We start from the raw sequence: 57,671 nt of genomic DNA on the forward strand, positions 1-57,671 counted from the left end.
ACGATGGTCACGCTGGTGTCCGGGCGTTTACCGCCCTTGGCCAGCGCCGCATCACCCCCAAAGGCCAGGCTGGCGAGACGGCCTTGGCCGGCTTCGATCAATTGGCCGTAGACGTCCAACTGGTCAGCGCCGTAAGCCTTGCGACCAAACAGGCTGGAGTAGGGATCCGGGGTCGGGTATTCAGTGATGTTGAGGATGCCAACGTCCACCGCGGCCAGCAGCACGTGGACCTGTTTCGGCACACTACCGTCGGCATTCCTGGCTTGGATCTTCACGCTCAGCGGTTGCTTGGGACGCATTTTTTCCGGCGCGCTCAGGCTCAGGCCGAGCTTGCGCTGGGTCCGGTCCAGCGGCAAGTGCAGCACGCCGACCGCACGTTTGGGGGTGACATTGGCCTTGCGCTCGCCGGGACGAATCACCAGCGCGCTGACATACAGATCGTGCCGCGACCATTTCGGATCAAGCTTCACGGCAAAGCTCTTGCCCTCGGCCGGCACCTCGATTGCCTGCCACCACAACGGGCCGTCGGCCGACTCCACCAGCAGGTAGCCTTTGCCGGCCGCCGGCGGCGTGACCATGACCGTGGCCGTGTCGCCATCGGCATAGGCCGGTTTATCCAGCGCCAGCTTCACCTGGTCCGGACGCACGGCCCCGCCTTCGGCGTTGTCCTGGGCACGGTAGCCGGCCCAGAAGCGCAGGCTGCTGGTCACTCCGGTCTGCGGGTCTTCGACTTCCACCCGATAAGGGCCCCACTCCACCGGGAAGCTGACCTTGGCCGTGTCACCGGCCTTGATGCTCAGGGTCTCTTCGGCAAGGTTGAGGAACTTCTCGTTGAAGTGATAGCTCCAGCCATCGTTGTCCGAGTAGTTCCAGTAGTAATCACGGCGCTCGCGAATCAAGCGCACCTTGAGGTTGTCGGCGGCCAGTTTCTGGCCCTGGTGGTTGGCCACCAACAGTTCGAACTCGACCGGACCATCGCCGTCGGTTTCCTCGCCATCGAACAAGGCTCGCAGCCCCGGCATGCGCTCGGCCGGCCATACCGATTGCACCACGCGCCGGGTAATCGGCCGGCCGCCGGACTCCTGCAGGCTGGCCTGGACAATCAATTGCAGCGGCGACTTGGCCTCGGCCCACTTGCTGTCGAGGGCAATCAGCACTTCGCCGTCTTCGTCCAGCGCGGTTTCCTCCAGCTCCAGGTCCTGGCTCAGCTCCTCTTCGGTGACCGAGCCAAACTGATAACCCGGCAGGCTCTTGACCGCCTCACGCAGGGGGCGCACGTAAACCTGGCCACTCAAGCGATTGCCGGCGGCCGGCGCGCCGTAGAGATAACGACCATTGACGCTGATGTGCGCGGTGTCGCCCGGTTTGATCGGTTGATCGCTGCCCTTGAGCTCCAGGGCCAGGCGTTCGGGCAGGAAGTCTTCGACGAGAAACTCGTAGAGCTGTGGCTTGCCGTCACCCAGGTCGAACACCAACTGCCAGCGGCCGGTCGGCGCTTCGCCGGCCAGTTGCAACGAGTACTGATACAGACCGGAGGCATCGGCGTCCCAGACAAACTTGCGACTGACCTGCTCGTCCGGGCGCCGCACTTCGACACTCACCGGCTGCGGCTTGACCGCGTTGCCGTCGGCGTCGCGCAGCAGGGCGTTGAGCAGCACGGTCTCGCCGGGGCGGTAGAGGTCACGGGGGCCGAATACAAAGAACTGCAACGGATGGGACTGGGGCCCGCCGATATTGAACTCGGCCAGGTCCAGCGCCGCACTGTTGAGCCGCAGCAGGCTGGTTTGCTGGCCCTGATGAGCCAGCAGCACTTCGGCCTTTTTCGGCAGCGGCAACTGAGCATGGCCGCCCTGCCCGGTCTTGCCCTGGCCGACCACGCGACCGTCGCTGTCCAGCAGTTCCAGGCTGACATCGTCCAGTGCCTTGCCGCCTTCCAGGGCTTGGGTGAACACGTCCAGGCGGTTCTGGTAGCGGTGCACCGAAAGGCCGATGTCACTGAGGGTGAACAGGGTCGCCGGTTGCGAATAGTTGTAGGTGCCCGAGGCGCGCATCACCGCCAGGTAGACCCCGGGCTGCTGCAGGGGCTTGAGACCGGCGATCGGCAACAGCAGGGTTTCGCGGGTGTTGCGCGCCGGGTTCAGGTCAAAACGGCCGCCATACACCAGCTCGGCCATGGGCAGCAATTCACGGGACTCGTAGCTTTGCAGGCTGTTGTTGCGCCCCCATTGGGCGAGGAATGCCGGCAGCGATTCGGATTTGATCCGAAAGAATTCGACGTCGACCTTGTCGACATTCAGGGCAATCACCGGCAGGCCTTCGGCCAGGCGCGTGGGCAGCAGACTGCCACGGCTGGCAAACCCTACGGTCGGTTGCAGGTCACGGGTTTCCAGGCGACTGACGTAGTCGCCGGCCAGCTTGGCGTCGTTGACCGCCAGCAGGCCGGCATCCACCGTCAGCACCAGTTTGCGCTGCGGCTCCAGGTGACGCAGGCGCAGCTCCATGAGGTTGTCGGAGAGCTCCCAGGCACCATCGACCTTGCCGCTTTTGCTGTCCACCAGGTGCAGCTTGTCGGCGAATTTCTGCTGAGGGTCCAGCGGCACCGAGAAGCTCACCGACAGGGTGCTGGCACCGTCAAGCTGGATTTCCGAGACATCCACCACGCTCAGCTCACGGCCGGTGTAGCGTTGCTTGAGCGCTGCGAGGTCCTGCCCGGTGTGCGCCTTGGTGGTGCTGACCGTGGCCGCCGGTGCGGAACTGGCCGGGGGTTGGCCAGGGGTCGATGAATCGCAGGCGCTGAGCAGGGTCAGCGCAGCGGCCAGAAACAATCCTTTGTTAAGCATGGGGCACTCGTGGGCAGGAGTATCGAAGGGTTGAACTATAGCCCAAGCGCTTGCCGGGCTGGAGTGATTGACCAACGGTTGGGGGTTTGGTTCGCTGGCCGGGAGCCGACCGCAACGGATCCCGAAGCACCGCCCCCGCCGATCTGCCGCTACAATGCCGCTCTCCCAAGGAGCCTGCATGTCCACCCTGATCACCGACTGGCGCGACCGCCCCACCCACCGCCGTGTCTGGGCGCTCGCCGCGCCGATGATTCTCTCCAACCTTTCGGTGCCGCTGGTGGCGCTGGTCGACAGTACCGTGATCGGCCACCTGCCCCACGCCCACCAACTGGGCGCCGTGGCCGTCGGTGCCAGCCTGTACACCTTCCTGGCCTGGGCCATGGGTTTCCTGCGCATGGGTTCCACCGGGTTCGCCGCCCAGGCCGCCGGACGCGGGGACGGCGCGGCCTTGCGCCAGATCCTGCTGCAGGGCCTGTTGTTGGCGCTGGGGCTGGCCGTGCTGCTGGGCAGCCTGGGCGTGCCACTCAGTGGCGTGGCGCTGCGCTTCATGCAGCCGTCGGCGGAGCTCGAACACCTGACCCGGGAGTTTTTCCACACCCGGCTGTTTGGCTTGCCCGCGGCCCTGGCCAGCTATGCGCTGGTCGGCTGGTTCCTCGGCACCCAGAACGCCCGTGCGCCGCTGGCGATTCTGCTGACCACCAACCTGGTGAACATCGCCCTCAACCTGTGGTTCGTCATCGGCCTGGAGTGGGGGGTGGTCGGCTCGGCCCGGGCATCGGTGATCGCCGAATGGACCGGCGCCCTGCTCGGCCTGGCCATGACCCGCAGCGCCCTGCGCGCTTATCCCGGGCATATGGCCTGGGCGGCCCTGGCGATCTGGCAGAGCTGGCGGCCTTTACTGGCGGTCAATCGGGACATTTTCATCCGCAGCCTGGCGCTGCAGTCGGTGTTTTTCATGATCACGGTGCAAGGCGCCCGGCTCGGCGATGCGACGGTGGCGGCCAATGCCCTGCTGCTCAACGGCCTGCTGTTGACGGCCCACGCCCTCGATGGTCTGGCGCATGCCGTGGAGGCGCTGTGCGGCCACGCCATCGGCGCCCGCGATCGCCAGGCCCTGCGCCGCTCGCTGGTAGTGGCCTGCGGCTGGTCGCTGATCGCCAGCAGCGGCTTCGCCCTGCTGTTTCTGTGCGCCGGGCACCTGTTCATTGAAATGCAGACTGACATCCAGAGCGTGCGCGACACCGCTTTCAGCTACTTGCCCTACCTGGCAGCCCTGCCCCTGATTGCCGTCTGGAGTTACCTGCTCGACGGCCTGTTCATCGGCGCCACCCGGGCGCGGGAAATGCGCAACGGCATGCTGTTGACCGTGGTCATCGTCTTGCCGTTTGCCTGGGCCCTGCAAGGCCTGGGCAACCATGGCCTGTGGCTGACCTTCCTGCTGTTCATGTTGCTGCGCAGCCTGACCCTGGGCGTATTCGCCTGGCACCTGCGCAAGCACGATGGGTGGTTTAGCGGCCACGCGCACTGAACCACCGCCCTGGCGCAGACACCGCTTTCACGTCGGACCGTTGCGCCAGAGCTGACGCAGGCTGTCCAGGCGCTCCTGCTGGGTGCCCCCCGGCAGAGCGACCCGCAGCGAGGCCAGTGGGTATTGCAGGCGCAAGCGCAGCCAGCCGTCCAGCACCGCGTGTTCGGTAAAGCCCTGCTCCAACCCTTCTTCGAGGCAGCACCAGATCACCCCATAGTCATGCCCGGTGGCGCGGCACCACGACCAGGCATGGCGCTCCAACAAGCACGTCTGCAACTTGTATTGCTGGTGCTGGCTGAGGTTGTCTTCGATCGCCAGGTCACTCACCGCCAGTTGCGGATTGACCATTTGCTGCCACCCCAGGCTGCCCATGGCCCGATCAGCCCAGGTGCCGCCGTACCAGTACAGCCGGTCGATAGGTCCGAGCCAGCGACTTAACTCGCTGGCATCGCGGGCATCGAAGAAATAGCTGGCGGTCCAAGGGTTGTAGTAGCTCAACAGGCCCTTGTGATGCAGGCCGAAGGTGACCGTAAGCATGCGTCGCAAGTGCTCGAGCAAGGGCCCCACCGACACCGAGGTCTGCAGCAGTAGCCCAGGCCAGTCCTCCGGCTGGTCATGGACGCAGTCCGCCAGCCTCGCGTGGCTCGCCAGCTCGATCACCTGCGGCCCCTGCTCGCGCAACCCATGCAAGTCGGTGTTGGCGAACAAGGCATGCCGTACCGCGCCGGCAAAGCCGTGCTGCAGCCTGCTGCCGGCCTCCGGTGCGGCGGGTACGTCCAGCAAAAACCACTGCGCCGTGCGGGCCGGGGTCATGCCGCACCACTCAGGCCATCACCTGCCGCCGTGCGGCACACGCAGATGGGCTGGCGGCAGTGGCTGAAGCTGCCACCACCCGGCAGCAGGCACAGCAACACCAGGGGCTGACTGCTGCGCAGCAGGGCCAGCAAGTCCTGCGCCGCAGGTTCGGGCAATTCCTGCAGGGTTTCGCTCGACGCCTCAAGCGCCGGGGGCGCCATGGCCTTGAGGTGAATGCTCGGGCTGGACAGGCATAGGGTTTCACCGGCGATCTTCACTTCGCTGCGGCCGACCTTGAACTGTCGTTGAGCGCCGGGACCAACGTCCAGCGCCGGCCCGGCGGACACTTGCAGGTGTGGCTCGGGCCCCATGAATGCCGTCGCACTGAGCTGCAGGTGCAACTGCGGCAAATCGTCTTGCGCCACCGCTGGGCCGGCAGACGGCAGGCTGTCCACAGGCAACATCGGCCTGGCGAAAATCCCACAGATCAAGGGTTGGTCCGGATCACCCTCGGTAAAACCGACACCCACCTCGACACCCGCCCTGAGGCTGTCTATCGCCTGGGCCGACAAACGCGACGACACCGGTAGCCAGCAATGGCTGGGGCGACCGCCTTCGCCCTGGTACAGCCATTCCAGTTGCACCGCGACCCTGTGCCGCGAATCGCAGTGCTGGCCGTCCACGCTCCGCACCCAGCCGAGGTACAGGTTGCTCATGATCGGTCTTGCCGGTGATTCGGCCGGCACGTACGGCACGCCCCACGGAATAGCCCGCAGTCGGTTGTGATAGCGCGGCTCATCGTGCTGGCGGGCGTAGTGCTCGACTCGGCTGATCAGCCACTGGCCATCACCTTCGCTACACGGGTGTCCGGAGCAGGATAAATGCCGCCCCACGCGCGCAGTGGACCGTTCGGTTTCAGCCTCGGCATAGCGACCGCCTGCGTGCGCATGCACCGCAAACCGCCTGATGCCGACGGCACCCGCCGCCTCGAAACACAGCATGTCGGCCACGGGTTCGTGCTGGCCGGTATCGCTCAACACCAGGCAATGGCCGCGCCGGTGGTGCCGGAAGTGATAGTTGATCGCGTGCTGGGCACACAGGCGCTGGAAGAACGCCAAGTCGGATTCGTGGTATTGGGTGCAGAACTCCAGCGGCGGGTATTCACCCTGCAGTTCAAACAAACACGCCTGCTCGCCAATGCCGTGTTCGCTCAACACCTGCACGAGAATCTGCGGCACCGACAACTCGCTGAAAATGCGCTGAGTGAAGCGACGCGCCAGACAGGCCAGCCGTGGACCCAGGGTCACACGCCAGAGCCCCGGCGACGCCTCATCGTGAAGCGGCATCACGTCATGGACCTGCCCGTGAATGCCGCCGAGCGCCCCACCGAAACACAGATAGGCCGCGCGAAACATCAGGCTGGACAGGTCCTGTTGGCGTTCATCCAGGTGCAGGTCGAGTTGGAATACGAACGGCTGGCTGATGGCTTCGCTGCCGCTTAACGCGACCACGGCCAGGGGCTGGGGTTGACCCGCTATCTCCAGACGAAATGACGGCTCGTAAAGGGGATCGAACATCGGCTTTTCTCTACAGGAGGGGCGGCCGGGGATTCTCGCTGAGAGACATGGCCGAGTAGAGTGCCGAAATACAACTTGGGAAATGGACTACATGAAATGAGGAAGCACCATCGTTGATAGTGCTACACCATTGAAAATCTCCGCAAAAAACAGGAATAACCTTACCAGGCCATCCGAATTTTCCGCAAGATGCGGAACATTTTCAGACAGCCTGGTCTCGACGGTTCGTTACCTCAAGAAGACAGGTACGAAGAACGGGTCAGGCCCAGGCGCAGCGCGTCGAGGAACTGGGTACGCTCGGCCGCCGTGATCCGTGCGCTGGCGACTTTGTCACGGTAGTGGGTCATCAGCTCTTCCGGCGACAAGTGCACGTAGCGCAGCATGTCTTCGATGGTGTCGTGAGTCTCGATACCGGCGTGATAAACACTGCCATCGGCATTCTGGTAGATGTTCACCGAGTCGGTGTCACCAAACAGGTTGTGCATATCACCCAGGATTTCCTGGTAGGCACCCACCAGGAAGATCCCCAGCAGGTAGTCTTCACCGTCTTTGAGGGCATGCACCGGCAGGCTGGTCTCGATGCTCTGCTCGTCGACGTACTGCTTGATCTTGCCGTCGGAGTCGCAGGTCAGGTCTTGCAGCACGGCGCGGCGCAGCGGCTCTTCGTCCAGGCGGTGCAACGGCAGGATCGGCAGGACCTGGCCGATGGCCCAGGTGTCCGGCAGGCTCTGGAATACCGAGAAGTTGCAGATGTACTTGTCGGCCAGTTTGTCGTTGAGCTCGTCCAGCACCTGGCGGTGCGAGCGCTGACGGGCCTTCAGGGAGTTATGCAGGCGCCGGCAGACGGCGAAGTAGCATTGCTCGGCCAGGGCTTTCTCGGCCAGGGTCAGCTTGCCATCGGCGTACTGTGCCGCTACGTCGCTCATGTAGTGGGTGGCGCGCCAGTAGGTTTCGGTGACCATCTCGATGTCGGTCGGCCCCAACAGGTCCACCAGCCATTGCACGGTTTCCGGCAGCGCTTCCTTGTTCTCGATCTGCGGCACGTCGTCGTTGTGTTTCTCGACGTCGGTCACCTGCACCACCAGCATGGCGTGGTGGGCGGTCAGGGAACGGCCGCTTTCGGAGAAGATGTGCGGGTGTGGCAGGCTCTGCGCGTCGCAGAATTCCTTGAGCATCCCGACCACGACACCGGCGTAATCGTCCATGTCGTAGTTGATCGAACTGGCGTTACGCGAGTGCGTACCGTCGTAGTCCACGCCCAGGCCGCCGCCGACGTCGATGTGGTCGACCGGCAGGCCGAGGTTGCGCAATTCGCCGTAGTAGCGGATCGCTTCCTTGAAACCGTGCTGGTAGTCCGCCAGGTTGGCGATCTGCGAACCCATGTGGAAGTGCAGCAGGCGGATGCCCTGGTCCAGGCCAGCCGCGCGGAAGCGCTCGACCACCGACAGCAGTTGCGCCGCCGACAGGCCGAACTTGGATTTCTCACCACCGGTGTCCGCCCACTTGGACGAAGCCAGGGACGACAGGCGCACCCGCAGGCCGACCTGTGGCTTGACCTTGAGCGAGGCGGCTTCTTCGATCACCAGGCCGACTTCGGACTCTTTCTCGATCACGATGAACACGTTGTGGCCAAGTTTCTGGCCCATCAGCGCCAGACGGATGAACTCGCGGTCCTTGTAACCGTTGCAGACGATGGTGCCGCCCTTCGGCGCCAGGGCCAGCACGGCCAGCAGCTCAGGCTTGGAACCGGCTTCAAGGCCGATGGACACATCCTGGGTGGCGATGATGTTCTCGATCACCGCTTCTTGCTGGTTGACCTTGATCGGGTACAGGGCGGTGTATTTGCTCTGGTATTCCAGACGCTCGATGTTCGCATCGAAGGCGCCGGTGAGCTGACGCACGCGGTCTTGCAGGATGTCCGGAAAACGGACCAGCAACGGCAAGGACAGGCCGCTTTTGCGCAACTGGTCGACTTGCTCGAACAGGTCGATAGGCGAGCTGTTCGGACCGTTCGGACGAACTTCGACGCGACCGGCGTCATTGATCGCGAAATACCCGGCCCCCCAATGGCGAATCCCGTAAACACTGCGGCTGTCCGCAACTGTCCATTGGCTGCCATCGTCTTTGCGTGTGCGTCGTACGGACATCGAAGTCCCCTATAAATGAAGTCAAAGAGCGCCACCCGGGTTGAGGGCTGGCGCAGCTTAAAGAATGAAAATGACGATTAGCCTGCAACGAGGGGATAGACCTCGAATGCAGCCCTGAGTTTAGAAACCGGTCAGAACAGGCTCTGTGAAAACCATGGAGACGCCGCCGGCGCTGATCGGGATCAGGCCTGCGTCAAGTCGGAGTGGTCTTCACAGAGGCTGCTAGCCGCCGGATTTCTTTGCTTTAAAACCGTGTTTGATCAGCTCTGCCAAGAGTAGCTCGACATGATCGCCCTGGATTTCGATGACCCCGTCCTTCAACGCACCGCCGGTACCACAGCGTTTCTTCAACGTCGTGGCCAGGTCCTTGAGCGCGTCTTCGGCCAGCGGCACGCCGCTGATGGTGGTCACCGTCTTGCCGCCACGGCCCTTGCTTTCGCGGCGCACGCGCGCGATGCCATCTCCGGCCGGGATAACGGTTTGTTGGCAGATGCAGGCTGCCACGGGCTGGCTACAGTCCGGGCAATGTCGACCTGCGTCGGTGGAAAATACCAGGCCACCAAGGGCGGCGAAGGATGCGGCTTTTTTGGCCACCGGCAATCCTCTTGGGAGGACAAAGACTGGTCGCAGCCACGTTGGCACGGGCTATCGACCGCGAAGCCCCACTCAGGCAGGGGCAGCGCTACTGGAACGGTACGACATTCACGTCACTGTAGGAGCGAGCTTGCTCGCGATGGACGTCAACGATGACGCGGGACGTCAGACAGCCCGTGTCGTTCTTGCGTTTTTCGCGAGCAGGCTCGCTCCTACAGGAAGCAATACCGGCCCAGTTTTAAAAGGTCGCGCAGTGTAACGACAAAAAGCTCACTTGCTAAGAGCCAATCGGCGCCAATTTATGCATCTTTTGCGACGTCGGCACCGCGCGCCCGCAGATAGCGTTTCAAGGCCGCCAAAGAGTCCGGGCAGTAAGGCTTTTCGGTGATTTCCCGCATGACCTGGGCAATAGGGATAAAACGCGCTTGCAGGACTTCTTCCGGCTGCAGGACCAAGGGGCCGTCCCAGACCGCGGAAAACGCCGCACACCACAGGCGGCTGCCGGTGTCTTCGTAGAAAAAGTGGTCATGGGCGGTCAGTTCCACCCCGCTCACCCCCAGCTCTTCCGCCAGTTCCCGGGCCGCCGACTCGGCGTAGCTTTCGCCGGCGCCGACCATGCCCCCGGCCGCCACATCCCAGAACCCGGGATAGAGCGCCTTGCTGAAGGTGCGCTGATGCACGCACAACTCACCGCTGGAGTTGAACAGCAGGATGTAGGTGCCGCGGCCGATCAGCCCGCGTTCACGCAACGCTGAGCGCACCAGCGAGCCGAGCAGGTGGTCCTGCTCGTCGACCCAGGCGATCTGCTCGGCATCCGAGGCCGCACGGTGCGCGGCCTCCCGGGCTTGATCAACCATGGCTCAGCCCTGGTTGAGCAGTTGACGCAGGTCGATGACCGCTGCGTTGGCCCGCGAAATGTAGTTGGCCATGACCAGCGAGTGGTTGGCCAATGGACCAAAACCGCTGCCGTTGAGGATCATCGGGCTCCAGACTGGCTCCTGGGAGGCTTCCAGCTCACGAATGATCTGGCGCACGCTGACGGTGGCGTTCTTCTTGGCCAGTACATCGGCGAAGTCGACTTCGATCGCCCGCAACAGGTGGGAAAGCGCCCAGGCCTGGCCACGTGCCTCATAGAACACGTTGTCGATCTGCATCCACGGGGTTTCCACCACCTCCTCGTCGACCTGCGGCACCTGGCCCGGGACCACGACTTCGGTTTTCAGCGAGGTGTTGAGCTTGACCCGGCCGACACTGGCCGACAGCCGTTGCGACAGCGAACCCAGGCGGGTTCCGACATCGCCCAGCCAGTTGTTCAGGTTGTCGGCGCGGGCATAGAACAGCGCGTTCTTTTGCGACGGGTCCGACAGGCGCGCCTGGTAGCGGGTCAGGGAGTTGATGCCTTCCTGGTACTCCGACTCACTGGACGGCAGCACCCAGCTCTTGTTGTCGAAGTTGAAGCGCGGCTCGGCCTTGGCCAGGTCGGCGTCTTCAGCCGACTGCGACTGCGAGCGGGCAAAGTCTTTACGCAAGGCCCGGGTCAGGTCGCGGACCTGCACCAGCACCCCGTATTCCCAGCTCGGCATGTTGTCCATCCACAGGCCCGGCGGAAACCGGTCATTGGAAATGTAGCCCCCTGGCTTGTCCAGCAAGGTACCGGCCACCGTCTTCAGGGTTTCCACCGTGGTGTAGCCGACGACCATCTGCTTGCCGTCTTTCTCGGCGGCGATCTGGGCGTTCTGCTGGACCGGGAACAGCGCAGGCTCCTCGCTCCAGTACCAGCCAAGGCCGATGGTCACTAGCAGATACAGACCGATCAGCGTAGCCAGCGCACGGCTGAACAGCAGGCCACCCAGATAGCTGCGGGTGTCCGACTTGGGTTCGGCGGCACGTTCAGGCGCGCTGCCTGCACGATTCTTCCAGTCCAGCATGGCGATATCCTTTCAATCACTTGAGTTCATCGGTTCGACCACAACCCTACTCCATCGTGCCTCGCCTGCAGCGGATTAATCCTGCCCTGGCACGGCGCCGCATGTCTGGCGGTCGAGCGAGCACTATAGATGAAGCGGGGCCGCGAGCCTACGAGACCAGTCGGTCATAAACTGAATAGGGTCGCTTTGCACAATATTGACCGGGGACAGTCATGTAACCGGAAAGTGGTGCTAGCATAGAGCCACCAGTCGACCTCAGCATGCACCCTCACTAGTAGTCAGGATATGACCGAGCCAGAAGACCCCAGCCGTGAGCGCCTCAAGCAGCACTTTGCCCAGCGGGTAATTCATCAGGCACGTCAGATTCTTGAGATATGGCAGCGTCTGCATCGCAGCGAATGGTCGACCGCCGACCTGGCGGAGCTCAGCGAAGCCAACCTGCGCCTGCTGCGTTTCGCCGAGCGCTTCGAGCAGCCTGAGCATCGCCAACTGGCCCACGGCATCAGCCAGTCCCTGCAGGCGGTCGAAGCCAATCGTGGACGCTTGAGCAGCGACCTGATCAGCGACCTCAACCGATTGATGCAGCGTCTGTCGCGCACCGGCCTGCGCCAGGGCGACCAGCTCGAGCAAACCCTCCTGCCGCCCTTGCGCAAGCCGGTGTACGTGCTGCTGCAGGATCACGACCGTGCCGAACGCCTGGCCAAGCAGTTGGCGTTCTTCGGCCTGAGCGCCCAGTCCCTGGACAGCGTGGCGGCGTTTCGCGCGGCGATGATCGAGCGCCTGCCGAGCGCGATTGTCATGGACGTCGATTTCGAGGGGCCGGGCTTGGGCCTGCAACTGGCAGCCCAAGCGCAGGAAGGCCTGGAGCACAAGCTGCCGCTGCTGTTTTTCAGCCTGCTGGAAACCGACACGCCGACTCGCCTGGCCGCCGTCCGGGCCGGTGGCCAGGAGTTCCTCACCGGCACCCTCGAAGCCTCGAGCCTGCTGGAAAAGATCGAAGTGCTGACCTGCGTCGCTCAGTACGAACCCTATAAAGTGCTGATCATCGACGACTCCCGCGCCCAGGCCATGCACACCGAGCGCCTGCTCAACAGTGCCGGGATCATCACCCGCACCTTGATCGAGCCGATCCAGGCCATGGCCGAGCTGGCGGACTTCCAGCCCGACCTGATCATTCTCGACATGTACATGCCGGCCTGCACCGGCACCGAACTGGCCAAAGTGATCCGGCACAACGACCGTTATGTCAGCGTGCCGATCATCTACCTGTCGGCCGAAGACGACCAGGACAAGCAACTCGACGCCATGAGCGAAGGTGGCGATGACTTCCTGACCAAGCCGATCAAGCCGCGCCACCTGATCACCACCGTGCGCAATCGCGCGGCCCGGGCCCGCAACCTCAAGGCACGCATGGTCCGCGACAGCCTGACCGGCCTGTATAACCACACCCATATCCTGCAACTGCTCGAAGACTGCAGCTTCCGCGCCCGCCGCGAGAACAAGCCCTTGAGTTTTGCCATGCTCGACATCGACCACTTCAAGCGGGTCAACGACAGCCACGGCCACCCCATGGGCGACCGGGTGATCAAGAGCCTGGCGCTGTTTCTCAAGCAGCGCCTGCGCAAAACCGACTTCATTGGTCGTTATGGCGGCGAAGAGTTCGCCATCGTCATGCCCGACACCGATATCGAATCGGCCTACAAAGTACTCGATCAGATCCGTCGACGCTTTGCCGAGATTCACTACCCGGCCCAACCACAGGACCTGTCATGCACCTTCAGCGCCGGCGTCGTCGACCTGAGCGAGGACAGCGACAGCCTGATGATGGCCAGCCAAGCCGACGAAGCCCTGTATCGCGCCAAGGCAGCAGGTCGCAATCGGGTCCAGGCCGCGCGGCAATCAAGGCAAAGTGCCACTTTCTCCACAGAAGCCACTGATTTGGTCATAACGCTGTAATACAAACGCAATAACTTCAGGCGCTTACCCTTGTGTCGTCGGTAGAAACCTGATGCGCCTGAAGTGGCTGACCAATCTGAATACCCTGCTGTTAGTGGCGGTGTGCCTCGCACTCGGCGCCACTCTGTGGTGGTCGCAAAAAGCCCTGGAACGCCCCTATCTGTTGATGGAGCGTTACCTGGGACTCTCCCAGCAGTTCCAGAACCAGGTGGCACGCAAGATCGAAGACTACCTGCAAAGTGGCGACGCCTTGCGCCTGAGCAGCGCCACCCAGGCGATTGCCACGCTGCAACAAGGCCTGGATGAAATGCCGCCCGAGCTGGCGCAAAACCTGCGCCCAAGCCTGGCCAGCCTCGAGGCATTCAGCAACACCGAGCTGCTGGCGGCGGGCAAGCTGGCGGGCGATCCCCAGGCCCTGCTGCTGCAAGCGGAGCGCGAACTGGGGGCCAGTCTCGAGCAACTCGGCCAGTACGCCACTGCCAGCCCCGGCCCGCAATCTGCCGCATACTTGCCGGTGTTGCTGGGCGCGGCCCAACACCTGAGCAAGTTGTCCCTGGCCCGGGACAAACTGGTGAGCAGTGGCCGCAGTGAGCTGGCGGCCGATGTCGAGCGCGAAGTGAACAACATCCGCACCCAGGCCGAATTGATCGAGGCCTTGCCCTTACTCGGCGTGGCGAGCAGCCAGGCGTCGAACAGCGACGACTTCGCCTCGATGATGGGCCTGCAAGGCAGCGAGCAAACCGTCGCCGAAGATGCCGGCACCGGCTACAAGCGCGAGCTGGCCAGCCTGCTCGCCCGCTACCCGGCAGAACTGGCCCGGACTCGCGAACAAATCCGCCAACGCAGCGAGCTGAGCGCCGCCACCCACCTGAAAATCGACGCCGTGCAGCAGGCCATCGCTGGCCTGGAGCCCGTGGTCCGCGCCCAGCATGGACAGATCCAAGGCGAAGTCCGGTTGATCCAGGGCGCGATGATCGGCCTGATTCTGCTGATCGCCCTGCTGATCGACCCCCTGCAACGACGCCTGGCGCGGGTGCTGAGCAACCTGGCACCAGCCTTGTCGACCTGGGCCGAAGGGGATTTCAGCGCCGACATTCAATTGGGGGCGACCAACCGTGAACTGCACGACATTGAGGCATCGCTCAATCGCCTGCGCGCCTACCTGGTGGACCTGGTGGGGACCATCCGGCGCAACGCCGAGCAGGTGGCTGGCAGCAGCCGCGTGCTGGCCGAGTTGAGCAACGAACTGCACAGCGGTGCCGAGCATCAGGCCGGTGACACCGCACTAATCCGCGACTCCCTGGGCGAGCTGGAAGCCACCATCGTGCAAGTGGCCGGCGATGCCAGTCAGGCGGCTGACGCCAGTCGGCACGCGGGCCTGGCGGTGGCCCATGGGCAACAGGTGATCGGCATGAGCCTGACCGGACTGCACGCGCTGGTCGACGAAGTCCAGGGCAATGCCCAGATGATCGAGCACCTGGCCGAGGAGTCAGCGACCATCGGCGGGGTGCTGACGGTGATTCGCTCGATTGCCGACCAGACCAACCTGCTGGCCCTGAACGCCGCCATCGAAGCCGCGCGCGCAGGGGAAATGGGCCGGGGATTTGCAGTGGTGGCCGAGGAGGTTCGCTCCCTGGCCCAACGCACCGCCGGCGCCACGGCCGAAATCCAGACCTTGATCGCTGGCTTGCAACAGGCGGCCCGCTTGTCGGTAGACGGCATGCGCGCCCAGGTCGAGCACGCCGAGGCCACCGCCAGCCAGGCGCAGGCCGCTGACGGCGCGCTGGATAAAATCGTCGATGCGATCCAGACCATCGCCGACACCGCCGTGCGTATCGCCGATGTTACGGCCCAGCAAAGCGGCGCGGTCAGCGAAATCCGCGATCACAGCGAACGCATTCATCAACTGGGTGGGGACAATCTGCTGCGCATTGGTGAAGGGCGTAACCAGGGCGAAAACCTGCTGGTGCTGGGCGGACAACTGCATACGGCCGTGCAGGCCTTTCGTGTTTGAGCGGCCCCTTTGGCGAGCAGGCTCGCCTGCTGCCAGGACTTCGCCGAACGTGCTGCCAACTCGAATGACCAGATTCAATCAGTTGGTCATATACTTCGCGCAATCATCGGTAATCGTGCTGGCTATTGCAGAGAACTGGACAGTCACAATTGCTTTGCGGCATAGTCGCCGGGTTCTGATAACTGCGCATAGATAACAAGGAACAGCAGATGGCGACCCTACTGGTGCTGCACGGACCCAACCTGAACCTGCTCGGCACCCGCGAGCCGGGCGTCTACGGGGCTGTCACCCTGGCCCAGATCAATCAGGACCTGGAACAGCGGGCGCGTAACGCCGGCCACCATTTGCTCTACCTGCAAAGCAACGCCGAGTATGAATTGATCGACCGTATTCACGCCGCTCGTGTCGAGGGCGTGGACTTCATCCTGATCAATCCAGCAGCTTTTACGCATACAAGTGTCGCATTACGTGACGCGCTGCTGGCGGTGAGCATCCCATTCATCGAAGTGCATTTGTCTAACGTGCACAAACGCGAACCTTTCCGCCATCACTCTTACTTCTCCGACGTAGCGGTGGGAGTGATCTGCGGCCTTGGCGCCAGCGGTTATCGACTGGCCCTGGAGGCCGCCCTGGAACAGCTTGAAAGACCGGCAACGGCTTGAACAACAAGCGTTAAACGCCCCTGACCGACCCTTGGGAGTTGATGATTCATGGATATCCGTAAAGTTAAGAAACTGATCGAACTGCTGGAAGAGTCCGGCATCGACGAGCTCGAGATCAAGGAAGGCGAAGAGTCCGTACGTATCAGCCGCCACAGCAAGACTCCGGCCCAGCAGTACTACGCGCCGGCCCCCATGGCTGCACCGGCTGCCGCCCCAGTAGCTGCAGCGCCTGCCGCCGCCGCCGCTGCACCTGCCGCTCCGGCCGCACCCGTGCTCAACGGCACCGTGGCCCGCTCGCCAATGGTAGGCACCTTCTATCGCAAGTCTTCGCCGACTTCGCCGTCCTTCGTTGAAGTAGGCCAAAGCGTGAAGAAAGGCGACACCCTGTGCATCGTCGAAGCCATGAAGATGATGAACCACATCGAAGCTGAAACCAGCGGTGTGATCGAATCCATCCTCGTTGAAGACGGCCAGCCGGTTGAGTACGACCAACCGCTGTTCACCATCGTTTGAACCGCGGAGTGCCTTTGATGACTGCGAAGTTGGAAAAAGTCCTGATCGCCAACCGCGGTGAAATTGCCCTGCGGATCCTGCGCGCCTGCAAAGAGATGGGTATCAAGACCGTCGCCGTTTACTCCAAGGCCGACAAGGAGCTGATGCACCTGGGCCTGGCAGACGAATCCGTTTGCATCGGTCCGGCATCGGCCGCGCACTCTTACCTGCACATCCCGGCAATCATCGCCGCCGCCGAAGTGACCGGCGCTACCGCCATTCACCCAGGCTACGGGTTCCTCGCGGAAAACGCCGACTTCGCCGAACAGGTGGAGAACTCCGGCTTTGCCTTCATCGGCCCGAAAGCTGAAACCATCCGCCTGATGGGCGACAAGGTTTCGGCCAAGCACGCCATGATCGCTGCCGGCGTACCGACCGTTCCAGGCTCCGACGGCCCACTGCCCGAAGACGAAGAAACCGCTCTGCGCATCGGTCGCGAAGTGGGCTACCCGGTGATCATCAAGGCCGCTGGCGGCGGCGGTGGTCGCGGCATGCGCGTGGTGCACAAAGAAGAGGACCTGATCTCCTCGGCCAAGCTGACTCGCTCCGAAGCGGGCGCAGCGTTCGGCAACTCGATGGTCTATCTGGAAAAATTCCTGACCAACCCACGTCACGTGGAAGTCCAGGTGCTTTCTGATGGACAGGGCCATGCCATCCACCTGGGTGACCGCGATTGCTCGCTGCAACGTCGCCACCAGAAAGTTCTCGAAGAAGCGCCGGCACCGGGCATCGACGAGAAGGCTCGCCAGGAAGTCTTCGCCCGCTGCGTCAAGGCGTGCATCGACATCGGCTACCGTGGCGCCGGCACCTTCGAGTTCCTGTACGAGAATGGCGCGTTCTATTTCATCGAAATGAACACCCGCGTCCAGGTTGAGCACCCGGTTTCGGAAATGGTCACCGGCATCGACATCGTCAAGGAGATGCTGAGCATCGCCGCTGGCAACAAGCTGTCGTTCACCCAGGATGACGTGGTCATCCGCGGTCACGCGCTGGAGTGCCGGATCAACGCCGAAGACCCGAAAACCTTCATGCCGAGCCCGGGCACGGTCAAGCATTTCCACGCGCCAGGCGGCAACGGCGTTCGCGTCGATTCGCACCTGTACAGTGGTTATGCCGTTCCGCCGAACTACGACTCGCTGATTGGCAAGCTGATCACTTACGGGGCAACCCGTGACGAAGCCATGGCGCGCATGCGCAATGCGCTGGAAGAAATCGTGGTTGACGGGATCAAGACCAACATCCCGCTGCACCGCGACCTGGTCCGCGACGAAGGCTTCTGCAAAGGGGGCGTGAACATTCACTACCTCGAGCACAAGCTGGCGGGCGACAAGCACTGAGTGTTTGCCTGCACCTGACAAAGCCGCCTTCGGGCGGCTTTGTTGCATCTGAAGGTTTCGCATATTCCCACAGGGGTATGTGTCGATGTACAGGGCAAGCCACTCCCACAAAACCTCCGCGCTCGCGTAAACTTGCGCGCTTCTCGCAGACCGCTAGGCTGCAATCAATATTTTTCAAAGGTGCCCGCCATGCCTTGGCTGCAAGTCCGTCTCGCCATCAGCCCAGAACAAGCCGAAACCTACGAAGACGCTTTCCTTGAAGTGGGCGCCGTTTCGGTGACCTTCATGGACGCCGAGGATCAGCCGATCTTCGAGCCGGAACTGAACACCACCCCACTGTGGTCGCACACGCACCTGCTGGCCCTGTTCGAAGGTGGCACCGAGCCTGGCCCGGTACTGGCCCACCTTGAGCTGTTGACCGGCGGCCCGCTGCCCGAGCATCACAGCGAAGTGATCGAAGACCAGGACTGGGAGCGCAGCTGGATGGACGGCTTCCAGCCAATGCGTTTCGGCCAGCGTCTGTGGATCGTGCCAAGCTGGCACGCCGCACCCGAGCCCGATGCGGTCAACCTGTTGCTGGATCCGGGCCTGGCGTTCGGCACCGGCACTCACCCGACCACCGCGCTGTGCCTGGAGTGGCTCGACGGCCAGGACCTGCAAGGTTGCAACGTGCTGGACTTCGGCTGCGGCTCGGGGATCCTGGCCATTGCCGCCCTGCTGCTCGGCGCGAAACACGCCGTCGGCACCGATATCGACGTACAAGCGCTGGAAGCATCGCGCGACAACGCCGGGCGCAACAACATTGCCAATGAGCTGTTTCCACTGTACCTGCCACAAGACCTGCCACAGGTGCAGGCCGACGTGCTGGTCGCCAACATTCTCGCAGGCCCCCTGGTTTCGCTGGCACCGCAACTGTCCAGCCTGGTCAAATCCGGCGGGCGCCTGGCACTGTCGGGGATCCTGGCCGAACAAGGTGATGAGGTGGCTGCCGCTTATGCCCAGGACTTCGATCTCGACCCGATCGCCAATCGCGACGGCTGGGTGCGTATTACCGGCCGTCGGCGCTAGAATGAGCGCTTGCAGACTCCGGATGGCCGCATGACCGACAGCTTCGTCACTCAATGCCCGCACTGTCAGACCCGTTTTCGCGTCAGCCATGCTCAATTGAGCGTGGCTCGCGGGGTGGTTCGCTGCGGCTCCTGCCTGCAAGTGTTCAACGCGGCCCGCCAGTTGCTCGAGCAACGCCAGGGTCAGCAAGCCGCCCCGCTCACCCCGCCACCACCGGCCATACCTGCCCCTGAGCAACGGGCCATCAGCCAGAAGCAGTGGACCGCCGCTGAACTTGACCTGGACCATCTCGACCTCGACGAAGCGCTGGCCCGGTTGGAGCAGCGGGAAATCCAGCCGACCAAAGAGTTCGGCCAGGAGCGCAAGCCCCGGGAAGAGGCGCTCAGTGCTCGGCGCGACAGCGGCGAAAGCGAAGAACCCTGGTCCGACAGCCTGTTCAGCGAGTCCGCCGCCGAGCGTGCCCTGACCGACGACAACACCCCGGCGACCGACAGCGACTTGATCGACGATCTCGACGCCTCCCACACTTCCTCGCGCACCGAACCCTCGCTGTCATTGGTCGATCTTGACGACGACGAGCCCGAGGCGCCGCAACTGCGCCTGGAGCCGGTGGACGAAGACGAGGAGGCCCGTCAGGACCTGCGCCACGAACGGCTGTCCGCCACCGATGACGACGAACTGGACGATCAGCCTCAGGCCATCGAACCGCCGCGCAAGAAACGCTCGCGCAACGAGTCCGCCCGGCATGATGAAGTGCTGCAGGACCTGGTCGACGACCCGCTGCAACTGGACTGGCAAAAGCGCCGCTCACCCTGGGGCCGCCGCCTGTTCTGGGGCTTGATGGTGCTGCTGGCGGGCGGCGCGCTGGCTGGCCAGTACATCGCCTATCACTTCGACGAACTGGCCCGCCAGGATCAGTACCGCCCCTGGTTCCAGCAGTTGTGCCCGCAGCTTGGCTGCAATGTGCCGTCCAAGGTCGACATCGCCAAAATCAGGAGCAGCAACCTGGTGGTGCGCAGCCACCCGGACTTCAGCGGCGCACTGGTGGTGGACGCCATCATCTATAACCGTGCGCCGTTCTCCCAGCCGTTCCCGCTGCTGGAGTTACGGTTTGCCGACCTCAACGGCCACTTGATCGCCAGCCGGCGCTTCAAACCGGGGGAGTACCTCAATGGCGACCTTGCCGGCCTGGCGGAGATGCCACCGCAAACGCCGATCCACATTGCCCTGGATATCCTCGACCCCGGCTCCAAGGCCGTGAATTACAGCCTCAGCTTTCACTCGCCCGAGTGAATCGATCAGTGACCTGCCTTTGACGGTGGCTTTCTGACGGCTGGCGAGGCGCACCAAACTACTGGCAATAACAAAGTAACTGTTCAGATTTTATCCAATTCAGCCTTTAACCAGTCATCGAGAGCGGGTATCATGCCAACCCTTTTTCGAACTCTCATGATCCGACCCCACAACAGGGAAGTCCTATGTCGGCGGTACGCATCGGCCCATATACATTGCCCAACGGCTTGATTCTCGCCCCGATGGCGGGTGTCACCGACCAGCCCTTTCGTCAGCTGTGCAAGCGACTGGGTGCAGGGTTAGTGGTCTCGGAAATGGTGACCAGCGACATGAGCTTGTGGAACACCCGCAAGTCGCGCCTGCGCATGGTCCACGAAGGTGATCCCGAGCCCCGCTCGGTACAGATCGCCGGTGGTGATGCGCAAATGCTGGCAGAGGCGGCCCGGGCCAACGTCGAGCTGGGCGCACAGATTATTGATATCAACATGGGCTGCCCGGCGAAGAAGGTCTGCAACAAGGCCGCCGGCTCCGCCCTGTTGAAAGATGAAGCACTGGTGACCGAGATCCTGCAGGCCGTGGTGGCTGCGGTTGATGTGCCGGTCACCTTGAAGATCCGCACCGGCTGGGATCGCGACAACAAGAACGGCCTGACCGTGGCGAAGATCGCCGAGCAGGCCGGGATCACCGCACTGGCGGTGCATGGCCGCACCCGTGCCGACCTGTACACCGGGGATGCCGAGTACGACACCATTGCCGCGATCAAGCGGGCGGTGTCGATTCCGGTGTTTGCCAATGGCGACATTGACTCGCCCGAGAAGGCCCGGCACGTGCTTGACGTAACCGGTGCCGATGGCCTGCTGATAGGCCGGGCCGCCCAGGGGCAGCCATGGATTTTTCGTGAGATCGAGCATTTCCTGCGTACCGGCGAAAAACTGCCCGCTGCGCAGTTGAGCGAAGTGGAACGTATTCTGCTTGAGCATCTGGCCGCACTCCATGCGTTTTATGGAGACGTCATGGGCGTACGCATAGCGCGCAAGCATGTCGGCTGGTATCTCGCAACCTTGCCGGGCGCCAGGGAATTTCGCGCCCACTTCAATCGTTTGGATGGAACGGAAACACAATGCGCCAACGTCCGGGAGTTTTTTGCCGAGCGTTATAAGAGCCTGACAGGGGACGGAGAAGGGGTGGCCGCATGACGATGATGACCGAGACTTTAGTGAGTGGAACAACACCCGTGAGCGACAACGTGAATTTGAAACAGCACCTCAATACGCCGAGCGAAGAAGGCCAGACCCTTCGCGGGAGTGTCGAGAAGGCGCTGCACAATTATTTCGCCCACCTTGAGGGCGCTGCCGTCACGGATGTGTACAACCTGGTGCTCTCCGAAGTCGAGGCTCCCCTGCTCGAAAGCGTGATGAACTACGTCAAGGGCAACCAGACCAAGGCCAGTGAGCTGCTGGGACTGAACCGCGGCACCCTGCGCAAGAAACTCAAGCAGTACGATTTGCTGTAAGCATTCAATCAAACCAGAAAGGCGCCCGCGTAAAACCGGTCGCCTTTTTTGCTGACTTCCTTTGCTTTTGATGGAAATTGAGATGACCGACCAGACTACCCGCCTGCCGATTCGCCGCGCCTTGATCAGCGTTTCCGACAAGACCGGGATCCTCGAATTCGCCAAGGAGCTCGAAGCCCTTGGCGTTGAGATCCTCTCCACCGGCGGAACGTTCAAGCTGCTGCAGGACAATGGCGTAGCCGCTGTGGAAGTCGCGGATTACACCGGCTTTGCCGAAATGATGGACGGCCGGGTCAAGACCCTGCACCCGAAAATCCACGGCGGGATCCTCGGTCGTCGCGGTATCGACGACGCGATCATGAACGAGCACGGCATCAAGCCGATCGACCTGGTGGCGGTCAACCTGTACCCGTTCCAAGCCACCATCAACAAGCCTGGCTGCGACCTGCCGACCGCCATCGAGAACATCGACATTGGCGGGCCGACCATGGTCCGTTCGGCAGCCAAAAACCACAAAGACGTCGCGATCGTGGTCAATGCCAGCGATTACGCCAGCGTCCTGGAAAACCTCAAGGCCGGTGGCCTGACCTACGCCCAGCGTTTCGACCTGATGCTCAAGGCGTTTGAACACACCGCCGCCTACGACGGCATGATCGCCAACTACATGGGCACCGTGAACCAGGCGGCTGACACCCTCAGCACAGAAGGTCGCAGCGAATTCCCGCGCACGTTCAACAGCCAGTTCGTCAAGGCCCAGGAAATGCGCTACGGCGAGAACCCGCACCAGAGCGCGGCGTTCTACGTAGAAGCCAAGCCGGCCGAAGTCGGGATCGCCACCGCGACCCAACTGCAAGGCAAGGAACTGTCGTACAACAACGTGGCCGACACCGACGCCGCGCTGGAATGCGTGAAGAGCTTCGTCAAGCCGGCCTGCGTGATCGTCAAGCACGCCAACCCGTGCGGTGTAGCGGTCAGCCCGGATGCCGAAGGCGGTATTCGCCAGGCGTACGAACTGGCCTATGCCACCGACACCGAATCGGCCTTCGGCGGCATCATCGCCTTCAACCGCGAACTGGATGCCGAGACTGCCAAGGCGATCGTCGAGCGTCAGTTCGTCGAAGTGATCATTGCCCCAAGCGTCAGCGAAGAAGCCCGCGCCATTGTCGCCGCCAAAGCCAACGTACGCCTGCTGGCCTGCGGCGAGTGGTCGGCTGACCGTGCCGCTGCCTGGGACTACAAGCGTGTCAACGGTGGCCTGCTGGTGCAGAGCCGCGACATCGGCATGATCGGCGCCGACGACTTGAAAGTCGTGACCCAGCGCGCACCGACCGAGCAGGAGATCAACGACCTGATCTTCGCCTGGAAAGTGGCCAAGTACGTCAAGTCCAATGCCATCGTCTACGCCAAGAACCGCCAGACCATCGGGGTCGGCGCTGGCCAGATGAGCCGCGTCAACTCGGCCCGTATTGCGGCGATCAAGGCTGAACACGCCGGTTTGCAGGTAGTCGGCTCGGTGATGGCTTCCGACGCGTTCTTCCCGTTCCGCGACGGCCTGGACAATGCGGCCAAGGCCGGCGTGACCGCGGTGATCCAGCCAGGTGGCTCGATGCGTGATGCGGAAGTGATTGCCGCGGCTGATGAAGCCGGCATCGCAATGGTCTTCACCGGCATGCGCCATTTCCGTCACTAAATAGCACTGCTTTTTCACTGTAGGAGCGAGCGTGCTCGCGAGAAACGATTAGACACCGCGTTGTTTCAGACAGCCAACGTCATCGTTAAACACCTTCGCGAGCACGCTCGCTCCTACAAAAAAGCAGCGCGTTTCCCAGAATTAGCGTCATCCGAGGTTTTTGAAATGAATGTTTTGATCATTGGCAGCGGTGGCCGTGAACACGCCCTGGCCTGGAAAGTGGCTCAGGATCCGCGCGTACAGAAGGTTTTCGTGGCACCCGGCAATGCCGGTACTGCCATTGAAGCCAAGTGCGAAAACGTTGCGATCGACGTCCTGGCCCTTGAGCAACTGGCAGACTTTGCCGAGCAGAACGTCGCCCTGACCATCGTCGGTCCGGAAGTCCCGCTGGTGGCGGGCGTGGTCGACCTGTTCCGCTCCCGTGGCCTGGATTGCTTCGGCCCAACCGCTGGCGCAGCCCAGTTGGAAGGCTCCAAGGCGTTCACCAAGGACTTCCTGGCGCGTCACAAGATCCCGACCGCCGACTACCAGAACTTCACCGAGATCGAGCCGGCCCTGGCTTACCTGCGTGAAAAAGGTGCGCCAATCGTGATCAAGGCCGATGGCCTGGCCGCTGGCAAAGGCGTGATCGTCGCCATGACCCTGCAGGAAGCCGAAGACGCAGTGCGCGACATGCTCGCCGGCAATGCCTTCGGTGACGCCGGTTCGCGCGTGGTGATCGAAGAGTTCCTCGACGGCGAAGAAGCCAGCTTCATCGTCATGGTCGACGGCAAGAACGTCCTGCCGATGGCCACCAGCCAGGACCACAAACGTGTGGGCGATGGCGACACCGGCCCGAACACCGGCGGCATGGGTGCCTACTCTCCGGCCCCAGTGGTCACCAGCGAAGTGCATCAGCGGGTCATGGACCTGGTCATCTGGCCAACCGTGAAGGGCATGGCGGCCGAAGGCAACGTCTACACCGGTTTCCTGTATGCCGGCCTGATGATCGACAAGGCCGGTAATCCGAAAGTCATCGAGTTCAACTGCCGTTTCGGTGACCCGGAGACCCAACCGGTGATGCTGCGCCTGCAGTCGAGCCTGGTCCTGCTGGTCGAAGCGGCGCTGGCCCAGGCGCTGGACAAGGTCGAAGCCCAGTGGGACCCACGCCCAAGCGTCGGCATCGTCCTGGCTGCAGGTGGCTACCCGGCTGACTATGCCAAGGGTGACGCCATCCAGGGCCTGGATGCCGCCGCCGCGCTGGAAGGCAAAGTCTTCCACGCCGGTACTGCGCTCAAGGACGGTAACGTCGTGACCGCCGGTGGCCGGGTGCTCTGCGCCACAGCGATGGGCGCGAGCGTCGATGCCGCCCAGCAGCAAGCCTACCAACTGGCCGCCAAGATCGATTGGCCAGGCTGCTTCTATCGCAAGGACATTGGCTACCGCGCCATTGCCCGCGAGCGCGGCGAAAATCAGGAATAAGCCAGCCGTTTGGCCAGGCAAGGGCCGTCGGTCCTTGCCGTCCTGCTCCTGGCCCGCGCATAGATTATCATCTGGCATCAATCTAAGAAGGGATTCCGCCGTGCGCTGGCTCAGGATTGCCATAGGCTTGACCGTCACTTTGCTGTCCCTGCTCTGCATGCTCCCGGCCCAGGCCTCGCATGGCAGTGGCTGGGCGGTATTGCTCGACGAACAGGGCAGCCTGCAACTGACCGACATCCGCTCGGCCCGCTACACCAATCAATTCAGCCCGATTGAACTGGACCAGATCACCGCCGCCGATCCCGACGGCGCGCTGTGGCTACGCTTTCGGCTCAATCCCGGCACCCACGAACAACTGCTGCGCATCTTCGCCCCCGATCTGTTGCACCTGGACCTCTATGTGCTGGACGGCGACACGCTGATCGAGCAGACCCACAGTGGCAACGACCATGCGCTGACCACCCGTCCGCTGCCCAGCACCGACTTCATGGTGCCACTGCCGCAGGTCCAGCGCCCCCTCGACGTGTATCTACGCCTGGTATCAGAACACCAGTTGCGGCCCTACATCACCCTGCAATCGGCCGTCATGACCGCCGCCAATCAGACCCAGACGCTGATCTACGGCCTGTTGTTCGGCTGCATCGCGATGCTGATCCTGCACAACCTCACGCGCTACGCCTACACCCACTCGCAAACCTGCCTGTGGCTCGCGGCATGTGAAGGCCTGCTGATGCTGGGCATGCTGTTGCTGTTGAACCTGGCCGGCCCGTGGCTCCCCGACTGGAATGCCTTGCAAGCCCCCGACGCCTACCTGGCCCTGCTACTGACGGCGCCGTGCGGGCTGATGTTCACCTATCGATTCTTCACCCCGCTGGGCCCGCACCCGCTGAACAAGCTGCTGATGGCCGATATCCTGTTCATTGTCCTGTGCAGCCTGTTGTTGCTGTTCGTCGAGAACTTGCCGCTGAACCTGATGACTTATGCACTGGTCGCACTGGCCGGCTTGAGCATGCTCTTTGTCAGCGCGTACCACTGGCAGCAGGGCTACCGACCGGCACGCTTCTTCGTGATGGCGATGGTGGTGTTCAACCTCGGCACGCTGATCATCCTGCCAGCGCTGCTGGGCCTGACCGTGGTCGCCCCGCAAAGCCTGATCACCGCCTTGCTCGCCTTCATCTGCCTGAGCGGCCTGTTGATGGGTATTTCGCTGAGCGAACGCCAGCGCAGCATTATCGAGAACCGCTTCAGCATCAGCCGCGACCTGGCCGCCAGCAATGCCGAAATCAACGCCAAGGCCGAGTTCCTGGCGAAGATCAGCCATGAAATCCGCACCCCCATGAATGGCGTGCTGGGCATGACCGAGCTGCTATTGGGCACGCCGCTGTCGGTCAAGCAACGCGACTACGTGCAAACCATCCACAGCGCTGGCAACGAACTGCTGACGTTGATCAACGAGATCCTCGACATCTCCAAGCTGGAGTCTGGGCAAATCGAACTGGATGACGTGCAGTTCGACCTCAATGCCCTGGTCGACGACTGCCTGAGCATCTTCCGCGCCAAGGCCGAACAGCAAAACGTCGAGCTCATCAGCTTCATCCAGCCCCAGGTGCCACGCGTGATCAGCGGCGACCCGACGCGCCTGCGCCAAACCCTGCTGAGCCTGCTGGAAAACGCGCTGAAAAAGACCGCGGAAGGCGAGATTCTGATCGTTGTCGCCCTCGATGAGCGCAGCAGTAAACCGCGCCTGCGCATCGCCGTGCAAGACAGCGGGGAGCCCATGGAGGCCGAAGAACGCGAAGCCTTGATGCACGCTGAACTGCACAGCAAGAACTTCCTCTCCGCCACACGCCTGGGTGGCAACCTGGGCCTGGTGATCGCCCGCCAGTTGATCCTGCTGATGCACGGCGAGTTTGGCATCAAGTGCGGCAGCAATCAGGGCAGTACGCTGTGGCTGACCTTGCCCCTGGACCCGGACCGTCTCGAACACCCGACGTCCGACCTCGACAGCCCGCTGCAAGGCGCACGGGTATTGGTGGTGGACGACAACGATACCTGCCGCAAGGTCCTGGTGCAGCATTGCACCGCTTGGGGCCTGAACGTCAGTGCCGTGCCTTCCGGCAAGGAAGCCCTGGCCCTGCTGCGCACCAAGGCGCACCTGCGCGATTACTTCGACGTGGTCCTGCTGGACCAGAACATGCCCGGCATGACCGGCATGCAACTGGCCGCCAAGATCAAGGAAGACCCAAGCCTGAATCACGACATCCTGCTGATCATGCTCACCGGCATCAGCAATGCCCCGAGCAAGATCATCGCGCGCAACGCCGGGATCAAGCGCATCCTGGCCAAGCCCGTGGCCGGCTACACACTCAAGACCACCCTGGCCGACGAGTTGACCCAGCGCAACAAAGGCCAGACCGTCTCCCCGCCCCTGCCCGGCCACCCGCCGGCCGAGGTCAATGTGCCCAGCGACTTCCGCATCCTGGTGGCCGAAGACAACAGCATCTCGACCAAAGTGATTCGCGGCATGCTGGGCAAACTCAACCTGCAACCGGACACTGCCAGCAACGGCGAAGAAGCCTTGAAGGCGATGAAGGCCCAACGGTATGACCTGGTATTGATGGATTGCGAAATGCCGATCCTCGACGGTTTTTCCGCCACGCAGCAATTGCGCGCCTGGGAAGTCGGCAACCAGCGCACCCGTACCCCAGTGGTCGCACTGACCGCGCACATCCTCGCCGAACACAAGGACCGCGCGCGCCAGTCCGGCATGGACGGGCACATGGCCAAGCCGGTGGAGTTGTCGCAACTGCGTGAACTGGTGGAGTACTGGGTGGCCCAGCGCGATCAACACAATCGCAGCGCATCAACCGTCTGATCAGCCACCCACGGTGTCCCGCTCAAATCTCCAGTGCGCGAATGGCGCGCAGTGATTGGGCCAGTACGGCTTTTTTCACTTTCTCGCGAAACTGCGCGTAGTAAAGCGTGTTGAAGGTCAGTAACGCCATCTGCTCCCTGCTCTCTTGCACCTGTTCTGGCGCGAAGAGAAACTGCGGGGCGCCTCGATACAGTCGGAACTCACGGTGGTAGAGACCCAGTTCGACTTTGTTGGGGCCATTGGCAACGCAGGGGATCGTCTGGAACACCCCCACCTCCTGGGTCAGGCTGCTGGACTCAAACAACTCGAGCGCCGCCAGGTTCTGCTCCAGGGCTGCCATTGCCCGACGGATGGGGCTGGCAAAAGAATCGCCGAGGCGCCTGGCTATCTGCTGCACGGCCTGGCCGCCCATCGTGTCGGCGGACATGACCGGCAGGCCCGCCGGCGATGGCACATCCCAGCCGATGAACTTGAGCGTATTGCGGTAATACTCAAACCAGTCGCCCGCCAGGCCGTCGGCAACGGCCGCACGGGTCGCCCTTTGCGCGTACAGGGTACTCAAGTAAATATCTTCCCGATGGGACTTCGGCAGATCGCCAGCAAAGGCGATCAGGCTGCCACCCACCACGGCGGCCTGTGCAGTGGTATCGATCATGACCGGCCCTCCCGCGCACATGGCTGATAGACGCCATCGGTGATTTCACCCAGCTTCGCCAGGTTGTCGCTCAGTTTATCGCCGAGCTTCAGGTCAACCGCCTCTCGGGCCTGCGCATAAAGGACCTCAGAAAGATTGGCCCGCGCCTGGCGAACGCAGACAGCCCCCACTACATCTTCGCCGCGGAACACCTGCGACCAGGGATTGGCGCTCAGCACCTGGCGAGTCTGGAAGCCGATATACAGGCTGATGATTGAGGTTGGCGTCAGCGCCAGGATCGCCAGCAAACGCACTTCCTGTAGGGCCGAAGTGGCGTTTTCAGACAACCCGCCAATGGCCGTCACGGACCTGTTCAAGCGCGCTAGATGGGGCAAAAAAGTACAAAAAGCCTGCCCCGAACGATCTTTGCAAGGGGTCATCGTCCCGACTGCCCACTCCAAGGGGGAACTGCGCTTCTGGGATCCCAGGGAAAAATGCTGCTGCGTCTTTAGTGTGCGTATCCAACAATCATCGACCACCTGCAGATAGGCGTCGTACCAATCGACAGGCGCCTTCATCTGCACTTTTTTATTAGCCACCAGTTGGGCCAGCAGGCTCGATTTGACGACATCAGAACAAGTAGCCAGGCCATTGGCTCCGGGCAAAGCCATAACCGCGCCTCCTACCGTATACACCATGTAATGCTGTTCCATAGCGAACCCTCAAACTTAAAAAGGGCAGCCACTGAGTGGCTCCCCTTTCAAATGCATTCCATTAAATCTCGTAATTGGCGATCTTGGTTTTTGCGTTACCACCTAACTTTCGAAGAATTTCATCGCGGGTCTGCTCGACAATAGATGACACTTTCCTGAACACCGACTCACCGCGATACAGCTTCACATCGCGAGTATCCCAATCGGCAAACAGAACCTGGGCCGAAGTGTTCTTGCGAATAAACCGCACAGTCCCCAAGGCCAGGGTCACTTCACCATTGATTTCCGTACAGGTTCCGGCCGCGGTCCCACCTACGCCATGTTCGAGCACATTGCGCTCATACAAGGTCAGCGCAGTTTCCCGCTTTTTCAGTGCGCTGATGGCAGAACCTGCCACTTTCAGCATCAGTGCAGAGGTGGAGCCCGGCAAGGTAGTCCCGGCCACCACACCCCCGAGGATCTCCAGGACCAATTGATCCATACGGACCGAGTTACCACCAACATTGATGTCGTTGTAAAACTTCTGGGTGAACATCCAACCGGCATCCATCATGGCCTCGACAAACTTGTAGTACCATTCCTTACCTTGTTCCTCGCGGGGAAATGCTTTGTTCGCCACCAGTGTTGCAAAGAGAAACGCGTGCATGACATCGTCTCTATTTTGCTCGGAGAGATTGCCGGTAAAAGACAAAATACCTTCCCCGACAATGGCACCTTTTTCCGGCGCCTCAACTTCCGGCGAAGTAAAACCACGAGCGCGCAGAGTGGATGAGTCTGCCAGCTCATAACGTCTAATACGCTCGACACAGCCGGCAGGGGTCATACCATATATACCATCACTACTCATAACCATCTCCTTGATTATTAATCCAGCCTCTTCATGAAGCCGTAAGAACGACAATAATCAGGAACAAGCAGAACCACAAACAGCAACCTGTAACTTCTCAATAACAACAGCCACCCAACCCTTGAATAACCTATACAAAACCACTCATTACGCGCCAACAAAATAACCACTGATCTCCCGACCAACTCCCACAACCCATAAACCGACTGATAGACTCCCCTCCAACACTCTCCCGCCGCGAGCCAAAACCATGCTCCACGTGCTATTCAGCGTTTACCTGAAAATGTTGGTGCTCTATAGCCCGTTCTTCGTGCTGTCGTGCTTCATCAGCCTGACCCGCGGCTATTCCAACAAGGAGCGTCGGCGCCTGGCCTGGAAAGTCGCCCTCGCGACCCTGATCTCCAGCATCTTGCTGTACCTGTTCGGCCGGGTGATTTTCAACGTGTTCGGCATCACCGTAGACGCCTTTCGCATCGGCGCCGGCAGCGTGCTGTTCATCTCGGCATTGGGCATGGCCCAAGGCAAATCCGCGGTGCAGACCGACAACGTGCAGCAGGATGTGACCATCGTCCCGCTGACCATCCCGCTGACCGTCGGCCCCGGCACCATCGGTGCCTTGCTGGTGATGGGCGTCGGCCAACCGCACTGGGACGATAAACTCACCGCGATCATGAGTATTGCCCTGGCCAGCTTCACGGTGGGCGTGGTGCTGTACCTTTCCAATCGCATCGAGCGGATACTCGGTGACCAGGGTTTGCAGATCGTCAGCCGCCTGATGGGGCTATTTGTCTGTGCGCTGGCAGCGCAGATCATCTTTACCGGGGTCAAGGGTTATCTGGTGCCCTGAGGCCCGGACAAAAAAGGCAGCGGGATGGCCCTGCTGCCTTGCCTGACAACTCAACCGACGCTACACCTCGTTGGCTTTATCCAGGCGGTCCAACAGCGGCGCATTGACGCCCGGCTCAAGCCCCACCATCAGCTCTGCCGGTGACAGCGAGACACGCTCGCCAGAAAACTCCATGGCCAGTTCCAGTCCATGCCTTGACGCCGCATCGAGCGCTTCGGCGCCGTGAAACAGCAGGCAACGCCCGTCACTGGAATCGATCAACAGCAGATGCCCATCCACCATCGTGATCAACCAATGGTCCGTGATCGCAATTCCCAGCGAGAGTTGATGAATCCCCGACTTCAATTGAGCCAAGTCGACAATCAGGCAGTCCAGACGCATCCAGGCCTCAGGTGAAACATGGCACTCCAGCAGCCCTTGCGCATACCCCAACACCAGGGTGGTAACCCCATCCGGAATCAACGGCAGCAGGTCAACGATTTTGCCACGCCCCTCGATAGTCAACACTTCGCCGTCTCGCAGGGCGGCAGTCACCTTGGCCCAGTAATCGTGCGTGTGTCCCCACCAGTCATTGCTCCTGTTACTGAACAATAAGCCCGGGTGCTGATTGTGCAGCAGCGGATTGGCCCCTTTTTGTAGCCCAAGATACTCAGCTCGGGGAACAAACTCACTCAGGGTGGTAAAAAACCTGCGCCTGATCTGCGTGTCATACCAACTACAGATATCCCCCACCTGCCCTGTCGTCAGAAAGGTCGCATGCGCTAGCCTGGCCAGTAACTTTGCCAGTTTCTGCTTACGTAGCGAGGCGGTGTTGAACTCATCGAAGAACAGTTGCTCTACGCCAGTCACGCGGGCCGGCTGCCCCTCGATCAGTTCGAGTATCACACCATCACGGGTAACACCTCTGAGTCCGCTGCCCTGCGCAGTGACCCCAGCGAACAGCCATTGACGCCACCTGCCTTGCCACACACTGGCTTCATCACGACGCACACGCTGCTTGCCACTGCCGAACAGCCCCCGCATCTGCTCCAGGGTCAACAGCGGCTGGCGATAGAGGCGACCTGAGTCGGGCGCAAACAACCACAGCGCTTGTTTATCGTGGCTCAGACTCACCGCGTGCATCTTGCGCCCCTGTTCAGCCCCGACTAGCAGGATTCGCCCCTCCAGGTACCGGGCAGCCAGCGATGCACCACCCACATCGGACAGGCCGACGATTTCGAAGCCGCTGACACCATGTTGTCCAGCGACCACCGGCAACCCCGCCAACCAATCATCCTGCGCCATCAGCCATTGCTCATTGACTGAGCGCAGGACCACCTGTTCCGCACTGACCTCGAACACCAGGCCGTGATGCGTCTGCGCCAGATACGTGTCGCCCGCAGCCACCACGCTGTCCACGTCACTGAGCAGGGTGTGCAAGACGCCGTTCATGGGCCCCGGCCGCCGCACCCAGCGCGACAGGGTTCTGGCCTGCGCATCAAAGAAAACCAGGCTATCGCCATCCATTTCCCGCGGCGCGAGTAAGGTCGGGGTCACAAGACCGAGCTCAAGATCGCTTACATACCACTCGTCCCAAAGCCGTACCCAGCCGCGAAGGGTTTGTGTTCCGCGGTGAGCCTGCAACGAAAGAAACGCCACCGTCCATTGCGTAATATCCCCGCCCATTTCCAACGAAGAGTCGTCATAGACGCTGTCAGAAGAGTCGAACTGCTTCTCGAAGGCGCTCCAGCCTTGCCAATCGAACCCCTGCGCAATGGTCGCGCTCGCCTCACTCAACGTGTGCGTTATCGCCTTGAGATCAACCTCGTCGGGATACAGCAGGTAATCGAACTGATAGATGACACCGTGCATATCGCTGACCTGCTGCACGACATGAATGGCCTCGCCCACGTCCTGACACGAGAGGATCAATGGCGCCATGCGCGGATTGAACAAACGATAGCGTCGGTTGACCTTGCCGCTGATCGCATCAACCCGCCAGACAGTCGGATAATCCCGATGATAGAAATACACCTGGTCCCCCCTGACCGCAGCCAATTGGATCTGGGCACAGGCCCCGCCTGGCAGATCGCGGGCGTAAAGAATCCGTTCGCGCGATGTTTCGTAGAACCCATTGGTGTAGGTCGGCCACTGCGGATCGCTGAACGGCACCTTGAAGTTGTGCAGCGGTACACAGGGTATGACCAGACGATGTTCACGGTTCAGGTGGGTCAAATACCGCGCCACTTCGCTCGCATCGCTGTTGTCGGGCAACTGTTCCTGCACCAGCTCAAGCTGGCGACTCGACCAATTCACGCGAAACAGCCGGCCTTGCTCCAACTCCAGATCCAGCACGCTGTCGACAGGCGCCTTGACCCTAATACCACCCAGGATCAAGCCCTGCGCGTCAAACAGCACCGAGGCATCGCTGGTCCAAATCGCACGAAGCAGCCACTGCACGGACGCGGGTTCACCGAGGGCAGTTAGTTCAATCGCCACCACGCCCGGGTTGAGCGACAGGGAGTACTGCCCTTGGCTGCCGCCAATGAGATAGGACATTTGCCCTTGGTATTCTTCAGGCATATGCGGCACATACAGAGTGCGGCATTGGTTAGCCAGCAGGATCTCGACGAGTGTCGGTTGGTACTTCGGATACAGGGCGTACATCACGTATTCGAATGGCGTCCAAGGATCGAACCAGAAAGTTCGCGTTCCCTGGCTGTCGTGCTCCAGTTCGCGCAACTCGTCAAATCCAAGATCATGACGATGGGTTGCTCCTGGCATCAGTTGATAGTCGTAACCGTAAGCACACTGGGGCGTGCAGGGCAGGATCAAGGTCTTGATGTCATCGGGCAGCAGTGAGTGCCCCGACAAGCCCCAACGCTGGTTGATATCGATCGCCTGCGAAGTGTCGCCAACCAGATTCGGCAACCCAGGTCCGGAACGCTGCCCTCGCAGCAGCAAGTGACTACCAAGTATCCCTCGCAGTGCTCGCAGGTCCACCAGCCTGAAAACGACCTCAGGGGCAGGTTGGAAAACACCGGACTCCACTGTCCATCCGCCGTCCGCGACCAGCGATTTCATGCGATAGAAATACGCCCCTACCTGCTGGGCTCGATATAGATTGATCAGGTAGTTGTGAGCCAATGCCCCCACTCCATAAGCAATTCCGCCGACCACAACGGCCAAGGGGCCGGCGACACTCGCCAAGGTGCCGCTCCCGGTGGCGACCAGTCCCAGTGCCAGACCGGTGGCGTCGAAACTCAGTTGAACCGCGATGGCGGCCCTGGCCGACGGGTTGTCGGCGGTGACCAGTTCATAGATGTCGAACCCGACATTGACCAGCGCCAGCAGGTTGCCCGCACCCACGCCCAACAGTCGCCCGAAAGTACGCCCCAGCAGCGTCGAGGACGTTGCCGCAATCAGCTTTTCATCAAGCAAGGCGACCTGCACCAACTTGATCAGACCGTAGATATCGGCCACCACGCCATGCAGCACCTGGGAATAAATCACATAGCTGTGCAAACGAACGCCCAACGTCATCGGCGTACCGGCACCTTCTGCCAGGGAACCTTCGGCCTGCCGCAGACTTTGCATGAGCGCCAGAATCGCAAAGCCGCTGTTCATCGTATTGACCGCCCCAGGCTCATGGGGCACACCATCTTTGGGTGTGTTATCCAGCGCCTCGAAGCGCTGGCGTAGCCAGCCCTTGATCTTGATCAGTCGTGGTTCATCAACCGTGACATGCTCAACTTCTTCAGGGCGCTTACTGTTGATCAACGCAACGCTCCATTGGCCTTCCACCGTCGGCTGTACCGTCTCGTACACCGGCACAAATCCAGGCTTGAGGGTGTTATCCGAGATCATTTTTTGCGTCACCGACTCGATGACCCGAGCCCAGCCCAGCCCCTCCAACTCCGCCACGCCACGCCCTAACCGAGCATTTTCCGACAAGGCACGAGCCCGTAGCGCCGCATGATGCTGCCAGGGCTCGACCACGCTCGTGCCGTCAAATCCGTCCAGCAATTGACCGACTCTCCCCTCGGAAGGAAGAGGCAGAGTGGCAATTTTCTGGCCATCGAGCTCAATCAGATTAAAAGTGTCGCTCGTCACATCGACAATCCCGTAGTGCCTGGCCAGCTCACCATCCGCCAGGAACCGCTCAATGCCACGCTGCAAGTCCGCCACCTGATCGAAGCCGTACAGGCCGAAGTTGGGATCGTAAAAATGCCAGGTCGCGCTACCCTGCTCCACAACCTTGGCGATCAGCAGAGAATGGTTGTCGGTGTTAAGCATCATGCTGGCGGAAGCGGTTTTCGTTTCCAGCATCTGGATCGCACTCGCCAGGCTGACTGCACCACGTTTGATAGCGAAATCGGCCATCGGCACACTGCGCAAATCATCCAGGGTTAACAGCAGGCGCTGGGTCGTGGGATCTTCCACGGCGACATTGGCGCTGGCCAACCGGCCAATCAGGGTGCGTAGCGCACCCCTGCCCTGTTCAAGCGCCGCAGCCATCACCAGCGCCAACGGATAACAACGTCGGCCTGGCTCCCCCCCACCGCGCACCAGCAGATCTTGTGGTAACTGCCGGGCCGACGTGGCGTTGGCCTGGAACATCAACTCGCGCACGCTATTGCCACGCTGGAGAATGGCCGAGCGATATTCGACTATGGCCCGCGCCTCGATCTGGGCAATACGCGTACCCCATTGCCGTTCGCTCAAGGGTTCGGCAAAGGCCAGAACCTTGAGAGCCGCAGAACGCTCGGTGAGTGACACTCCACCGGAATGCGCATCAAGCCCGGCGTCGAAGGCTGCCGACCGCTGCTGACGATAAGTCTGCTCAATGTGTTCATAGCGCGCGGCGACCCCTCGATCCTGGGTACTTTCGGCAAAACTGCGGGCCTTGTCCCAGGCATTGGCAAAACCCTTTTCGTCGAGCGCCTGCGCACCGAACAAACTGCCGAGCACTACACGATGCAGCGGACTCAACTGCTCCACAGGCAACTTCCCAACGGCGATTCGGGTCAACGCCTCATTCAGGTTGCCGAGCAGTTCGGCGCCGATCGACGGCGGCAGTTCACTGGCAGGTTGCGCGATGATTTGCTGGCGCTCATCGAAGCCAATGGAAACCGCTTTGTTGAAGAGGACGTCACCACTCAAGCGGTCATTCATGGCCCGGATAAAAGGCTCACCCAGATCATTGAGCAGTGATTGCAACACTGACGTCAGCAACACCGGTTTACCTTCAACCACCGGCCAGCCTCGCTCGAAGGCCAGGGTTTGTTCTTTTAGCAACTCCCCCAGGTTAGCTGCGTAACGCGACTTGAGTTTTGCGGATGTCCACTTTTCCTGCTCTTTGGCCAGCCATTCATCCGGGGTGCCATTGACTGTCCAACCGGAGATCATTTCTTCTTCGGTGAAAACGTTATAGCCCTCGGTCAACTTCAGCCGAGCACGAATGTCCGCCAAATGTTCGAATTGAAGATGCGTTTCAGTGTAATTACTGAGCCCTGTGACAGCGGCACCGGGTCCGGTTAAGTCGATAGTGCCGCGGGCGCCGATACGAATCCCATCTTGGTAATACGTAAGCATCGCAATAGAGAGGGCAGCAGAAGCGTTCAACTGTGATTGTGTGAGCCGCCCTTCAGCCGTCCTTTCGTTGATAAAGTTCTGAATGAGATTGGCCGATTCGCGCATATCCCCCCAAGCGATACCGGCATTGGCAAGTCGGCGCTCTACTTCATGCAGACAGTCATAATTAAATCGGATCGTTTGCATGATGGCCTGGGTCATGCCGCTACCCGGGTGAGCCAGAAAATGCGCGTTCATTTCCCCACGGTCCCGGGCGCCATACGCCGTGCCCATGCGAAAGCCATTCTGCGCTACCGAGCTTTCCTGTGGCGGGACAAATATTTCACGGACACCGGGTTTACCCAGTGCAAACGCAAGCAACGCTTCTTGGTGTTCTGCGGGGATCTTGTCGACACTATCCGCATAACGCTGCCTGTCCCGGCCGGGCATCAAGCTGTCGTCATGATTGAGTAGCAGTTGCAATACACCGATCCGGGCGCTTGTATCGAGACTGCTGATATCGACTCCCCCCAGTTTTTCGGCCAGGGGCGGCAAATAGTCCATGTCGCTGTAACGGCCACCCTCCAGATCCTCGGCCTGCAGACGTACCACATCACTGGCCGCGGCAAAGTTGCCGCGCATGCCGACTTCACGCTGATAGACATCGCGCAGAAAGTGCTCGCTGAACTCTTGACCGGCATCACGCAGCCGCAGATCCGGCCCGACCATGGCCAGGTGAGTGTCCAGGCACTGTTGGCGAAAAGCCTCGAGCACCGTGCGATCCTTGCCATAGGCCCGCACCATCAGGTCGATTCGTGCCTCGTCCGCACGGCCGGCCCATTGCGGCTGCCTGAGATAATCCGACATTTGCCACTTCAACACTCGGGCACGGTCTTCAATCAGTCGCGACAGTGCCTGGGGATTCGTCTCCTTATCGCCACCCGACTCCATTGCATGCGCCCTGGCGCTGTCGAGAATCACCCGGTTCATCTCAAATGCCAGCAGGGCATCGCGGTCGTACCAGAGATTGAACGTGTAACCTTGCGGGGCCAGCACTTTCCGCCAGATATTCATATAGTCACGCTGGATGTTGCCGACCTCACTGCCGCCAACCCAGACGAAGTGCATGATTTTTGGCACCGACTCTGCCACCGCAGATAGCATGGTGGTCGTAGCGCCCAGCTTGGATGTGTACCGATCGAGCCCGAGCAAGATCTGCTCGGCGATATCGGAAGGGGCGGTTGCACGCTTATGAAACAATGAGTCAAATGAATGCTGGAGAAGTTTGACAGACACTAATTTATCAGCGACTTCGGCAGCCTCATTGGCCGCTAGATAATAACGATCAAGCGCCTCGTAATCAGGCTCACCGGAGAACTCGCTCAACTCCTCTTTTAGTTGCGCATAGGCTTCGGGCGACAGAAATTCACCGCTCCGTTTTTCGGCATTTAATATTGAGTCATCCATGACTTTTTCTTCCTGGAAATTTTAGTCAACCGGTTATTCGGGCACACACAGATCCACTACAATTAGCGAAACTTCATATTACATTCAGAACGATTGGCGCCGATCAAGGCGCGCCTTCATTAGTGCAGTACTTAATATAACTTCACATCAACAACGCCCTTTGCGCGTTGTCCCGCCCCTTCGGGGGACGCTCAGCAAATCTAACGAATAGCCCCAAGACACACAATTTGCATTCAATTCAAGTCGTGTGCTGCGGCCAGCTCGCCAACTCAACAACAGACCGAGAGAACACTTACATCTTTGATTTATTCAACCCTATACGGCCACTGTTATCCGCCCCCATACAAACCTCGCTAATCCGTTAACAGGGGTAAAACAATAACGCCCCTAGAAAGGGGCGTTATTATTCATGTGACAGGTTTTTCACCATACCAGCGTGGTGTATAGACCCACTCACCGCCGTCGCTACGTGGAAAAGTGCAAGTAGTGGACGAACCGATCAGCACCATGGTGCGCATGTCGACTTGATCGGGGGTCAACTCACCGAGGGTGGTGGTGCGCAAGGTCTGGCCGGGGCGGCCGATATCCCGGCCCAAGACCACGGGCGTCTGAGGCGCACGATGCTGGGCGACAATCTCCAGTGCTCGCCCTAACTGCCAGGGGCGCGAGCGGGAAATCGGGTTGTAGAACGCCAGCGCCAGATCTGCTTCGGCGGCCAGGTCCAGGCGCTTCTCGATGATCGACCAGGGCTTCAGGTTGTCCGAGAGCGACATCACGCAGAAGTCATGCCCCAGCGGCGCTCCGGCCTGGGCGGCGGTGGCCAGCGAGGCAGAGACACCGGGCAGGATCTGCAGATCGACGTTATGCCAGGCCGCATCATCCGATTCGTGCAGCGCCTCAAGCACCGCCGCCGCCATGGCGAACACCCCCGGATCACCGGACGACACCACGATCACCGAGCGGCCCTGGGCGGCCAGTTCAAAGGCATGCCGGGCCCGCTGCATCTCTTCGCGGTTATCGGTGCAGTGCTGCACCTGGTCCTCACGAAACGGTCCGGCCATGCGCACGTAGGTTTCATAGCCGAGCACATCGGTGGCCCGCGCCAGTTCGGCCTTCACCGCCGGCACCATCAATTCGGCGGCGCCCGGGCCGAGGCCGATCACGGCCAGACGCCCACGAGGACGGCCGATAAGGTTCACCTGCAGCGGCTGTTCGGCCACGGCAATCACCAGCTCATGCGCCGTAGCGATCAACCGTGCCCCAGGCACCGCGTTGCGCGCCAGGGTGCCCACCTCACTGGCCGAGGCAACAAACCGCAGCGGTACCGCCAGCGTCAGCGCGGCCTCACGCAATGCCGGGCAGGCCATGTGCTCCTCAGGCGCCACCAGGCAGGCCAGGGCTTGCCCCGCGACTTTCGCCGCCTGCAAGGCCTGGGCAATCCTCTGCGGCAGATCCTCCCCGGCGCTCGCCACGATCACGGCGACGCTGCGTGGATAGATCAGCAACTCGTTGGCCGCCGCCACACGTTCGGCGCTGCCGACATGGATCGAGTGTTGAGCCTGGGGATCTTCCGCCAGTTGGGCCTGCGCCAGCCAGGGCGCGGCACCTTCGACGCGCACGGAGTGGCCGGCCAGCAGATCGGAGACAAACCGTTTACCCGCCTCCAGATCGCCCAGGGCATAACCGCTGGGCGGGTTGAGCAGGCAAGTGCCGAAGCGCAGCTCACCGCTGGTGGTGATCGCTGGCGCCACGTCGAAGGCCGCGGCAATCTCCCGGGCCATGCCATTCACCCCGCCGAGGCCGCCGAGCAGCGGCACCACTGCGCTGCCGTCTTCGGCCACCGCCAGCACCGGCGGCTCGGCCCCCTTCTCCAGCAGCAACGGTGCCAGGGTGCGGATCACGATACCGGCCGCACACAGGGCAATGATTGGGGTGTCCTGTTGATAGAGTTCGCGCAGGGTCGCACCGAACTCCTGATACACCTGGTCTGCGCCTTCGACCCGCCCACTGAGACCGTGGATCAAGGCCGCGGGGTACACCTGCTGCAGGCGACGCGCAGTGGCCAGGCTACCCTGGCCGAGAATGACGATGGCTGGCGTGGAATGGCTCATCAGCCTTGCCACCTGACACCAGGGACGATGATCAGCGAGAAGTAGGGCGACGACATCGGTTCGACCTGATCCAACGGCACAATCTTCTGATTGGCCATGGTCGCCCGCTCGACATACAGCGCTCGCTCGGCCAGCCCCAGTTCCTCCAGCACTTGCCGCACTTTCGGGAAGTTGCGCCCCAGCTTCATGATCACCGCCGCGTCGGCATCGCCCAGGCGGCGCTTGAGGTCTTCGTGGGGCAGCACACCGGACAGCACCGACAGGCTCTGGTTGCGATACACCAGCGGCGCGCCGAGTACCGAAGCCCCACCGAGCATCGAGCACACCCCCGGCACCACTTCGGCTTCATAGCGAGTGGCCAGACGGTCGTGCAGGTACATGTAGGAGCCGTAGAAGAACGGGTCGCCTTCGCAGATCACCGCCACGTCGCGGCCGGCGTCCAGGTGTGCGGCCACGGCTTGGGCAGCGCCGTCGTAGAAGTCGCTGATGATTTCTTCGTAGGACAGCGGCGCCGGCAACGCTTCGGTGGTCACCGGGTACACCAGCGGCAGCAGGTTCTGCGCGCCTTGCAGGTGGGCTTCGATGATGCCGAAGGCATTGCCTTTCTTGCCCTTGGCCACGAAGTACGCCACCACGGGCGATTCGCGCAGCAGGCGCAGGGCCTTGACGGTAATCAGTTCCGGGTCACCGGGGCCCACGCCCAGGCCGATCAAGCGTCCAGGTTGCTGCATCATTCAATCTCCGTGGCGAGGGCATTGACCGCTGCGGCGGCCATGGCGCTACCGCCCAGCCGGCCTTGCATGATCACGAACGGCACGCCACGGCTGTCCGCCGCGAGCATGGCCTTGGATTCGGCGGCCCCGACAAACCCCACCGGGAAGCCGAGAATCAGCGCGGGCTTGGGTGCGCCGGCGTCGAGCATTTCCAACAGGTAGAACAACGCGGTCGGGGCGTTGCCGATCACCACCACGCTGCCTTCCAGGTGCGGACGCCACAACTCCAGCGCCGCAGCGGAACGGGTGTTGCCCAGCTCGCGCGCCAACTCGGCCACGCTGTCGTCACGCAGGGTGCAGATCACTTCGTTGTTGGCCGGCAAGCGGGCACGGGTCACGCCCTCGGAAACCATGCGCGCGTCACACAAAATCGGCGCACCGGCTGCCAGCGCATCACGCCCGGCCTTGCCGGCCCCAGCGGAAAACTGCAGGCCATCGATAGCCTCGACCATGCCGCAGGCGTGGATCACCCGCACCGCGAGTTTTTCCAGATCGGCCGGGATACGGTCCAGGTTCGCCTCGGCGCGAATGATCGCGAAGGAGTTGCGATAGATCTCCTGACCGTCGCGGATGTAATCAAGCATCAAGGGGGCTCCGTGGGCGGGCATCAAGCAGTGCGCCCGCCGCTTCAATAGTGAGGTTGCGTGCTTGCAGGGCGCCGAAACCGGCCTGCCCCGCATCGCGAAAATAGAGATCGTAGTGACCGGGGCTGACCGCCAGCAAGGTGACGGGCGCCGTATGGGCGGCGGCGCAGGAACGCGGGCAGCCCGATAAGTGCACCTGCAGTGGCGTGCTGGCTGATGGGCGCAGCGCAGCCAGGCGCTGGCCGTCGCGCTTGGTGTCGGCCAGGCCCTTGGCGCAGCCGGCCGAACCGGTGCAGGCCAGCACATGGGCCAGGGCCTGGTCGGCGCTCAGCAGGAAACCCAGCGCTTGCAGCTGTTGAGTGAGAGCTGGGGCGTCCCGCTCGCGAATGTTGGGCAGCAACAGACTCTGCCACGGCGTCAGGCGCAAGCTGGCATCACCGTACTGCTCGCACAGCAGCGCCGCGCCCTGGAGCATTGATGAGGTCAGCCGTCCCAACGGCGGTACGGCCCCCACATGGACCCGGCCCGGCTGGCGCTGTGGATAAGTTCCCAGGTGCCGCCCCGACGGTGCCGGGGGGCGCTGCCAGGAATCGAGTCGCTGCAGGGGCACCCGCTCACCGAGCAGCGCCAGCAGCGAGCTCAAGGAACGTTCGGCCAGCAAGTGGCGCATGCGGGTCTGTTCCGGCCGCGCCAGTTCGAGAAACAGCTCCAGCACCGCCACCACCAGGCCGTGACCGTCGTCGAGCCGCACCGCACCGGCGGCGGTGTCCGTCGGGCAACCGGCCAGGCCGAAGGCCAACCAGGTCTGCCCTTCCCGCTCGAACGCACTCAACCACAGGTCATGGGGGTGCTCGAGCATGGCCAGCGCCTCCCCGCCATCCAACTGCACGGCGAACTTGGCGGACAGGTCATGCAGGCCCGGGCTGCTCTCCAGGGTGGCGAGGATCTGCGCCGCCAGCGCCCGGGTGTCCAGCACCATGGCGCGGTCGATGCCGGCGGCCGGACTGAGCATCAGGTTGCGCACATCGTCACCCGCCGCCGAGCGCGGACCGAGTCCGGCCGCCAGCAGGCTGTCGATCAGCCGTCGGTGTTCGCCGGTAATGCCGCGGATCTGCAGGTTGGCACGGTTGGTTGCCTCGATCACCCCGCCAGCAAATTCCTCGGCAGCCGTGGCCACCGCCAGGGCCTGGGCAGCGCTGATCGAGCCGCCGCTCAACTTGATCCGGCAGATCCCGCCGTCCAGCGCCTGGACGATACGCAACAACCCCGGACAGGCCGAGGGGCGTAAGGCAGGATGCAACTGACGTTCGTTCAAGGGGGCGACCGACTCAAGAGGTAGAAGCACTTCGCGGGCGAAGGCGCGGTATTATGCCTGCTTTGTCCGACGGCATGAAAAGCCTGCCCGTCGGAACCTTCATGTTTGAGGAATATAGATGGCCCCCTGGCTGACAGTCGTAGGCATCGCAGAAGACGGCTTCAAGGGACTGGGCAAGCAGGCCCGGCATGCATTGCTGGGGGCCGCACGGATTATCGGCGGCCAGCGCCAGCTCGATCTGCTGCCGGCGTGCATCCGTGGCGAGCGCCAACTGTGGCCGAGCCCGTTTTCCCTGGAGCCGCTCCTGGCGCAGCGCGGCGCACCGGTCTGTGTGCTGGCCAGTGGTGACCCGATGTTCTTTGGCGTTGGCGCCAGCCTGGCGCGCCAGGTGCCCAGCGAGGAAATGCTGATCCTGCCCGCGCCCTCGTCCTGCTCCCTGGCAGCCGCCCGCCTCGGCTGGCCCCTGCAAGAGCTGGTCTGCCTGTCACTGGTGGCTCGGCCGCTGGCCGCACTCAACGGCCACCTGTCCAGCGGGGTACGCCTGTTGGTGCTGAGTAATGACCACCACAGTCCGGCCGCCGTGGCCGCGCTGTTGCGCGAACGCGGTTTCGGGCCGAGCCGGATCAGCGTGCTGGAGCACCTGGGTGGCGAGCGGGAGCGGCGGGTCGACGGCCTTGCCAGCGAGTGGGACGACCCCGCGGTCGCCGACCTCAATGTGGTGGCCATCGAGTGCATCGCCGAACCGACCACCGCGCGCCTCTCGCGCCTGGCGGGCCTGCCGGACTCGGCCTTCGCCCACGACGGCCAGTTGACCAAGCGCGACGTACGGGCCGTCACCCTGGCCCGCCTGGCACCGATGCCCGGCGAGTTGTTGTGGGATGTCGGCGCGGGCTCAGGCTCGATCGGTATCGAATGGATGCGCGCCCACCCCAGTTGCCGCGCCCTGGCCATCGAAGCGGACCCTGGCCGCCAGCAATTGATCGAGCGCAACCGCGACACCCTCGGCGTGCCCGGCCTGCAGTTGATTCGCGGCAGCGCCCCCCACGCGCTGGCCGGACTCGAGCGCCCGGATGCGATTTTCATTGGTGGCGGCGTGACCCGTACCGGGGTGCTTGAGACCTGCTGGGCGCAACTCAAGCCCGGTGGCCGGCTGGTCGCCAACGCGGTCACCCTGCAAAGCGAAATGACCCTGCTGGCCTGGCGTGAGCAGCACGGCGGCGAACTGACCCGGCTGCACATCGCCCAGGCCCAGCCACTGGGCGAGTTCGACACCTGGCGCCAGGCGCTGCCGATAACCTTGCTGGATCTGGTCAAACCCCTCGATGCGTGACGAAACCGCCGAACAACCCGCCCCCCTGCGCAGCGGCCTGACCACCGGCAGTTGCGCCACCGCCACCAGCCTCGCGGCGGCGCGCTTGCTGCTGGGTGGCGGCGCCAGTGATGCGGTGCAGATCGTCCTGCCCAAGGGCAAGCAGGTGCAAATGCGCCTGGAGTTCTGCCGGCTGCTGGCCGACGGCGCCGAAGCCGGCACCATCAAGGATGCCGGTGACGACCCGGACGTGACCCACGGCGCCTTGCTCTACAGCCAGGTGCGCCTGACCACCGAGCCCGGCATCCGCTTCAGTGCCGGCCACGGCGTCGGCACCGTGACACGCCCCGGCCTGGTCCTGGCTGTCGGCGAGCCGGCGATCAATCCGGTGCCGCGCAAGATGATCACCGACCACCTCAGCGCCCTGGCCCTGGAGTTCGGCTATCCCGGCGGTTTTGCGGTGACGGTCAACGTCCGGGACGGAGCAGCCCTGGCGTTGAAAACCATGAACCCGCGCCTGGGCATTCTCGGTGGCCTGTCGATTCTCGGCACCAGTGGCATCGTCCGGCCGTTTTCCTGCGCGGCGTACATCGCCTCGATCCATCAGGGCATCGACGTCGCCAAGACCAACGGCTACCTGCACATCGCCGCCTGCACCGGCAACGCCAGCGAAGACACCATGCGCCGGGTCTATGACCTGCCGGAAATTGCCCTGATCGAAATGGGCGATTTTGTCGGGGCGGTGCTCAAACACCTGCGCAAAGTGCCTGTGGATAAACTCAGCCTGTGCGGCGGCTTCGGCAAGATCAGCAAGCTCGCCGCCGGCCACATGGACCTGCACAGCCGACATTCGAGCATCGACCTTGTGCAACTGGCCGAATGGGCCGCCGCGGTGGGTGCCGACGCCGCACTGCAGCAGCAGATTCGCCAAGCCAACACCAGTCAGCAGGCCCTGGCGATGGCCAGCGCCGCCGGCATTGCCCTCGGCGATGCCGTGTGCCAGCACGCCCTGGCATTCGCCCGCAGCGTGGTGCCGGCCCAGGTCCAGGTCGAAGTGTTTGCCATCGACCGCCAGGGCGGCATTGTCGGTCACGCCGGAGTCTTGCCATGAAACGCGTGCTGTTGCTCGGCGGTATCACCGAAGCCCTGGCGATCGCCCGCACCCTCGGCCCGCAGCACACCTACAGCCTGGCCGGTGTCGGCCGGGTACCCAGCGACCTGACATGCCAAGTGCGCGTCGGTGGCTATGGCGGCGCCGAAGGCCTGGCCCGTTTCATCCAGGATCACGGCATTGATCTGCTACTCGACGCCACCCACCCCTACGCCGCACAGATCAGCCAGAACGCCGTCACCGCCGCGCAACTCCGCGCGATCCCCTGCTGGGCGCTGCGTCGTCCCGCGTGGCAGGCGCAAACCGGCGATGACTGGCGCGAAGTCAGCGACTGGGCCGAACTGAGCGCAGCCCTCAAGCCCTTCAAGCGCCCACTGTTCACGTTAGGCCGCGAGCCATTGCAGCACCTGGACGAAATCCCGCTCGGGCAGTTCTGGACCTTGCGCGCACTGGAGGTTTACCCCGGCAACCCACGCTGCGAAGTGCTCGGGGCCCGCGGCCCGTTCCACCTCGAAGACGAACGCGCCCTGTTCGAACGCCGGCAGATCGACGTGTTGATCAGCAAGAACAGCGGCAGCAGCGCCACCGAACCCAAGCTCGAAGTGGCCCGCGAGCGTGGGGTGCCGGTGCTGATACTCAAGCGCCCGGTGTTGCCGGCGGTGGATCGGGAGTTTGCCAGCGTGACCCAGGTGTTGAAGGCGCTGGAGTTGGATTTGTAGTTCGATGAGGGCTCGCGCCCACAGTATGGCTTTGGGTGCTCACAGGTTTTGCATACACCCACCAACCCCGTTGGGCTTGCCAGCGAAGGCGGCCTCCAGTCAGGCATCGCCCAGGCACTAACTATCAAAGCCGCTACACTTGCTCAAAATCAGCGCTGCGACACCACACCGCACAGCAGCTTTTTACTTATCCACCCCGATCAGGCTAAATACGCCGCCTGATCTCCCACATCACCGGATATGACCATGTCCCGACAACGGCTAGCATTTGCCTGGATCGCCTGCTTCGCAGTGCTGTTCAACATGCTCGCCATGCCGATGTCCGATGCCATGGCCAAGGCGTCCAGCCAGTCGCCGGTCGAGCAGTTGATGTGGGGCAGTTTCTGCTCGTCCAGTGGCACCCGCATGGTCGCCATTTCCCTGGGCAACCTTGAACAGAAAGCCCCAGCTGGCGAGCAACACTCCACCATGCAGCACTGCTGGTGCTGCTCAGGCTCAGCGCCCCTGGTGGCATTGCCCGGGCATACACCGCAGCTGTACTTCGCCCGGTTCGACGCCAATCGCAGCCTACCGGCCCCCACCCTCGATGCTCCAACACCGCGCCAGCAATGGCCCAGTCTCAACCCCCGCGCCTCTCCCCTGGTCTGATTCGATTCGCAACTACCCTGCGTTTTAATCGTTCCGGAGAACCGCCATGTCAAAACCATCCCTGGTGAAGCACGCGTTGCTGCTCGCCGCCTTGCTGTTGCCTGCCTGCTTTGCCACTGCCCATGAATACAAGGCCGGTGAGCTGGACATCGCCCACCCCTGGTCACAAGAGCTACCGCCCAATGCCCCGACCGTGGCGGCCTACTTTGTCATTCACAACACTGGCAAAACCGCTGACCGGCTGCTCAGCGTGAGTTCGCCCATCTCGGGCAAAGCCGAGCTGCACGAACACCTGATGCAAAAAGACCTGATGAAAATGCAGCAGGTGCCCAGCGTCGAGATTCCCGCCGGAGGCACCATCACGTTCGCGCCGATGGCCTACCACGTGATGCTCATGGAGCTGCAGGACCGCAGCCTGCTCAGCGACGGCAAGCGCTTCCCGTTGACCCTGCATTTCGAGAAGGCCGGCAATCTCACCGTGGACGTCGCGGTGCAGAAACAACCGCCCGCCGGCACCGACACGCACCAGCACGCCCAGTAACCCACGGCAGCACCGCCCGTGAACGCGCAGCGCTCACCCGGCCGCAGGCGCACAGCCCCACGCAAGACCTCCCTGACGGTCGCGCGTGGCAGCTGGATCAGCCTGTTCGCCATGCTGATGATCTTTATCGGTCCACTGATTGCTCAGTCGATGCCGATGGATCAGCGCGCCCCGATGTCCATGAGCCTGTCGATGGACATGAGCATGGACATGGCGCCCAGTGCCCATGCCGGGCATGAGGCGCAAGCACCTGCCGAACACTGCGCGCCCCAGGCCGATCACCATGCCATCTGGGAAAAGTGCGGCTACTGCAGCCTGCTCTTCAATTGCCCGGCTCTGCCCGGCAACCTGGCGCTGGCGGTCTTCGACCCACCGCTGGCGCAAGGTTTCATCAGCCCCTCTCCTCGCCTGGGCCACGCCCGGCTGACGGTCTTCCCCGGCGCCCGCACCCGCGCGCCCCCCATCAACGCGTAAACACCTACATCCCCACTGACACGGCCAACTGTTGAACACGACAGCCACAGGCTGCTGGCCGTGTGTTTACGACTGATTGATGGAACTGTTATGTCCAGGTTTTCTGCTGCCCCACGCCTGAGCGCTGCCCAGGCAAACTTCGCCCCGAACACCTTGCGCGCGCGCCTCAAGCAGGCCACCGCGCTACTGTGCGGCGCCCTGCTCGCGCCATTGGCCAGCGCTGCCGAGACGGCCGCTGACCACAGCCAGCACGCCGAAGAGCTGAGCCCCACGGTGATCACGGGCATTGCCCCAAGCTCGCCCCTGACCATCGTCACCAACCCCAAGGACCCGCGCCAACCCGTGCCGGCCAGCGACGGTGGCGATTATTTGAAGACCATTCCCGGCTTCGCCCTGGTGCGCAATGGCGGTACCAACGGCGACCCGGTACTGCGCGGGATGTTCGGCTCACGGCTGAACATCCTCACCAACGGCAGCATGCTGCTGGGGGCCTGCCCTGGCCGCATGGACGCACCCACCTCGTACATTTCCCCGGAAACCTACGACACCCTCACGGTGATCAAGGGCCCGCAAACCGTGCTATGGGGCCCTGGCGCCTCGGCTGGCACGATCCTCTTCGATCGCGAGCCGGAAAACTTCGGCGAACTCGGCAGCCGGGTGAATGCCAGCGTACTGGGCGGCTCCAACGGCCGCTTCGACAAAGTGGTGGATGCCGCGGCGGGTGGCCCACAGGGCTACGTACGGGTGATCGGCAACACGGCCCATTCCGATGACTACAAGGACGGCAACAATGACACCGTGCCGTCGCGCTACGACAAGTGGAACGGCGACGTCGCCGTCGGCTGGACCCCGAACACCGACACTTTGCTGGAGTTGACCGCCGGCAAGGGCGACGGTGAAGCGCGTTATGCCGGACGCGGCATGGACGGCTCGCAGTTCAAGCGCGAAAGCCTGGGCCTGCGTTTCGTGCAATCGGACCTCAGCGAGGTGCTGGAAAAACTCGAAGCCCAGCTCTACTACAACTACGCCGACCACGTGATGGACAACTACACCCTGCGCACGCCCTCCGGCACCGGGATGATGGCCGGCCCCATGGCCTCCAACGTCGACCGCCGGACCCTCGGTGCGCGGGTCAAGGCCACCTGGCGCTGGGCCGACCTGCAACTGGTCAGCGGTGTCGACGCGCAGACCAACGAACACCGCCAGCGCAGCGCCATGGGCATCGACACCTACAAGGACCTGCCACGCAACAAGGATGCGGACTTCCACAACTACGGCCTGTTCGGTGAGCTGACCTGGTACGCCGCCGACCGCAATCGGCTGATCACCGGCGCCCGCCTGGACCGCGCCTCGGCCAAGGATTTTCGCCAGAGCATCGGTTCCGGGATGATGAGCAGGCCCAACCCGACGGCCGACGACACCCGCGCCGACACTTTGCCCAGCGGCTTCGTGCGCTACGAGCACGACCTGGCGGACAGCCCGACCACCCTCTACGCCGGCCTGGGCCACGCCGAACGTTTCCCGGATTACTGGGAGCTGTTTTCGCCCAAGTCAGGTCCAGTCGGGTCGCTCAACGCCTTCGACTCGATCCAGCCGGAGAAAACCACCCAGCTCGACGTCGGCCTGCAATACAAGACCCGGGATCTCGAAGCCTGGGCCTCGGCCTATATCGGCCAAGTGCACGACTACATCCTGTTCGACTACACCCCCACGCCCATGGGCACCAGCTCGCGGGCCGAGAACATCAACGCACGCATCATGGGCGGTGAACTGGGTGCAGCCTACAACCTGACCGCCCACTGGAAAGCCGACGCCACCCTGGCCTACGCCTGGGGCAAAGACACCACCCACGACACCGCCCTGCCGCAAATGCCGCCGCTGGACGCGCGTTTCGGCCTGACCTACAGCGAAGACAACTGGAGTGCCGGTGCCTTGTGGCGGGTGGTCGCGGCGCAAAACCGCATCGACCAGAACAAGGGCAACGTGGTGGGCAAGGACTACGACAAGAGCCCGGGCTTTGCGGTGTTCTCCCTCAATGGCGCCTACCGCATCGACCAGCACTGGAAGGTCAGCAGCGGCATCGACAACCTGTTCGGCAAGGACTACGCCGAACATCTGAACCTGGCCGGCAACGCCGGGTTCGGCTACCCGGCCAATGATCCACAAGCGATCAACGAACCGGGGCGCACGTTCTGGACCAAGGTGGACATGAGCTTCTAAAACGCCTCGCAAGGACGCCCTGCCTGCCGCCATTGGCGAAGCCTGCGTTCGACGCCGAACGCAGGCTGCAGCAACGGCGACACAACACCTATAAAAGATTCATAGCCGAGCGGAGTGCTAATGATGAGCCAACCCAAAGTGTCCTTCTACAACCTGGCCTGGCGCTGGCATTTTTATGCCGGGCTGTTCGTCGCCCCTTTCATGGTGATGCTGGCACTGACCGGCACGATCTACCTGTTCAAGCCGCAACTCGACCCGCTGATGTACGGCAACTTGCTGAATGTCCCGGCCGGCCATCACAGCCTCAGCGCCGACGACCTGCTGCGCAGGGTACAAACGGCCTATCCACAGGGCCAGGTCACCCAGTACCTGCCGGCGATCAATGCCGAGCGCAGTGCGCAATTTGTGCTGCAGAACCAGGGCAGCGAACTCAACGTGTTCGTCGACCCGTACCACGGCGACATCCTCGGTGAGCAGGATGCCAAGTACAACCTGCAAGCCATCGCCCGGGCGATTCACGGCGAGCTGATGATCGGTACCCTCGGCGATCGCCTGATCGAGATGGCGGCCGGCTGGGGCATCGTGCTGGTGGTATCCGGCGTCTACCTCTGGTGGCCTCGCGGCAAGGGCGGCGCCGGCATCCTCTGGCCACGCCTGAACAGTCGCGGGCGGCTGCTGTGGCGTGATCTGCACGCCGTCACCGGTTTCTGGGGCGCGGCGTTGCTGCTGGTCATGCTGCTCAGTGGCATGACCTGGACCGGTTTCTGGGGCAAATCCTACGCCGAACTCTGGAACCAGTTCCCGGCCGCCATGTGGAACAACGTCCCCACGTCCGACGAGCAAGCGCGCAGCCTCAACACCGCAGCCCGCCAGACCGTGCCCTGGGCCATGGAAAATACGCCGATGACAATGTCCGGCGACCACGCCGAACACATGGCCCACAACGGCGCCAGCAGCGCGCCGGCCGCGCCGGGCATCAGCCTGCAGGCGGTGCAGGACATCGCCAAGCAAGGCCGGGTCGAGCCGGGCTACAGCATCACCCTGCCGACCAGCGCCAGTGGCGTGTTTACCATCGCCGTGTTCGCCGACGACCCGCGCAACGACGCCACCCTGCACGTCGATCAGTACAGCGGCAAAGTCCTGGCCGATGTGCGCTGGGAGCACTATGGCAACGTCGCCCGCGCCACGGAAATGGGGGTAATGCTGCACGAAGGCAAGATGTTTGGCGTGCTCAACCAGCTCATCGTGCTCCTGATCTGCCTGATGATCCTGCTCAGTGCCGTCAGCGGTGTGGTGATCTGGTGGAAGCGCCGGCCCCAGGGCAAAGTCGGGGTGCCGCCGTTGCGCCATGACCTGCCCACCTGGAAAACCGGGGTGCTGATCATGTTGGCGCTGGCCGTGTTGTTCCCGTTGGTGGGCGCATCACTGGTGGTGGTGTGGGGGCTGGACCGGTTCCTGCTGGCGCGCGTCAGCCGAGACACGGCATCGATCGCCCCTTCTTCCTGAACACCCCGAGGGACGGAGCAGCGGTATTTCAAGGGTGCTTGAAATACCGTTTAACAGTTTGAAAAGTCTTGTCTCGGGTTGATTTTGAGCCACTCCCTGATCCTCGCCATACTCCTGCTGCCGCAACTTAAGCACCCACTCACTGAACACCCTTAGTTGCGGGAACTTCCGACTTTTCAATCAGCACAATTCCTACAAAGAATTGAAAGAGGTCAACTTGATAAAGAAGATCCTAGCCTCCCTCGCCTTTGTTTCACTGCCCGCACTGGCCACCCAGCCGCCGTTCACCGGCACTGACTATTCAGGGCATTACCAATGTACGGGCATGGACAGTCATATAGGTGAGTTCAAAGGCACCGTCGACATGAAGCTTAACCCCGAGCAAAGTACTGGCCTGTACGGCGCCTATAGCTTCACCCTGGCCCTGGCCGACAACTCCCTCTATAACGGCTTCGCCGCCGCCCAGGAAACATCACTGGCCATCTACTTCGCAAACATCGACCCCAGCCTGAAAGACTACGGCGTGGGCATTGCACAAGTTGGCACCGGTGCCGATGGCAAGGTCTCTTTTACCAAATACTATTACGGCCCGGAGTATGAAGGTGGAGGCCACGGCATGGAAACTTGCACCCGCCAATAACCCTTCCCGGCTCTACCGTCACGATCAAGGACGTTGCAACTCATGCCTTTGATCGTGCACGTGTGCCCGCACGCTACAGTTCGTCACGGCGAAAGCTGACGGGCGCCAGCGGAACCTGTTGCCGATCAGTCTTCCAGTGGCTGCCCAGACGCCCGGACTGATTCCAGTAGTGTGCGGCGGTCAGTACCCGCAGTTCACCGATCTCGGCCAATTGCGTGATGAAATCCGCTGTAGACAGCCGGGTGATCCAGCGGTCGCCAACACGCTCGACTTGTTTGGTCTTCAACAAGGTTTTTTCGGCATGGGTGTACTCCGGCACATACTTTATCAAGGCACCATGGGGCGTTGAGTAGTAGTACGAGCTGATCTTGAACCCTTTGTCCTTCAGGGCATGCGTGTGCAAATACACAAACCAGGGCGAGGCAAAGTTGAAATAGACCTGCTCTGCATCCATCGCCAGCGTGCCGGTACCCGACAAATACAGCTGGTGACTGGCAATCAATTCATAGCCCGCAGGAAAGATCGGCGGTTTATTCCTCTGGGTCGTGGTGGGGTCGCTCGACGTCCGGAAAATGCGATCAAGCACATGATTGGTGTCGTCCCCGCGCGCCAGTGGCTCCAGTGCACAGAAGCAATGCTTGTCCTTTTGCCGCAATATCGCACTCTCGTAAGTGGTGACCTGTTCATAGGCGCTTCCCGCCCGGCGCTGGATGTAGCGGGCCGCGTCGTCGGGATGCTGGAAAATCGGCCCCAATGCCAATTTCGGCATCCACGACCACAGATCCTGCTCGCTCATGCCAGCCTTGTGCGGTTGCCAATCGCGCGCCAGGAATCCGATCCCCCAGAGTGCACTTGGCACCATGACTTGCAGGCGCCCGGCCTTTCTCATGTTTCCTATGTAGGCCGGCAGACTGAAGGTGCCGTGCTGCACATCGCGCCAATCCGCACTCGCCTGTGCAAGGGTCGCGAACGGATGGCGACTGAGCGCTGACTGAGCGGCCTCGGTCGGTGGTTCGATCGGGTCGTAGTAGTCCCTCTCAAACCGCAATAACGCCCCGTCGCTGCACGATAAGTAGAGGGGTAACCAGCCCCGCTCCGTTTGAATCTGCGCAAGCGCCCGGTGCACATCCATCGGTGAAAAAAAATGCCGATAGTCATCATCCGGCAGCACATCCAGTGTTGGTGCGGCGCACAGGTACAAGCTGTCGACGACGTAGCCCTGGGGCAACAGTCCGTCGGGGAATACCTGGTCATACGCCAGCGTCGAACCAGGTACCTCGATCGGCAGAGTGGCAATGAACCTGTCATGCCAACGATCCCGCAGAATGTAGCCGAAACTCAGCGCCACACGCTCCGCGGCGTGCTCATGGACATGACGCGCTGCCGCCACACTGTCAGCAAACACGGGACTGTAGTGCGGCTCACTGCACGGCGGTTCAACCGCCGTGACGAGCTTCGCCTGGCGTACCAGGCTAAATTCGGTCACTGAACGCGGTGCGCCCCAAAGAGCGCTGCCCACCACCACGTACAGAAAGCCGTTTTTAGCCAGCGAATCCACCCACACCGACGGTTTCAGGTCTCCCTCATGGATACGTTTTTTTATCCAGGCTGCATCCAGGTCATGGGGTAGGCTGCCGAAATCGGTCAAGGCATTGGCGAGATCGGCTCGAACCTTATTCCACGCACCAGTGCGGTAACGAATCACCGAACCGTCGGGCCCGAACAGGTACTCGTCCATCGTTCGCGTCTCGCGCTCGAACGCGGTATGGACTGCCTTCACGGACAACATGTTGAGATACAGTTGTTTTTCCGACGCAGACAAGAGCACCGGAACCTCCTGGGCATGGCGCGAGCGATAGCGAGCCACAATTGTGCATCCGGCAGGGAAGAGTCCGGCACTGACACTTTCATCCGGGAAGATCCATTTCACATCGAAGTCTTCCTCGGGCGTGATCACCGGCAATGTGGCGACAAACAAGCCATCGGCGCGCTTGAGAACCAGGCCACCATAGACCCTGTCGGTGATCCTGGGGACCTGCGCACGCGCATGCAGCGCCGCATCATCCAGGGTCGGGAAAACAGGCCCCAAAAGACGCCGCTCGAGGTTTTGCGCCGGCGTCCATTGCGCATTGACCACCCCTTCCCTGTCCCAGCACAGAGTGGTGTGCAGGACCGTCAATTCACCACTGTTCGCCACGACCCTGACAAAACCGGTCTGGGTCAGTTTTCCATTGGCCAGATTGGATTGGATAGCCTCCAGCCCCATCTCCGGTGTGTCGTTATCAAACAACTTGGTGCTCTTGCGCGCGACATACTTCAACAATGCGCCGTCCTGTGTCGCGATATACGTGGGAATCGACTCAACCCCTTCCTCGACGGGCGGCCTCTTGGAGTCGTACACCACGACATACAGGTCTCTGGGCACAATAAAGTGCTGGGCCAACCAGAGTCGAGAGGGCCTCTGCGCCTGCGTTACCCGCTGGCGCGAATAGAAATAGGAATGGCGCTGGAATGACTCCGGATAAACAAAGTCACGGCCTTCACCCGGTCCAGCACTGGGGAACAGGCTCCGACGAGAAAACAGTTTGTCGCGAACCCCCTCGACCGCGACCAATTCCGACGCAATGTACTCGTGCTTGCCTTGTTGCTTGAGGATGAAACCGAACCAGGTCCGCTCCGTATCATGTTGCTCAGCCCCTCGTGAGAAGCAATCCTGCGCCGCTTCGTCCGCCGACGAAAAAACCGCGCCAAACGCCACCTGTTTCGGCACCGGCCTTGCGCCCTGTTCCGGGTGGGGTGTCCAGTCCTTGGTCACTTGGCCCCGGTATCCCCAAAGCCCATTGTCGACCAGGATCTGCAACTTTCCTGCGCTCGCCACCGCCCGTACAAACTCGACAGGGGCGATGCTGCCATCGGCAAGCCCACGCGCCAGTGGTCCCGGGCGACTCACGGTGCCCAAGCGCATCAGCAACTGCTGCCAGCCGCGGGTATCGGGCTCGAACCACAACAGACTGTCGTCGCTGCCTGACAGATAGGCCGGAACGCCTTGCGCGACCACATGGAACAACTCGTGAACCTTGAACATCTGCAAGCTCACGCAGGCGTCTGTGCGCGTCCAACCCAAACGCTGCACTTGATCGACATCCAGCGTCGAGAGCGCCTGGTGTGAGTAAAACACGCTATGGAGCTGGTGGTTCAACGGATAAATCGCCCGGCCTTGGGCGTCTACCGGGAACAGGGGGGGCGCTTCAAGCGCATCAGTTCCGGCGTCGACCGGCTCAGTCACGACGAACCGCTGGTTGCTGCACTGGAAGATCATTGCAACAAACTCGCGGTCACGCCGCTTGCCGACCTGTTCATGAGCATGCCGCGCCGCGTCATCCGCCGACAGAAACTCACGGCTCATGCGCACAACGGCAGCGCTCGGCCCTTCTCTCTCATCCATGAAAAATCTCCAACCTGTTGATGGCCTGTATTGAGCCATCAGGTTATCCAGCGTCCGCGCGCCTGTGCGGTACATACATAGGGATCACAGGCACCACGACAGCGCATCGGCATGCCCCACACCCCGGTGCACGCCCAGCCCTGGTGCGCTCGCGCATGAATCCGCCTCGGCGGCAGCATCAAACCGCTGGCTTTCGCGCTTAGGCACAGCCCTTGCTAAAGACTCTCCAGCCTTCCACCAATGCCAACCAAAAACGTTCATGGAGATCGCACAATGAAGCGTCGCAGCTTGATCAAGGCTTTCACTCTTTCGGCCAGCATTGCCGCGATGGGCATGACCTGGACGGTCCAGGCCGCCGAGACCATCAAGGTTGGCATTCTGCATTCCCTGTCCGGGACCATGGCGATCTCTGAAACCTCGCTCAAAGACATGGCGCTGATGACCATCGACGAGATCAACGCCAAGGGCGGCGTCAATGGCAAGCTGCTGGAGCCGGTGGTGGTCGACCCGGCGTCGAACTGGCCGCTGTTCGCGGAAAAAGGCCGGCAGTTGCTGACCCAGGACAAGGTCGCCGTGGTGTTCGGTTGCTGGACCTCGGTGTCGCGTAAATCGGTACTGCCGGTGTTCGAAGAGCTCAATGGCCTGCTGTTCTATCCGGTGCAGTACGAAGGCGAAGAGATGTCGCCCAACGTGTTCTACACCGGTGCCGCGCCGAACCAACAGGCGATCCCCGCGGTGGAATACCTGATGAGCGAAGAAGGCGGCAGCGCCAAGCGCTACTTCCTGCTGGGCACCGACTACGTCTACCCGCGCACCACCAACAAGATCCTGCGTTCGTTCCTGCACGCCAAAGGCGTAGCCGACAAGGACATCGAAGAGGTCTACACGCCGTTCGGCCACAGCGATTACCAGACCATCGTCGCCAACATCAAGAAGTTCTCGGCCGGCGGCAAGACCGCCGTCATCTCCACCGTCAACGGCGACTCCAACGTGCCGTTCTACAAGGAACTGGCCAACCAGGGCCTGAAGGCCACCGACGTGCCCGTCGTCGCGTTCTCGGTAGGCGAGGAAGAACTGCGCGGCATCGACACCAAGCCACTGGTGGGTAACCTCGCGGCGTGGAACTACTTCGAGTCGGTGGAAAACCCGGTGAACCAGAAGTTCGTCGCGGACTGGAAGGCCTACGCCAAGAAACACAACCTGCCGGGCGCCGACAAGGCGGTGACCAACGACCCGATGGAGGCCACCTACGTCGGCATCCACATGTGGGCGCAGGCCGCCGAGAAAGCCAAGTCCACCGATGTCGACAAAGTGCGCGAAGCGCTGGCCGGCCAGACTTTCGCCGCACCGTCGGGCTACACCCTGACCATGGACAAGACCAACCACCACCTGCACAAGCCGGTGATGATCGGCGAGATCCAGGCCGATGGTCAGTTCAACGTGGTCTGGCAGACCGAAGGGCCAATCCGCGCCGAGCCCTGGAGCCCGTTCATTGCCGGCAACGATAAGAAGCCGGATTACGCGGTCAAGAGCAACTGAGCGGACCCTCAGAATCCTGTGGGAGCTCGCTCCCACAGGATCAGTCGCCGCTACTCAGGACGTCACCATGTCGCTTTTTCGCCTGTTCCTTACACTCGCCGCACTCCTGCTGCCACTGGCCAGCCACGCCGGCGACGCCGAAGACTTCGTCGCCGCCAATCCGGCGCAGCAAGCCCGGCTGCTCGACGCCTGGGCCGCGCAGCCCGATCCGGCGCGCGTTGAATTGATCAATGCCTTGCAGCAAGGCGTAGTGACCGTCGACGGCCAACCCAAGACCTTGCGCCTGAACAATCGCCTGCGGGGGCTGATCGACACCGCCGTGGCCAGCCAGCAACTGCTTGCCGCCGATCCCCAGGTGCGACTCGGCGCGGCGCAACACCTGCAGAAAAGCGCCAAGCCGGCGCAATTGAAATTCCTCGACCAACAACTGGCGGGCGAAGCGGATGAACAGGTGCACGCGGCCCTGAGCCTGGCCCTGGCCAACCTGCAACTGGTGGACAGCGACCCGGCCGTGCGCCTGGCCGCGGTGCGCCTGCTCGGTGAAACCGGTGACCCACTGGCCCGCACTCGCCTGGAAAGCCTGCTCGCACCTGGGGTCGAAGCCGATGCCGCGGTCCTCACCGCAGCGCAAACCAGCCTCGGCCAGGTCAAACGCAAACTGCTGGTGGGCGAGTTGCTCGGCCAGGCGTTCAGCGGCATGTCCCTGGGCTCGATCCTGCTGCTGGCGGCCCTGGGACTGGCGATCACCTTCGGCTTGCTGGGGGTGATCAACATGGCCCACGGCGAAATGTTGATGCTCGGCGCCTACTCCACCTACATGGTGCAACTGCTGCTCCAGCGCTTCG

General features: G+C 62.2%; 41 protein-coding genes (2 of these 41 only partly in view). 25 read left to right on the plus strand and 16 right to left on the minus strand.

Translation table 11 applies throughout. The features are described from left to right. On the minus strand, positions 1-2,840 hold the 5' portion of the coding sequence (locus tag AACY45_RS17250) for an alpha-2-macroglobulin family protein (RefSeq protein ID WP_339546575.1). The gene continues 2,062 nt to the left of window position 1, outside the view; only the first 2,840 of its 4,902 coding nucleotides appear in the window; its start codon is at positions 2,838-2,840; its stop codon lies beyond the left edge, outside the window. A gap of 178 nt (positions 2,841-3,018) precedes the next feature. Between AACY45_RS17250 and AACY45_RS17255 the strand changes: the two genes are divergently transcribed. Beyond that, positions 3,019-4,368 (plus strand): MATE family efflux transporter, encoded by a 1,350-nt coding sequence (locus AACY45_RS17255; protein ID WP_339546576.1) that lies wholly within the window; start codon positions 3,019-3,021, stop codon positions 4,366-4,368. A 27-nt stretch (positions 4,369-4,395) separates the two neighbouring features. Here AACY45_RS17255 and AACY45_RS17260 read toward each other — a convergent pair whose 3' ends face one another. From AACY45_RS17260 to AACY45_RS17285, 6 genes are all read right to left on the minus strand, one after another. Beyond that, positions 4,396-5,181 (minus strand): DUF4123 domain-containing protein, encoded by a 786-nt coding sequence (locus AACY45_RS17260; RefSeq protein ID WP_339546577.1) that lies wholly within the window; start codon positions 5,179-5,181, stop codon positions 4,396-4,398. Beyond that, on the minus strand, positions 5,178-6,740 hold the full coding sequence (locus AACY45_RS17265; RefSeq protein WP_339546578.1) for a type VI secretion system Vgr family protein: 1,563 nt from the start codon (positions 6,738-6,740) through the stop codon (positions 5,178-5,180). The genes AACY45_RS17260 and AACY45_RS17265 overlap by 4 nt, the downstream gene beginning before the upstream one ends. A 233-nt stretch (positions 6,741-6,973) precedes the next feature. Beyond that, complete coding sequence (gene speA, locus AACY45_RS17270) at positions 6,974-8,887, minus strand: arginine decarboxylase (RefSeq protein ID WP_339546579.1); 1,914 nt, start codon at positions 8,885-8,887, stop codon at positions 6,974-6,976. A 222-nt stretch (positions 8,888-9,109) separates the two neighbouring features. Continuing rightward, on the minus strand, positions 9,110-9,481 hold the full coding sequence (locus tag AACY45_RS17275; RefSeq protein ID WP_095170180.1) for a translation initiation factor Sui1: 372 nt from the start codon (positions 9,479-9,481) through the stop codon (positions 9,110-9,112). A 299-nt stretch (positions 9,482-9,780) separates the two neighbouring features. Then, on the minus strand, positions 9,781-10,338 hold the full coding sequence (locus tag AACY45_RS17280; protein WP_339546580.1) for an NUDIX hydrolase: 558 nt from the start codon (positions 10,336-10,338) through the stop codon (positions 9,781-9,783). 3 nt (positions 10,339-10,341) lie between these two features. Next, positions 10,342-11,409 (minus strand): DUF2333 family protein, encoded by a 1,068-nt coding sequence (locus AACY45_RS17285; protein WP_339546581.1) that lies wholly within the window; start codon positions 11,407-11,409, stop codon positions 10,342-10,344. Between the two features lie 285 nt (positions 11,410-11,694). Between AACY45_RS17285 and AACY45_RS17290 the strand changes: the two genes are divergently transcribed. The 12 genes from AACY45_RS17290 to AACY45_RS17345 all read left to right on the plus strand — a co-directional run bounded on the left by AACY45_RS17290 (position 11,695) and on the right by AACY45_RS17345 (position 27,830). Further along, positions 11,695-13,365 (plus strand): PleD family two-component system response regulator, encoded by a 1,671-nt coding sequence (locus AACY45_RS17290; RefSeq protein WP_339546583.1) that lies wholly within the window; start codon positions 11,695-11,697, stop codon positions 13,363-13,365. A 52-nt stretch (positions 13,366-13,417) separates the two neighbouring features. Beyond that, entirely contained in the window at positions 13,418-15,379 is a 1,962-nt protein-coding gene (locus AACY45_RS17295; RefSeq protein WP_339546584.1) for a methyl-accepting chemotaxis protein, read from the plus strand. A gap of 209 nt (positions 15,380-15,588) precedes the next feature. Further along, positions 15,589-16,041: a type II 3-dehydroquinate dehydratase gene (gene aroQ, locus AACY45_RS17300; protein ID WP_159993541.1), complete on the plus strand. Its 453-nt coding sequence runs from the start codon at positions 15,589-15,591 to the stop codon at positions 16,039-16,041. A gap of 48 nt (positions 16,042-16,089) precedes the next feature. Then, positions 16,090-16,554: an acetyl-CoA carboxylase biotin carboxyl carrier protein gene (accB, locus tag AACY45_RS17305; RefSeq protein ID WP_339546585.1), complete on the plus strand. Its 465-nt coding sequence runs from the start codon at positions 16,090-16,092 to the stop codon at positions 16,552-16,554. 17 nt (positions 16,555-16,571) lie between these two features. Next, entirely contained in the window at positions 16,572-17,930 is a 1,359-nt protein-coding gene (gene accC, locus AACY45_RS17310; protein WP_166590949.1) for an acetyl-CoA carboxylase biotin carboxylase subunit, read from the plus strand. A gap of 189 nt (positions 17,931-18,119) precedes the next feature. Beyond that, positions 18,120-18,998 (plus strand): 50S ribosomal protein L11 methyltransferase, encoded by an 879-nt coding sequence (gene prmA, locus AACY45_RS17315; RefSeq protein WP_339546586.1) that lies wholly within the window; start codon positions 18,120-18,122, stop codon positions 18,996-18,998. A gap of 30 nt (positions 18,999-19,028) precedes the next feature. After that, entirely contained in the window at positions 19,029-20,291 is a 1,263-nt protein-coding gene (locus AACY45_RS17320; RefSeq protein ID WP_339546587.1) for a DUF3426 domain-containing protein, read from the plus strand. A gap of 185 nt (positions 20,292-20,476) precedes the next feature. Continuing rightward, positions 20,477-21,487, plus strand: a complete 1,011-nt coding sequence (gene dusB, locus AACY45_RS17325) for a tRNA dihydrouridine synthase DusB (protein WP_339546588.1) — start codon at positions 20,477-20,479, stop codon at positions 21,485-21,487. Next, positions 21,484-21,804 (plus strand): DNA-binding transcriptional regulator Fis, encoded by a 321-nt coding sequence (gene fis / locus AACY45_RS17330; RefSeq protein ID WP_003186237.1) that lies wholly within the window; start codon positions 21,484-21,486, stop codon positions 21,802-21,804. Before dusB ends, fis begins: the two co-directional genes overlap by 4 nt. 82 nt (positions 21,805-21,886) lie before the next feature. Next, positions 21,887-23,494, plus strand: a complete 1,608-nt coding sequence (purH, locus tag AACY45_RS17335; protein ID WP_339546589.1) for a bifunctional phosphoribosylaminoimidazolecarboxamide formyltransferase/IMP cyclohydrolase — start codon at positions 21,887-21,889, stop codon at positions 23,492-23,494. Positions 23,495-23,659: 165 nt separating this feature from the next. After that, positions 23,660-24,955, plus strand: a complete 1,296-nt coding sequence (gene purD, locus AACY45_RS17340; RefSeq protein ID WP_339546590.1) for a phosphoribosylamine--glycine ligase — start codon at positions 23,660-23,662, stop codon at positions 24,953-24,955. A 100-nt stretch (positions 24,956-25,055) separates the two neighbouring features. After that, positions 25,056-27,830, plus strand: a complete 2,775-nt coding sequence (locus tag AACY45_RS17345; RefSeq protein WP_339546591.1) for a hybrid sensor histidine kinase/response regulator — start codon at positions 25,056-25,058, stop codon at positions 27,828-27,830. Between the two features lie 22 nt (positions 27,831-27,852). Here the strand turns inward: AACY45_RS17345 and AACY45_RS17350 are convergent, their stop codons facing one another. The 3 genes from AACY45_RS17350 to AACY45_RS17360 all read right to left on the minus strand — a co-directional run bounded on the left by AACY45_RS17350 (position 27,853) and on the right by AACY45_RS17360 (position 30,024). Further along, positions 27,853-28,485, minus strand: coding sequence for a hypothetical protein (locus tag AACY45_RS17350; RefSeq protein ID WP_339546592.1), 633 nt, complete (start codon positions 28,483-28,485; stop codon positions 27,853-27,855). Next, positions 28,482-29,135: a hypothetical protein gene (locus AACY45_RS17355; RefSeq protein WP_339546593.1), complete on the minus strand. Its 654-nt coding sequence runs from the start codon at positions 29,133-29,135 to the stop codon at positions 28,482-28,484. Before AACY45_RS17355 ends, AACY45_RS17350 begins: the two co-directional genes overlap by 4 nt. Before the next feature lie 103 nt (positions 29,136-29,238). After that, complete coding sequence (locus AACY45_RS17360; protein WP_339546594.1) at positions 29,239-30,024, minus strand: hypothetical protein; 786 nt, start codon at positions 30,022-30,024, stop codon at positions 29,239-29,241. Between the two features lie 250 nt (positions 30,025-30,274). Between AACY45_RS17360 and AACY45_RS17365 the strand changes: the two genes are divergently transcribed. Then, positions 30,275-30,871 (plus strand): MarC family protein, encoded by a 597-nt coding sequence (locus AACY45_RS17365; RefSeq protein ID WP_339546595.1) that lies wholly within the window; start codon positions 30,275-30,277, stop codon positions 30,869-30,871. 60 nt (positions 30,872-30,931) lie between these two features. Here the strand turns inward: AACY45_RS17365 and AACY45_RS17370 are convergent, their stop codons facing one another. The 5 genes from AACY45_RS17370 to cobG form a co-directional block, all read right to left on the minus strand. Further along, positions 30,932-37,891 (minus strand): TcdA/TcdB pore-forming domain-containing protein, encoded by a 6,960-nt coding sequence (locus tag AACY45_RS17370; RefSeq protein WP_339546596.1) that lies wholly within the window; start codon positions 37,889-37,891, stop codon positions 30,932-30,934. A gap of 407 nt (positions 37,892-38,298) precedes the next feature. After that, on the minus strand, positions 38,299-40,002 hold the full coding sequence (gene cobJ / locus AACY45_RS17375; protein ID WP_339546597.1) for a precorrin-3B C(17)-methyltransferase: 1,704 nt from the start codon (positions 40,000-40,002) through the stop codon (positions 38,299-38,301). Beyond that, positions 40,002-40,733, minus strand: coding sequence for a precorrin-2 C(20)-methyltransferase (locus tag AACY45_RS17380; RefSeq protein WP_339546656.1), 732 nt, complete (start codon positions 40,731-40,733; stop codon positions 40,002-40,004). The genes cobJ and AACY45_RS17380 overlap by 1 nt, the downstream gene beginning before the upstream one ends. After that, entirely contained in the window at positions 40,733-41,359 is a 627-nt protein-coding gene (locus AACY45_RS17385; protein ID WP_166589898.1) for a precorrin-8X methylmutase, read from the minus strand. The genes AACY45_RS17380 and AACY45_RS17385 overlap by 1 nt, the downstream gene beginning before the upstream one ends. Further along, positions 41,352-42,659: a precorrin-3B synthase gene (gene cobG / locus AACY45_RS17390; RefSeq protein WP_339546598.1), complete on the minus strand. Its 1,308-nt coding sequence runs from the start codon at positions 42,657-42,659 to the stop codon at positions 41,352-41,354. The genes AACY45_RS17385 and cobG overlap by 8 nt, the downstream gene beginning before the upstream one ends. 133 nt (positions 42,660-42,792) lie before the next feature. Here cobG and cbiE point away from each other — a divergent pair, with 133 nt between their 5' ends. From cbiE to AACY45_RS17435, 9 genes are all read left to right on the plus strand, one after another. Next, on the plus strand, positions 42,793-44,004 hold the full coding sequence (gene cbiE, locus AACY45_RS17395) for a precorrin-6y C5,15-methyltransferase (decarboxylating) subunit CbiE (RefSeq protein WP_339546599.1): 1,212 nt from the start codon (positions 42,793-42,795) through the stop codon (positions 44,002-44,004). Further along, the gene (locus tag AACY45_RS17400) at positions 43,997-45,094 is read left to right on the plus strand and encodes a cobalt-precorrin-5B (C(1))-methyltransferase (RefSeq protein ID WP_339546600.1); all 1,098 of its coding nucleotides are present in this window, start codon (positions 43,997-43,999) and stop codon (positions 45,092-45,094) included. Before cbiE ends, AACY45_RS17400 begins: the two co-directional genes overlap by 8 nt. Continuing rightward, positions 45,091-45,813, plus strand: a complete 723-nt coding sequence (locus AACY45_RS17405) for a cobalt-precorrin-6A reductase (RefSeq protein ID WP_339546601.1) — start codon at positions 45,091-45,093, stop codon at positions 45,811-45,813. Before AACY45_RS17400 ends, AACY45_RS17405 begins: the two co-directional genes overlap by 4 nt. A 246-nt stretch (positions 45,814-46,059) precedes the next feature. After that, a complete protein-coding gene (locus tag AACY45_RS17410; protein WP_339546602.1) occupies positions 46,060-46,461 on the plus strand; it encodes a DUF2946 domain-containing protein in 402 nt (133 codons plus the stop codon). A gap of 61 nt (positions 46,462-46,522) precedes the next feature. After that, positions 46,523-47,002, plus strand: coding sequence for a copper chaperone PCu(A)C (locus AACY45_RS17415; RefSeq protein WP_339546657.1), 480 nt, complete (start codon positions 46,523-46,525; stop codon positions 47,000-47,002). Between the two features lie 18 nt (positions 47,003-47,020). Then, positions 47,021-47,476, plus strand: coding sequence for a DUF2946 domain-containing protein (locus AACY45_RS17420; protein ID WP_339546603.1), 456 nt, complete (start codon positions 47,021-47,023; stop codon positions 47,474-47,476). Positions 47,477-47,566: 90 nt separating this feature from the next. Further along, positions 47,567-49,696 (plus strand): TonB-dependent copper receptor, encoded by a 2,130-nt coding sequence (locus AACY45_RS17425; protein ID WP_339546604.1) that lies wholly within the window; start codon positions 47,567-47,569, stop codon positions 49,694-49,696. A 123-nt stretch (positions 49,697-49,819) separates the two neighbouring features. Continuing rightward, positions 49,820-51,202: a PepSY-associated TM helix domain-containing protein gene (locus AACY45_RS17430; protein ID WP_339546605.1), complete on the plus strand. Its 1,383-nt coding sequence runs from the start codon at positions 49,820-49,822 to the stop codon at positions 51,200-51,202. A gap of 217 nt (positions 51,203-51,419) precedes the next feature. Further along, the gene (locus AACY45_RS17435) at positions 51,420-51,842 is read left to right on the plus strand and encodes a hypothetical protein (protein WP_339546606.1); all 423 of its coding nucleotides are present in this window, start codon (positions 51,420-51,422) and stop codon (positions 51,840-51,842) included. A 73-nt stretch (positions 51,843-51,915) separates the two neighbouring features. Here AACY45_RS17435 and AACY45_RS17440 read toward each other — a convergent pair whose 3' ends face one another. Next, entirely contained in the window at positions 51,916-55,287 is a 3,372-nt protein-coding gene (locus tag AACY45_RS17440) for a hypothetical protein (protein ID WP_339546607.1), read from the minus strand. A gap of 273 nt (positions 55,288-55,560) precedes the next feature. Between AACY45_RS17440 and urtA the strand changes: the two genes are divergently transcribed. Next, positions 55,561-56,826: an urea ABC transporter substrate-binding protein gene (gene urtA, locus AACY45_RS17445; protein ID WP_095171104.1), complete on the plus strand. Its 1,266-nt coding sequence runs from the start codon at positions 55,561-55,563 to the stop codon at positions 56,824-56,826. A gap of 67 nt (positions 56,827-56,893) precedes the next feature. Beyond that, a protein-coding gene (urtB, locus tag AACY45_RS17450) for an urea ABC transporter permease subunit UrtB (protein WP_339546608.1) crosses the window boundary here: on the plus strand, positions 56,894-57,671 show its 5' portion. The gene runs 722 nt beyond the window's last position; only the first 778 of its 1,500 coding nucleotides appear in the window; it begins with the start codon at positions 56,894-56,896; its stop codon lies beyond the right edge, outside the window.

The sequence above is a fragment of the Pseudomonas sp. RA_35y_Pfl2_P32 genome, from assembly GCF_963970735.1.
Lineage (GTDB): Bacteria > Pseudomonadota > Gammaproteobacteria > Pseudomonadales > Pseudomonadaceae > Aquipseudomonas.

Bases quoted from the DNA above. Each gene is read 5' to 3' on its own strand.
- AACY45_RS17400 (WP_339546600.1), top strand. From the start codon at position 43,997: ATGCGTGACGAAACCGCCGAACAACCCGCCCCCCTGCGCAGCGGCCTG.
- AACY45_RS17350 (WP_339546592.1), bottom strand. From the start codon at position 28,485: ATGATCGATACCACTGCACAGGCCGCCGTGGTGGGTGGCAGCCTGATC.
- AACY45_RS17260 (WP_339546577.1), bottom strand. From the start codon at position 5,181: ATGACCCCGGCCCGCACGGCGCAGTGGTTTTTGCTGGACGTACCCGCC.
- AACY45_RS17320 (WP_339546587.1), top strand. From the start codon at position 19,029: ATGACCGACAGCTTCGTCACTCAATGCCCGCACTGTCAGACCCGTTTT.
- accB (WP_339546585.1), top strand. From the start codon at position 16,090: ATGGATATCCGTAAAGTTAAGAAACTGATCGAACTGCTGGAAGAGTCC.
- AACY45_RS17355 (WP_339546593.1), bottom strand. From the start codon at position 29,135: ATGGCTTTGCCCGGAGCCAATGGCCTGGCTACTTGTTCTGATGTCGTC.
- fis (WP_003186237.1), top strand. From the start codon at position 21,484: ATGACGATGATGACCGAGACTTTAGTGAGTGGAACAACACCCGTGAGC.
- purH (WP_339546589.1), top strand. From the start codon at position 21,887: ATGACCGACCAGACTACCCGCCTGCCGATTCGCCGCGCCTTGATCAGC.
- AACY45_RS17385 (WP_166589898.1), bottom strand. From the start codon at position 41,359: ATGCTTGATTACATCCGCGACGGTCAGGAGATCTATCGCAACTCCTTC.
- AACY45_RS17380 (WP_339546656.1), bottom strand. From the start codon at position 40,733: ATGCAGCAACCTGGACGCTTGATCGGCCTGGGCGTGGGCCCCGGTGAC.
- AACY45_RS17405 (WP_339546601.1), top strand. From the start codon at position 45,091: ATGAAACGCGTGCTGTTGCTCGGCGGTATCACCGAAGCCCTGGCGATC.
- AACY45_RS17425 (WP_339546604.1), top strand. From the start codon at position 47,567: ATGTCCAGGTTTTCTGCTGCCCCACGCCTGAGCGCTGCCCAGGCAAAC.
- AACY45_RS17290 (WP_339546583.1), top strand. From the start codon at position 11,695: ATGACCGAGCCAGAAGACCCCAGCCGTGAGCGCCTCAAGCAGCACTTT.
- AACY45_RS17360 (WP_339546594.1), bottom strand. From the start codon at position 30,024: ATGAGTAGTGATGGTATATATGGTATGACCCCTGCCGGCTGTGTCGAG.
- cbiE (WP_339546599.1), top strand. From the start codon at position 42,793: ATGGCCCCCTGGCTGACAGTCGTAGGCATCGCAGAAGACGGCTTCAAG.
- AACY45_RS17255 (WP_339546576.1), top strand. From the start codon at position 3,019: ATGTCCACCCTGATCACCGACTGGCGCGACCGCCCCACCCACCGCCGT.
- AACY45_RS17280 (WP_339546580.1), bottom strand. From the start codon at position 10,338: ATGGTTGATCAAGCCCGGGAGGCCGCGCACCGTGCGGCCTCGGATGCC.
- AACY45_RS17285 (WP_339546581.1), bottom strand. From the start codon at position 11,409: ATGCTGGACTGGAAGAATCGTGCAGGCAGCGCGCCTGAACGTGCCGCC.
- aroQ (WP_159993541.1), top strand. From the start codon at position 15,589: ATGGCGACCCTACTGGTGCTGCACGGACCCAACCTGAACCTGCTCGGC.
- cobJ (WP_339546597.1), bottom strand. From the start codon at position 40,002: ATGAGCCATTCCACGCCAGCCATCGTCATTCTCGGCCAGGGTAGCCTG.
- accC (WP_166590949.1), top strand. From the start codon at position 16,572: ATGACTGCGAAGTTGGAAAAAGTCCTGATCGCCAACCGCGGTGAAATT.
- AACY45_RS17410 (WP_339546602.1), top strand. From the start codon at position 46,060: ATGTCCCGACAACGGCTAGCATTTGCCTGGATCGCCTGCTTCGCAGTG.
- AACY45_RS17295 (WP_339546584.1), top strand. From the start codon at position 13,418: ATGCGCCTGAAGTGGCTGACCAATCTGAATACCCTGCTGTTAGTGGCG.
- prmA (WP_339546586.1), top strand. From the start codon at position 18,120: ATGCCTTGGCTGCAAGTCCGTCTCGCCATCAGCCCAGAACAAGCCGAA.
- dusB (WP_339546588.1), top strand. From the start codon at position 20,477: ATGTCGGCGGTACGCATCGGCCCATATACATTGCCCAACGGCTTGATT.
- urtA (WP_095171104.1), top strand. From the start codon at position 55,561: ATGAAGCGTCGCAGCTTGATCAAGGCTTTCACTCTTTCGGCCAGCATT.
- AACY45_RS17440 (WP_339546607.1), bottom strand. From the start codon at position 55,287: ATGGATGAGAGAGAAGGGCCGAGCGCTGCCGTTGTGCGCATGAGCCGT.
- AACY45_RS17430 (WP_339546605.1), top strand. From the start codon at position 49,820: ATGAGCCAACCCAAAGTGTCCTTCTACAACCTGGCCTGGCGCTGGCAT.
- speA (WP_339546579.1), bottom strand. From the start codon at position 8,887: ATGTCCGTACGACGCACACGCAAAGACGATGGCAGCCAATGGACAGTT.
- AACY45_RS17265 (WP_339546578.1), bottom strand. From the start codon at position 6,740: ATGTTCGATCCCCTTTACGAGCCGTCATTTCGTCTGGAGATAGCGGGT.
- AACY45_RS17365 (WP_339546595.1), top strand. From the start codon at position 30,275: ATGCTCCACGTGCTATTCAGCGTTTACCTGAAAATGTTGGTGCTCTAT.
- AACY45_RS17370 (WP_339546596.1), bottom strand. From the start codon at position 37,891: ATGGATGACTCAATATTAAATGCCGAAAAACGGAGCGGTGAATTTCTG.
- purD (WP_339546590.1), top strand. From the start codon at position 23,660: ATGAATGTTTTGATCATTGGCAGCGGTGGCCGTGAACACGCCCTGGCC.